47 protein-coding genes, 2 tRNA genes and 1 pseudogene are annotated in these 53,753 nt (G+C 68.3%); 28 read left to right on the top strand and 22 right to left on the bottom strand.

The window, feature by feature from the left end:
* Positions 1–128: 128 nt before the first annotated feature.
* The 6 genes from R2N01_RS03050 to R2N01_RS03025 all read right to left on the bottom strand — a co-directional run bounded on the left by R2N01_RS03050 (position 129) and on the right by R2N01_RS03025 (position 3,881).
* The gene (locus tag R2N01_RS03050; RefSeq protein ID WP_316668333.1) at positions 129–779 is read right to left on the bottom strand and encodes a precorrin-8X methylmutase; all 651 of its coding nucleotides are present in this window, start codon (positions 777–779) and stop codon (positions 129–131) included.
* Positions 780–791: 12 nt separating this feature from the next.
* Positions 792–1,388 carry a precorrin-6Y C5,15-methyltransferase (decarboxylating) subunit CbiT gene (gene cbiT, locus R2N01_RS03045; protein ID WP_316668331.1) on the bottom strand — a complete coding sequence of 199 codons (597 nt, stop codon included), beginning with the start codon at positions 1,386–1,388 and terminating at the stop codon, positions 792–794.
* A gap of 62 nt (positions 1,389–1,450) precedes the next feature.
* The gene (locus R2N01_RS03040) at positions 1,451–2,206 is read right to left on the bottom strand and encodes a cobalt-precorrin-6A reductase (RefSeq protein ID WP_316668329.1); all 756 of its coding nucleotides are present in this window, start codon (positions 2,204–2,206) and stop codon (positions 1,451–1,453) included.
* Positions 2,207–2,439: 233 nt separating this feature from the next.
* Positions 2,440–3,324, bottom strand: a complete 885-nt coding sequence (locus R2N01_RS03035) for an IS3 family transposase (RefSeq protein WP_316668327.1) — start codon at positions 3,322–3,324, stop codon at positions 2,440–2,442.
* On the bottom strand, positions 3,321–3,608 hold the full coding sequence (locus tag R2N01_RS03030) for a transposase (protein WP_316668326.1): 288 nt from the start codon (positions 3,606–3,608) through the stop codon (positions 3,321–3,323). The genes R2N01_RS03035 and R2N01_RS03030 overlap by 4 nt, the downstream gene beginning before the upstream one ends.
* Positions 3,609–3,677: 69 nt before the next feature.
* Complete coding sequence (locus tag R2N01_RS03025; protein WP_316668325.1) at positions 3,678–3,881, bottom strand: hypothetical protein; 204 nt, start codon at positions 3,879–3,881, stop codon at positions 3,678–3,680.
* Between the two features lie 74 nt (positions 3,882–3,955).
* Here R2N01_RS03025 and R2N01_RS03020 point away from each other — a divergent pair, with 74 nt between their 5' ends.
* The 5 genes from R2N01_RS03020 to R2N01_RS03000 all read left to right on the top strand — a co-directional run bounded on the left by R2N01_RS03020 (position 3,956) and on the right by R2N01_RS03000 (position 6,790).
* Positions 3,956–4,273: a transposase gene (locus R2N01_RS03020; RefSeq protein ID WP_316668323.1), complete on the top strand. Its 318-nt coding sequence runs from the start codon at positions 3,956–3,958 to the stop codon at positions 4,271–4,273.
* Between the two features lie 312 nt (positions 4,274–4,585).
* Positions 4,586–5,233, top strand: a complete 648-nt coding sequence (locus tag R2N01_RS03015; protein WP_316668320.1) for a hypothetical protein — start codon at positions 4,586–4,588, stop codon at positions 5,231–5,233.
* Between the two features lie 365 nt (positions 5,234–5,598).
* A complete protein-coding gene (locus R2N01_RS03010) occupies positions 5,599–6,108 on the top strand; it encodes a TetR family transcriptional regulator (RefSeq protein ID WP_316668318.1) in 510 nt (169 codons plus the stop codon).
* Positions 6,105–6,464 (top strand): SMR family transporter, encoded by a 360-nt coding sequence (locus R2N01_RS03005; protein ID WP_316668316.1) that lies wholly within the window; start codon positions 6,105–6,107, stop codon positions 6,462–6,464. Before R2N01_RS03010 ends, R2N01_RS03005 begins: the two co-directional genes overlap by 4 nt.
* Positions 6,461–6,790, top strand: coding sequence for an SMR family transporter (locus R2N01_RS03000; RefSeq protein WP_316668311.1), 330 nt, complete (start codon positions 6,461–6,463; stop codon positions 6,788–6,790). The genes R2N01_RS03005 and R2N01_RS03000 overlap by 4 nt, the downstream gene beginning before the upstream one ends.
* Positions 6,791–7,135: 345 nt before the next feature.
* On the opposite strand, the gene R2N01_RS02995 is transcribed toward R2N01_RS03000, so the two are convergent.
* From R2N01_RS02995 to R2N01_RS02985, 3 genes are read right to left on the bottom strand one after another with little or no spacing between them, the layout of a single operon-like run.
* The gene (locus tag R2N01_RS02995; RefSeq protein WP_316668309.1) at positions 7,136–7,387 is read right to left on the bottom strand and encodes a hypothetical protein; all 252 of its coding nucleotides are present in this window, start codon (positions 7,385–7,387) and stop codon (positions 7,136–7,138) included.
* Positions 7,384–7,686 carry a hypothetical protein gene (locus R2N01_RS02990; RefSeq protein ID WP_316668307.1) on the bottom strand — a complete coding sequence of 101 codons (303 nt, stop codon included), beginning with the start codon at positions 7,684–7,686 and terminating at the stop codon, positions 7,384–7,386. The genes R2N01_RS02995 and R2N01_RS02990 overlap by 4 nt, the downstream gene beginning before the upstream one ends.
* A 54-nt stretch (positions 7,687–7,740) precedes the next feature.
* Positions 7,741–8,070 carry a DUF3800 domain-containing protein gene (locus R2N01_RS02985; RefSeq protein ID WP_316668304.1) on the bottom strand — a complete coding sequence of 110 codons (330 nt, stop codon included), beginning with the start codon at positions 8,068–8,070 and terminating at the stop codon, positions 7,741–7,743.
* A 308-nt stretch (positions 8,071–8,378) separates the two neighbouring features.
* On the opposite strand from R2N01_RS02985, the gene R2N01_RS02980 reads away from it, so the two are divergent.
* The 7 genes from R2N01_RS02980 (at position 8,379) to R2N01_RS02950 (ending at position 28,576) form a co-directional block, all read left to right on the top strand.
* Complete coding sequence (locus R2N01_RS02980) at positions 8,379–11,306, top strand: helicase-related protein (protein ID WP_316668302.1); 2,928 nt, start codon at positions 8,379–8,381, stop codon at positions 11,304–11,306.
* Between the two features lie 3 nt (positions 11,307–11,309).
* The gene (locus tag R2N01_RS02975; RefSeq protein WP_316668299.1) at positions 11,310–15,977 is read left to right on the top strand and encodes an Eco57I restriction-modification methylase domain-containing protein; all 4,668 of its coding nucleotides are present in this window, start codon (positions 11,310–11,312) and stop codon (positions 15,975–15,977) included.
* Positions 15,974–16,834, top strand: coding sequence for a TIGR02391 family protein (locus tag R2N01_RS02970; protein WP_316668296.1), 861 nt, complete (start codon positions 15,974–15,976; stop codon positions 16,832–16,834). The genes R2N01_RS02975 and R2N01_RS02970 overlap by 4 nt, the downstream gene beginning before the upstream one ends.
* 74 nt (positions 16,835–16,908) lie before the next feature.
* Complete coding sequence (locus R2N01_RS02965) at positions 16,909–17,925, top strand: 5'-nucleotidase (RefSeq protein WP_316668294.1); 1,017 nt, start codon at positions 16,909–16,911, stop codon at positions 17,923–17,925.
* A gap of 13 nt (positions 17,926–17,938) precedes the next feature.
* Positions 17,939–20,026 carry a DUF262 domain-containing protein gene (locus tag R2N01_RS02960; protein WP_316668292.1) on the top strand — a complete coding sequence of 696 codons (2,088 nt, stop codon included), beginning with the start codon at positions 17,939–17,941 and terminating at the stop codon, positions 20,024–20,026.
* The gene (locus R2N01_RS02955; RefSeq protein ID WP_316668290.1) at positions 20,023–26,358 is read left to right on the top strand and encodes a DEAD/DEAH box helicase; all 6,336 of its coding nucleotides are present in this window, start codon (positions 20,023–20,025) and stop codon (positions 26,356–26,358) included. Before R2N01_RS02960 ends, R2N01_RS02955 begins: the two co-directional genes overlap by 4 nt.
* Complete coding sequence (locus tag R2N01_RS02950) at positions 26,351–28,576, top strand: 3'-5' exonuclease (RefSeq protein WP_316668288.1); 2,226 nt, start codon at positions 26,351–26,353, stop codon at positions 28,574–28,576. Before R2N01_RS02955 ends, R2N01_RS02950 begins: the two co-directional genes overlap by 8 nt.
* Before the next feature lie 84 nt (positions 28,577–28,660).
* Here R2N01_RS02950 and R2N01_RS02945 read toward each other — a convergent pair whose 3' ends face one another.
* The gene (locus tag R2N01_RS02945; RefSeq protein WP_316668286.1) at positions 28,661–28,990 is read right to left on the bottom strand and encodes a metalloregulator ArsR/SmtB family transcription factor; all 330 of its coding nucleotides are present in this window, start codon (positions 28,988–28,990) and stop codon (positions 28,661–28,663) included.
* A 9-nt stretch (positions 28,991–28,999) separates the two neighbouring features.
* Entirely contained in the window at positions 29,000–30,229 is a 1,230-nt protein-coding gene (locus tag R2N01_RS02940) for an MFS transporter (protein WP_316668284.1), read from the bottom strand.
* Between the two features lie 284 nt (positions 30,230–30,513).
* Here R2N01_RS02940 and R2N01_RS02935 point away from each other — a divergent pair, with 284 nt between their 5' ends.
* The 3 genes from R2N01_RS02935 to R2N01_RS02925 are packed head-to-tail and all read left to right on the top strand — an operon-like array spanning position 30,514 to position 33,730.
* Positions 30,514–31,146: an ECF transporter S component gene (locus tag R2N01_RS02935; RefSeq protein WP_316668281.1), complete on the top strand. Its 633-nt coding sequence runs from the start codon at positions 30,514–30,516 to the stop codon at positions 31,144–31,146.
* On the top strand, positions 31,143–32,912 hold the full coding sequence (locus tag R2N01_RS02930; protein ID WP_316668279.1) for an ABC transporter ATP-binding protein: 1,770 nt from the start codon (positions 31,143–31,145) through the stop codon (positions 32,910–32,912). Before R2N01_RS02935 ends, R2N01_RS02930 begins: the two co-directional genes overlap by 4 nt.
* The gene (locus tag R2N01_RS02925; RefSeq protein WP_316668277.1) at positions 32,909–33,730 is read left to right on the top strand and encodes an energy-coupling factor transporter transmembrane component T; all 822 of its coding nucleotides are present in this window, start codon (positions 32,909–32,911) and stop codon (positions 33,728–33,730) included. The genes R2N01_RS02930 and R2N01_RS02925 overlap by 4 nt, the downstream gene beginning before the upstream one ends.
* A gap of 200 nt (positions 33,731–33,930) precedes the next feature.
* Here R2N01_RS02925 and R2N01_RS02920 read toward each other — a convergent pair.
* Positions 33,931–34,012 (bottom strand) — tRNA-Leu (locus R2N01_RS02920).
* Positions 34,013–34,078: 66 nt separating this feature from the next.
* Here R2N01_RS02920 and R2N01_RS02915 point away from each other — a divergent pair.
* The 4 genes from R2N01_RS02915 (at position 34,079) to R2N01_RS02900 (ending at position 39,810) form a co-directional block, all read left to right on the top strand.
* Complete coding sequence (locus R2N01_RS02915; RefSeq protein WP_316668275.1) at positions 34,079–34,339, top strand: hypothetical protein; 261 nt, start codon at positions 34,079–34,081, stop codon at positions 34,337–34,339.
* Positions 34,340–34,513: 174 nt separating this feature from the next.
* The gene (locus R2N01_RS02910) at positions 34,514–34,780 is read left to right on the top strand and encodes a GlsB/YeaQ/YmgE family stress response membrane protein (RefSeq protein WP_316668273.1); all 267 of its coding nucleotides are present in this window, start codon (positions 34,514–34,516) and stop codon (positions 34,778–34,780) included.
* A 238-nt stretch (positions 34,781–35,018) separates the two neighbouring features.
* Positions 35,019–38,612 carry an SIR2 family protein gene (locus R2N01_RS02905; protein WP_316668271.1) on the top strand — a complete coding sequence of 1,198 codons (3,594 nt, stop codon included), beginning with the start codon at positions 35,019–35,021 and terminating at the stop codon, positions 38,610–38,612.
* A 160-nt stretch (positions 38,613–38,772) separates the two neighbouring features.
* A complete protein-coding gene (locus R2N01_RS02900; RefSeq protein WP_316668269.1) occupies positions 38,773–39,810 on the top strand; it encodes a tetratricopeptide repeat protein in 1,038 nt (345 codons plus the stop codon).
* A gap of 37 nt (positions 39,811–39,847) precedes the next feature.
* Here the strand turns inward: R2N01_RS02900 and bcp are convergent, their stop codons facing one another.
* A complete protein-coding gene (gene bcp, locus R2N01_RS02895; protein WP_316668265.1) occupies positions 39,848–40,327 on the bottom strand; it encodes a thioredoxin-dependent thiol peroxidase in 480 nt (159 codons plus the stop codon).
* A 216-nt stretch (positions 40,328–40,543) separates the two neighbouring features.
* On the opposite strand from bcp, the gene R2N01_RS02890 reads away from it, so the two are divergent.
* From R2N01_RS02890 to R2N01_RS02880, 3 genes are all read left to right on the top strand, one after another.
* Positions 40,544–40,840 (top strand): DUF3618 domain-containing protein, encoded by a 297-nt coding sequence (locus R2N01_RS02890; RefSeq protein WP_316668263.1) that lies wholly within the window; start codon positions 40,544–40,546, stop codon positions 40,838–40,840.
* Between the two features lie 43 nt (positions 40,841–40,883).
* On the top strand, positions 40,884–41,180 hold the full coding sequence (locus R2N01_RS02885) for a co-chaperone GroES (RefSeq protein ID WP_316668339.1): 297 nt from the start codon (positions 40,884–40,886) through the stop codon (positions 41,178–41,180).
* A 59-nt stretch (positions 41,181–41,239) separates the two neighbouring features.
* A tRNA-Lys gene (locus R2N01_RS02880) sits at positions 41,240–41,312 on the top strand.
* Between the two features lie 97 nt (positions 41,313–41,409).
* Here the strand turns inward: R2N01_RS02880 and R2N01_RS02875 are convergent.
* The 6 genes from R2N01_RS02875 to R2N01_RS02850 all read right to left on the bottom strand — a co-directional run bounded on the left by R2N01_RS02875 (position 41,410) and on the right by R2N01_RS02850 (position 46,812).
* The gene (locus tag R2N01_RS02875; RefSeq protein WP_316668262.1) at positions 41,410–41,823 is read right to left on the bottom strand and encodes a metalloregulator ArsR/SmtB family transcription factor; all 414 of its coding nucleotides are present in this window, start codon (positions 41,821–41,823) and stop codon (positions 41,410–41,412) included.
* A 62-nt stretch (positions 41,824–41,885) separates the two neighbouring features.
* Positions 41,886–43,505 carry a cation-translocating P-type ATPase gene (locus R2N01_RS02870; protein ID WP_316668260.1) on the bottom strand — a complete coding sequence of 540 codons (1,620 nt, stop codon included), beginning with the start codon at positions 43,503–43,505 and terminating at the stop codon, positions 41,886–41,888.
* 66 nt (positions 43,506–43,571) lie between these two features.
* A complete protein-coding gene (locus R2N01_RS02865; RefSeq protein ID WP_316668258.1) occupies positions 43,572–44,360 on the bottom strand; it encodes a glutamine amidotransferase in 789 nt (262 codons plus the stop codon).
* Positions 44,354–45,655, bottom strand: coding sequence for a MurT ligase domain-containing protein (locus R2N01_RS02860; protein ID WP_316668256.1), 1,302 nt, complete (start codon positions 45,653–45,655; stop codon positions 44,354–44,356). Before R2N01_RS02860 ends, R2N01_RS02865 begins: the two co-directional genes overlap by 7 nt.
* A 182-nt stretch (positions 45,656–45,837) precedes the next feature.
* On the bottom strand, positions 45,838–46,143 hold the full coding sequence (locus R2N01_RS02855; RefSeq protein WP_316668255.1) for a hypothetical protein: 306 nt from the start codon (positions 46,141–46,143) through the stop codon (positions 45,838–45,840).
* Between the two features lie 96 nt (positions 46,144–46,239).
* Complete coding sequence (locus R2N01_RS02850) at positions 46,240–46,812, bottom strand: GNAT family N-acetyltransferase (RefSeq protein ID WP_316668253.1); 573 nt, start codon at positions 46,810–46,812, stop codon at positions 46,240–46,242.
* Positions 46,813–46,871: 59 nt separating this feature from the next.
* On the opposite strand from R2N01_RS02850, the gene R2N01_RS02845 reads away from it, so the two are divergent.
* Positions 46,872–48,053 carry a low temperature requirement protein A gene (locus R2N01_RS02845; protein WP_316668251.1) on the top strand — a complete coding sequence of 394 codons (1,182 nt, stop codon included), beginning with the start codon at positions 46,872–46,874 and terminating at the stop codon, positions 48,051–48,053.
* A 13-nt stretch (positions 48,054–48,066) separates the two neighbouring features.
* Positions 48,067–48,441 (top strand): HAD-IA family hydrolase, encoded by a 375-nt coding sequence (locus tag R2N01_RS02840; RefSeq protein WP_316668335.1) that lies wholly within the window; start codon positions 48,067–48,069, stop codon positions 48,439–48,441.
* A 45-nt stretch (positions 48,442–48,486) separates the two neighbouring features.
* On the opposite strand, the gene R2N01_RS02835 is transcribed toward R2N01_RS02840, so the two are convergent.
* Complete coding sequence (locus tag R2N01_RS02835; RefSeq protein WP_316668249.1) at positions 48,487–49,740, bottom strand: alpha-amylase family protein; 1,254 nt, start codon at positions 49,738–49,740, stop codon at positions 48,487–48,489.
* A 70-nt stretch (positions 49,741–49,810) separates the two neighbouring features.
* Between R2N01_RS02835 and R2N01_RS02830 the strand changes: the two genes are divergently transcribed.
* A complete protein-coding gene (locus R2N01_RS02830) occupies positions 49,811–50,422 on the top strand; it encodes a TetR/AcrR family transcriptional regulator (RefSeq protein ID WP_316668245.1) in 612 nt (203 codons plus the stop codon).
* A 343-nt stretch (positions 50,423–50,765) separates the two neighbouring features.
* Here R2N01_RS02830 and R2N01_RS02825 read toward each other — a convergent pair whose 3' ends face one another.
* Positions 50,766–50,900: a hypothetical protein gene (locus R2N01_RS02825; RefSeq protein WP_316668243.1), complete on the bottom strand. Its 135-nt coding sequence runs from the start codon at positions 50,898–50,900 to the stop codon at positions 50,766–50,768.
* 36 nt (positions 50,901–50,936) lie between these two features.
* Positions 50,937–51,230 (bottom strand): annotated as a pseudogene (locus R2N01_RS02820) (IS3 family transposase); the annotation flags it as partial.
* An 844-nt stretch (positions 51,231–52,074) separates the two neighbouring features.
* On the opposite strand from R2N01_RS02820, the gene R2N01_RS02815 reads away from it, so the two are divergent.
* From R2N01_RS02815 to R2N01_RS02805, 3 genes are all read left to right on the top strand, one after another.
* Entirely contained in the window at positions 52,075–52,245 is a 171-nt protein-coding gene (locus tag R2N01_RS02815; protein ID WP_316668241.1) for a helix-turn-helix domain-containing protein, read from the top strand.
* An 84-nt stretch (positions 52,246–52,329) separates the two neighbouring features.
* On the top strand, positions 52,330–52,974 hold the full coding sequence (locus R2N01_RS02810) for an N-6 DNA methylase (RefSeq protein WP_316668239.1): 645 nt from the start codon (positions 52,330–52,332) through the stop codon (positions 52,972–52,974).
* Positions 52,971–53,732 carry an Eco57I restriction-modification methylase domain-containing protein gene (locus R2N01_RS02805; RefSeq protein WP_316668236.1) on the top strand — a complete coding sequence of 254 codons (762 nt, stop codon included), beginning with the start codon at positions 52,971–52,973 and terminating at the stop codon, positions 53,730–53,732. The genes R2N01_RS02810 and R2N01_RS02805 overlap by 4 nt, the downstream gene beginning before the upstream one ends.
* Positions 53,733–53,753: the final 21 nt, after the last annotated feature.

Here is a 53,753-nt window from a genome sequence, read left to right as displayed (position 1 = left end):
GGCCAGCTCGTCGCGGCCCTGCGCGGCCAGGGCCGCGTCGTTGCCCGGGCCGGCCGGGGCGTCGTCCGCGGTGACGTCGCGCGGCGGCTCGCCGGGGCCGGTGTGCACGGGCTCAGCGGGGTCCGGCATCAGGCGTGCTCGTTGGTGAGCTCTGCGCGCGAGGCGAGGGCGTTGACCGCGGCCACGGTGATCGCCGATCCGCCCCGGCGGCCCAGCAGGGTGATGTACTCCAGGCCGAGCTCGTCGTCCACCAGGGCCTGCTTGGACTCCGCGGCGCCGACGAAGCCCACCGGGATGCCGACGATGCCGGCCGGCCGGGCGCCGGTGGAGTGGCACAGCTCGAGCACCCGGTACAGGGCGGTGGGGGCGTTGCCGATGGCGACGACGGCGCCGTCCAGCCGGCCCTGCTCGGCCCAGCGGTCGACGGCGGCGTGGGTCTTGGTGACGCCCTTGGCCCTGGCCTCGTCGGCCAGGGCGGGGTCCTTGATGTGGCAGACGACCTCGTTGCCGCGGGGCAGGCGGGAGCGGATGACGCCCGAGGCGGTCATCGACGAGTCGCACAGGACGGGGGCGCCGGCGGCCAACGCGGCCCTGCAGCTGGCGGAGACGCCGGGAGTGAAGGCGATGTCGCCGGCGATGGCCGGGTCGGCGGCCGCGTGGATCATGCGCACGACGACCTGCTCGACGTCGGCGGGGAAGCGATCCAGATCGGACTCGGCCCGGATGATGCGGAAGGACTCGCTGTAGATGTCCGGGCCGTTGTTGAGGTAGTCGCTCATTGGTTCTCCTGCTCAGTCGGGCTGCCGGGTCCAGTTCCAGCAGGTGACGGTGCGGGCGGGCCTCCAGCCGCGCAGGCGGCCGATGCGGTCGGCGGTCTCGATGCCCAGGCGGAACAGCTCGCCGCCGTGGGCCTCGTGCAGGGCGGCGATGGCCACCTCGGCCTCCACCGTCACGGCGTGGACGACGAGCCGCCCGCCGGCGGGCAGCACGTCGATGCACCGCTCGGCGAGCCGGGCGGTGAGGCCGCCGCCGATGAAGACGGCGTCGGGCCGGGGCAGCTCGCCGATGAGTTCGGGGGCCGGGCCCTCGCGGATCTCGAACTGGCCGGGCAGCGTGAGGGCGTCGGCGTTGGCGCGGGCGTTGGCGGCGCGCTCGGCCCTGTGCTCGACGCCGACGGCCCGGCAGCTCGGGTCGGTGCGGCACCAGTCGACGGCGATCGAGCCGGCGCCGGTGCCCAGGTCCCACAGCAGCTCGCCGGGGGCCGGGCGCAGCGCGGCCAGGGCGACGGCGCGCACCGGGTGCTTCGTGATGAGCCCGTCGTGGGCGAAGTGCTCCTCGGGCAGGCCGGGCGTGCGTCCGAGCCTGCTGGCGTCGCGGTCGATGGTCACGCCGTCACATTATCCCGGCGGGTGCGCCCGATCGCGCCCCGCGCGAGCGGTTGCTGCGCCTGTCAGCTGTCAGCGTGCAGACGGGCGAGGGCCCAGTCGAGCGCCTGGGCCGGGGCGCCCACCCGTTCCCCGTAGTCGGGGGCCGGCGGGCGGGCGATCATCACGATGGTTGCGCCGATCTCGGTGGCCACGACGAGTTTGGGGTCGAGGCCGGTGCCGCCGGAGTCCTTCGCGACGAGCGTGGCGATCGTGTGGGCCGGGTCAGCCATGAGCGCGCGCTCGTCGTCGTGGGTGAAGGGGCCGCGCCGGGTCAGCAGGGTCCAACCGGCCGGGAGCGCCTCGTCGGGGGCGTGGATGACGCGGTGGGTGATGTCGCGCTGCCCGAGCGGCAGGTAGTGGGCGGTCTCCTGGCGGCCGATGGTCAGCAGCACCGGGTCGGGCAGGCGGCGGACGGCCCGGGCCGCCTCGTCGTGGCCGCCCACCCAGGTCCAGTCGGCGGAGGTGGGCTGGGCGCGCCAGCTGGGCGCCTCGAGGCGCGCCAGGGCGGTGCCGGTACGCCGGCAGGCGGTGGCCGCGTTGTCGCTCATGCGGGCGGCGAAGGGGTGGACGGCGTTGATGACGCAGCCCGGGCGGTTCCCGGCGAGCCAGTCGGCCATGCCGTCGGGGCCGCCGAAACCGCCGACGCGCACCGCGCCGGGCAGGGCCAGCGGCTCCCTCGTGCGGCCGGCCAGCGAGGTGGTGACGTCGAGACCGCGCTCGACGAGCAGCGATGCGAGCGTGCGGGCCATCGTGGTGCCCCCGAGGATCAGGACGTCCATGGCGGCAAGTCAAGCGCGGGCGGGGGAGCGGGGCAAGCGGTCCTGGAGCGCCCGGGCCGGCGTCAGGATGATCCATGGGACCTGTTTCCGTGGAAGCTGATCGGGAAAGGGCTGACAGAGCCGCCATTCGTCAACTTTCATTGACGAATGGGGGGTTGTTCCGAGCGCGCACGGGCACGGTGTCGATGGAGTGCTATAGGTTTTGTGGATAGCGGGAAAGTTTGGATTATGGTTTAGGCTGCTGTCTTGTTTTGTTTCTGTGTTTGATGGACTTCGTTCGGGGTTCGGTATCCGATCGTGGAATGAAGCCTGGTTTGATTGCAGCAGAGTTCAATCCATGATGTCACGTCTTTGATTGCTTTTCTTCTGGCGGGGTAGATTTTCCGGTTGACGAGTTCTTTCTTGCAGGTGGCGTTGAATGATTCCGCTGCGGCGTTGTCGTAGCAGATACCGGTTCTTCCCGCCGAAGCGGGAACACCATGCTTGTTCATGGTGCTGGCGCAGTCGGCTGAGGTGTACTGCGATCCCCGGTCTGAATGAAAAATTGTCACTCCTTTGATGGGTGAGCAGTTTCTTACTGCCATTTCCAAGGCGTTTCGAATCAGCTCGGTTCGCATGTGTTCCGCCAAAGCATAGCCGACAATTTTCTTTGAGCAGCAGTCCATGATGGTCGCGAGATGCACGAATCCTTCCCACGTGTGAATGCAGGTGATGTCACCCACCCGTTTCCGGGCCGGGGCGTCGGCTGTGAAGTCTCTTCTGATCAGGTCGGGGCGCTCCGCCAGATCCTGGGCCGGCACGGTGGTTCGGACCTTCGGGCGGGGATGACACGCCACCAAGCCCTCCTGTCGCATGAGCCGGCGTACCGTCTCCGGGCTGGTTTCCACACCATTGCGTTCCAAGATTCTATGGACTCGTCGATATCCACAGGTTTGCCTGGACTCATTGAAAAAATGTTTCACCAGAATGGCGAGCTCTTCACGACGTTTCCGGGTTTCTGACATACCCCTGCCCCGCCAGGCATAGCAGCCGGAGCATGACACCTTGGCCCAGCGACACATCAAACGGATCGGGTAGTCGCCTTCCTCGCGATGAATGTACACGTATCGTGCTTTCACCGGGACTCCTGCGCGAAGAAGGCCGCCGCTTTTTTCAAGAATTCGATCTCCATTCGAGCCTCTCGCAGCTCAGCCTTGACTTTCTTGTACTCGGCAAACTGGGTCGGTGTAATTTCCTCACCCCCGACATCGGAATGAGTCCTCCGCCATTTGTTGACCCAGTTCCCCACGGTTTGCGCTACCAGACCATAGGACTTCGCGACCTCGCTGATCGGCCGGGAGTGTTCGACGACCTCCAACACGACCTGTTCTTTGAACTCTTCACCATACTTCGATGCCGACATAATACAGATTTTACCTCACATGTTCGAATAAACCCATCTTTCACCATACTCCGAAAAACGCACAGCACTTCAGTCCTCGAGGGCCTCGGCCAGGCGAGGCGTCCACCGACCGATGGCCCGGGAGATGGAGGACTGGTCCACGTCGAAGGACTCGTCGGGTTCGGCCTGAGCGCGGTTGCGACGGTGATGAATGATCGTGAGCCTGTTTTTTGTTCGGTGATCAGCGCCCGGGACCTGCCCGTTCTCTGCGGGGAACGTGGGTATGGCCGGCATGATATCCCGCGTCATGTTTTTTTGGCAGGCCGGTTGTGAGGGCATGATCGGCGTGTGGTTCCAGGGGGCCGAGATTGGGTAGACCGCCGAAGGTTTCGCCGGAGACCAAGACGCGGATCGTGCTGGCCGTGCTCGCCGGCGAGGTGTCCGTGGCGGAGGCTGCGCGCAAGGAGAAGGTCTCCGAGCAGTCGATCGGCCGGTGGAGAGCCGAGTTCCTCGAGGCCGGCGGATCCGCGATGGCGATCGGCCGTTCGGGGCCCTCGGCGCGGGAGGAACAACTCGAGGCTCAGATCGAGGATCCGACCCAGGCGCTGGGCGAGGCCGCTGTCGAGCTCCGGGTGTGGAAGAAGTCAGCGGAGGGCAGGCTGGGCCCTTCGAGGACCCCGAGGTAATCCGGGTCGAGTCCGGGATGCCGACCGCGAGGTTCCGCCAGATGCTCGACATTCCGGAACGCCCGTGGCGGCGCCGGCAATCGGAAGCACGGGCAGGTCAGCCGGTGAAAGGGCCGTGGCCGGCACCTGCACGAGACGCCCATCGCGACGCGGTGACGGCGATGGCGGCGACGCATCCGGCGCGGGGGCACCGGAAGATCCGGGCCATGGTGCGCCATGACGGGCACAGGGTGTCGCAGTCCCACGGTCCTTCGGATCCTGGACGAGGAGGGCCTGCTACTCAAGGCTGACCACCAGCGAGAACGCCGACAGATGGCCAAGCAACGCAAGGCCGCGTTCGCCGCCGCGCCAGCAGGGCCGAACCAGGTGCGGCAATTCGACTTCTCGGAGTATGAGACCACCGGCGGGGGCGCATGGCGCGTCGCGGGCCTTGTCGACTACTGCTCGAAGTACGAGTTCGGCCGGCACTGGTCACCGACGGCGAACCAGCATGACGCGATCACCGCCGTCGGGCTCGCCCTCGCCGAGGCCGAACGCCTGCCCGGTGGTCCACGGCTGATCGATCACCTTACCGACACGGACACCGGCGAGGTCGTCCCCATTGCGCTCGTCACCGACAACGGCGGCCCGTTCCGGTCTTTCCGGTTCGGTGCCTTCATCACCTCCCGGCCCGAGTCGCGGCACGCGCGCACCCGAGTGAAGACCCCCGGGCAGAACGGCGTCTGCGAGCACGCCTTCCAGGCGCTGAAGTACGAGCGGCTCTACCGCGAGCACATCGACGACGCCCTGGACCTCATCCGTGAATCCGACACCTCCCGCGTCGAGTTCAATACCGTGCAACCGCACGAGCACCAGGCCTGGAACCGACCCGCCGATGTCCACACTGGCCGCGCCGACCCCAGCGCCCCCACCTTTCCCGAGCCCAAAACCCTGCCAACCACTCGACGCGGGACAGCTTAAGGGGAACACGTCACGGGAGAATTAGCGACGGGTCTGGCCGATGATGAACGGATCGTCGTGGCTGGCGGTTCCTACGGGATCGAGGCGGCCGCGCGTAGGAGCGTCCTCGCCGCAGGCGGGTAACACGGTCGCGGTGCACCCCAGCAGGCTGGACCGTCCATATCCCGCTGGTCACAGCGAGCTGCTGGACCGGATCGGCGAAGTCGGTCGCCTGATCGGTGAGCTGCCTCTCGGCTCAGCGCCGATCAAGAGTCGACTCCAAGCCCGTAGCCGTGGCTGCAGTTTGGATTTACTGAAGGTTGGGCGGGTGCCTCTCACGCGGTCAGTGGAACGAAACCTACCATACGTATGGTATGGTTGATTGTATGGCAACCAGCCCCGAGATCCTCGACGCTGCACTCAACGTCCTGCGTCGCGGCGACACGCTCACCATTGATGCAGTCGCGCACGACGCAGGGCTGACAAAGCCTGGAGTCGTCTATCATTTCGCCACGAAGGAGATCCTGACACTCGCGGTCCTTGACCACCTCCTCGACCGCTGGGAGGTACAACTGCGGGAACGAGCCGGAAAGGACGCCGGCCCTGATGACCGGCTCCGTGCTTACGTTGAGCACGCACTCCTCGGCGACATGGACGCTGCGGACCTCGTGTTATTGGCGGACACTAAGTTGCGCGACAAGCTCTCCGCGCGGTGGGCTGAGCGCATGAGTCTCTGGTTCAGTGACTTACGCGACCCACGGCTCGTGACAGCTCGCCTTGTCGCTGACGGGGCCTGGATCGACCGCTGCCTCGGACTGCTCGACCTAGACGAGTCCGAGCGTGCCGCCACGGTGGCCATCGTCGCCTCGCTGATCGGACAGAGGGCGAAATCGTGAAGAAGTGGGCTTTTCTCGCCGCGGCAATTGGCTTAGAGGTAACCGGATCGCTCTCGCTCAAAGCGGCGCTCGATGCCCCTGCCTTCTACCTGCCCGTGGTGGTCGGCTACGTCGCTTCTTTCCTCGCACTGTTCATGGCGCTGCGCGGAGGGATGGGTTTGGGCGTTGGCTACGGCATCTGGGGCGCAAGCGGCGTTGCGCTCACGGCAGTCATGTCGCTCCTCGTCTTCGGCGAGCCCATCACACCGCTCATGGCGCTGGGCATCGTGCTCGTCATGGGCGGCGTGTTGTTGGTCGAGCTCGGCTCGCAGGCCGCACAGAAGAACTCGGACAGGGACAGGAAGGCCGCACGATGACCGCCATTGCCCTTATCGGCCTCATCTCCGCGATCATCGGCGAAGTCACCGCCACCGTCTCTCTCCGCATGGCGAGCACTGGCAAGAAGGCCTGGTGGATCGGTGTCGGCGCTGGATACATCTTCGCCTTCGTCATGTTCTCGGTGGCCCTCGCCCAAGGTCTCCTGCTCGGAGTGGCCTACGGCATCTGGGCGGCGACCGGCGTCATCATTGCGGCGGTGCTCAGCCGAATCTTCTTCAAAGAGCCCCTGACTTGGGTGATGAGTCTCGGCATCGTCCTCATCGTCGGCGGCGTCCTACTGATCGAACTCGGCGCCACGCACTGAGGATGATCGACCGGTGGTCCCTGTTCACGCCGTGGTGTACACGCATGGTGATCACGAAAACTTCGACCGGCAAAGCGCTTGCGTTCCTCTCGCAGGACGCTCGAGGCGAGGCTCTGCCCGTCAAAGAGACAGCTCCCGGTGGGGCCTGCTTCGTATGACTGCGTGACGGTGAACACCGTCCGAGATATAGTGCTCCTTTCACGGGGTTTTTGTGTGAGGCGGTAGGGGAATCTGTTTGAGGTGATGAAGGCTTCGAATGCGGTGCGAGTGTTCTCGAAGGCGGCGCGCTGGTGATCACCGATGGAGTCTTCTGCTTCTTTCCAGACGTGTTCTACCGGGTTCATGTCAGGGCAGTAGGGCGGTAGATTGATCAGGCGGACTCGTCCCAGGTTTTTGGTCACACCCCAGTTCCTGTTTCAGTTCCCTGGACTTGTGCCAGGCGGCGCTGTCCCAGATGACCACGATGTCCTTGCCGGGGTATTTCAAGATCAGATCGATCAGGGCGCCGGAGATGGCACAGGTGTCCCGCCAGTTCAAACCCGTGAGATCGACCGAGCCGTCGTCCTGGTCGGGTGGGGGAAACGCTCCGGAAGTCACGTGCTCGTGAGGGGCCAAGGGTCGAGGCGGTCCTCCATGATTCCGGAAGAGTCGGGATCGGTGTCATCGCGGTCATGACCGGTCAGCACCTGGCACATCTTGGTGGCCCGCCAGCTGGCCGGCCACTCCCGAACGGTCTTCTCGCTGCGCTCAACCATGTCAGCGATGATGCCCGCATTGACGCCGCGCGAGGCGTACAGGATGGCTTCGGCTTTCATCCGCACCAGCACATGGGTGTCGGAACGCTTCTTCCACCTGATCAGGATGACGGTTTCTTCTGGGGTGACCTCGATCTGCATGTCCCAATCATTTCCGAAGCGAGGTTCTGAATCCATCAAAAATATGGTTTTGTTTCATGGCGGCCATGTCTTGCCATCGAGCCTCTTCAGTGTTTTGACAAGGGATTTGAACACGCGTGTTTGCTCAGGGTGACTTTTGATCGATCCGGTTGAGAAGAACTCTGAACCCTTGCGCTCCCACTGGTTGGGGTGACGGCTCTTCTCGATGGAAGTTTTGAACAACTGCGTCTTCGCACGTTTAAAGGAAGCGCCCATTTCACGCGAGTTGGAAGCGGGAATAACGTATCCGGCATAACCGAAGATTGGATGGTGGAAAAATTTTTTGTGCTTAGAGTCAACGTAAGGGCCCACATGCCCGAACTCATCAAGATATGCAACGAGCATGGGATCTCCCTGCTGGACATGACGAGAGCCCACTCATCGCGTGGGCTCCGAAGTGGCGCGTGTCCCGTGTTCCAGAGATCGCTACCGCTTCGAGCATCGCATACGTGCCAGCCGGAGTCAAGTGCTCGCGTCGCTGAGGCTGCCTCATCCGGAAGAGGAGCCCGGGCGCGAGCGGCGTCCGATCGTCTTCAAGGCGGGTCTCTTTCGCCGGCCGGCCGGTCCAGCGCACGGGTCACGATCCCACTAAACTCTGCCCCTAGGGGTTCGCAGTTGAATCTTCTCAAGGGGAGTGAGGGATGTCCGGAACCATGTCTCGGGGGCAGCGGCTCAACGTCGCGCCGGGGTCCACCGTCGTGGTCCGCGACGAGGAATGGCTCGTCACCGCGGTCGAGAAGGTCGGCGACGACCAGCTCCTCACCGTGCAGGGCCTCACGCCCCTGGTGCGCGGCACCACCGCCACCTTCTACGAGTCCCTCGAGCTCGACCCGGCCCGCCCCGCCGGGCCGGGCAACGGCATCCGCTCCCTCGACCCGCGCGACGCGGTGCCCGTCGCCGACGACTCCCCGCACTACCGCCGCTCCCGGCTGTGGCTCGAGGCCACCCTGCGCAAGACGCCCGTCCCCATCGGCGAGCCGGCCCTGGCCGTCTCGCACCGGGCGCTGGCCGACACCCTCGACTACCAGTACCGGGCCGCCGCCAGGGCCCTCGACCCGGCGAACCTGCAACCGCGCATCCTGCTCGCCGACGCCGTCGGCCTGGGCAAGACCATCGAGATCGGCATGATCCTGTCCGAGCTCATCCGCCGCGGCCGCGGCGAACGCATTCTCATCGTCTGCCCCCGCCACGTGCTGGAGCAGACCCAGAACGAGATGTGGTCGCGCTTCGACATCCCCTTCGTCCGGCTCGACTCGGTGGGCGTCCAGCGCGTCAAGCAGAAGCTGCCCGCCAACCGCAACCCGTTCACCTTCTTCAAACGGGTCATCATCTCGATGGACACCCTCAAGCAGGACCACTTCGTCAACGACCTGCGCAAGCACCACTGGAACGCCGTGGTCATCGACGAGTCGCACAACGTCACCAATGCGAGTACCCAGAACAACGCGCTGGCCCGCAACCTGGCCGCCACCACCGACGCGCTCATCCTCGCCTCGGCCACCCCGCACAACGGCAGCCGCGAGTCCTTCGCCGAGCTCGTCCGGCTGCTCGAACCCACCGCCGTCGGCCCCGACGGCGAGATCAACGAGGACGACCTGCGGCGCCTGGTGATCCGCCGCCACCGCAACAGCCCCGAGGTGTCCGGCGTCGTCGGCTCCGACTGGGCCGAGCGGCTGCCGCCGCGCAACGAACTCGTGCCGGCCTCGCCCGCCGAGGACGCCGTCGCCGACGAGCTCGACGACGTCTGGCTGCACCCGGCCGGGGGATCGTCCCCCTACTCGGGCGGCACCCGGCTGTTCCCGTGGACGCTCGCCAAGGCCTTCCTGTCCTCCCCGGCCGCCCTCGACGCCTCCATCACCGAGCGCCGCAGGCGCCTCGACGCCGCCGCCCGGGCCGGCGCGACGGGCACGATGAGCCCGGCCCAGCGCGCCGAGGCCGACGCCCTCGGCCGCCTAGCCCGGCTCAACGAGGCGGCGAAGGGCTCGTCGGCCAAGTACGACCGGCTCGTCGCCTACCTGCGCCACATCGGCGTCGGCCGGCGCAGCGAGGCGCGCGCCGTCGTCTTCGCCGAGCGGGTCGCCACGCTCGCCTGGCTGCAGCGCAAACTGTCGGCCGACTTCGGCTTCAAGCCCGGGCAGGTCGCGCTGCTGCACGGCAGCCTGCCCGACGTCGAGCAGCAGGAGATCGTCGAGAGCTTCAAGCAGACGAACTCGCCGATCCGGGTGCTCGTCACCGGCGACGTCGCCTCCGAGGGCGTCAACCTGCACCGGCAGTGCCACGAGCTCATCCACTTCGACATCCCGTGGTCGCTCATCCGCATCGAGCAGCGCAACGGCCGCATCGACCGCTACGGCCAGCGCGCCCGCCCGCAGATCACCACCCTGCTGCTGACCCCCGGTGCCGAGGGCTTCCGCGGCGACATCACCGTCCTGAGCCGCCTGCTCGAACGCGAGGAGGAGGCCCACCGGGCCCTCGGGGACGTGGCAGGGCTCATGGGCGAGTACAGCGAGTCCAGGGAGGAGGCCGAGCTCACCAGGGTGCTCGCCGGGCAGAGGAGCTTCGACGAGGCCGTCCGCACCGTCGACGAGGTCTCGGCCGGCGACGGCCTGGCCGCCCTCATGGCTGCGATCAGCGGCAACGGCGCCCCGGCCGCCGGGCGGGACGTGCCGGCGGTGGAGCTGGCCGAGGACGACCCCCTGTACGCCGAGCCGGTCACCTTCCTGCGCGAGGCCCTCGAGGAGTACTACAAGACCCCCGCCGCCCCGCCCTCCACGCGGGGCGGCGGAGTGGGCTGGCGCGAGCACTCCGGCGAGGGCGTCGTCGAGTTCGTCCCGCCCGCCGACCTGCGCCAGCGCCTCGAGGTGCTGCCCCAGGGATACCTGGGCGACCGCGGCGTGCTCAGGAGCTTCAAGCTCGCCACCAGCAGGGCCAGGGCCGCCCAGCTGCTGCGCGATGCCCTCACCGACGCCTCCGACAGCTCGTGGCCCGAGGCCCACTACCTGGGCCCGCTCCACCCGGTGCTCGACTGGGCCGCCGACCGCGCCCTGGCCATGCTCGGACGCAACGAGCTGTACGTCGTGCGCGGCCGGGTCGGCGCCCCCACCGTGCTGCTGTGCGGAACCCTCACCGACAAGCGCGGACAGGTCGTCACGGTCAGCTGGGTGGGCGTCGAGTTCCCCGACCCCGCCAACCCGGACATGGGCCTGCCGACCCCCCACGAGTCCTCGTCGCAGATGCTGCGCGCCGCCGGCCTCGACGAGCGGATGAGCAACCCGGGCGGCCTCGTCGGCGCCGACGCGCTCAAGAGCATCATCGCCCCGGCCGTCGAGAAGGCCGAGGCGCAGCTGGCCCTCACGATGGACCGGGCCCGCGAGGCCGTCGCCGAACGCATCGAGCGCTGGAGCGCCCAGACCGTGCACTGGCGGGACGAGGCCGACGCCATGGTCGCCCGCGGCCCCCTGCGCCGGCACCGGGCCGGCGTCGAGGAGCGCCAGCGGCTCGTCGAGCAGATGGCGCCCGACCGCCAGCTGGTGCGCCCGCTGCTGGTCGTCGTGCCCGAGGACTTCGGCAAGGAGGACTGAACCATGGCGACCAGTGACGCCCTCGTCGTCGTCGAGGACTGGATCAGCGAGCACTTCTTCACCAGCGACTCCGCCAAGGGGTCCTTCCACAAGCTGGTGACCGACCGGCACAGGCAGTGGAAGGCCGCCGACGGCCCCACCCCGCTGTCGCGCTTCACCGCCGCCCGCGCCGATCTGCTCAAGGCCATCGCCGGCCTCTACGGCGACGACGGTCCGAGCCGCGTCGGTGCCGAACGCGCCCGCGACGCCTACCGGCTCGTCCTCGGCGTTCTCGGCTACGGCTCCGGCCAGTACCGGGTGCGCGCCGACGGGCCCGTGCGCTGGTTCACCACCGCCGGCGCCGGCGACGAGCAGCTGGCCGTCGTCGAGGCCACACCGGTGGCCGCGCCCGAGGACCTGCTCGACAAGAACGCCAGCACCCTGCTGGAGCCCTGGCGGCCCGGACCCGCAGCCCCCGACTCCGAACTGGTCTGTTCGGCGTCGCGCCTGGTCAGCGCGCTCATGGTGCGCCCCGGCGGCCCGGCCTTCGCCCTCGTGCTGGCCGGACGCTGGCTCCTCGTCGCCGAACGGGCCCGCTGGCCCGAGGGCCGCTACCTGGCCGTCGACGTGCAGACCGTCGCCGACCGCAACGACACCAGGCGCGGCGGCGAGGTGCACACGGCGCTGGTCTGCCTGGCCGCCGAGTCGCTGGCCCCCGACGCCAACGGCGACATCTGGTGGTCCGGCGTGCTGGAGGCCTCCATCCGCCACACCGTCGGCGTCAGCCAGGACCTGCGCGAGGGCGTGCGCGAGTCCATCGAGATCATCGCCAACGAGGTCATCGACCGCCGCCGCGCCGGGGGCCTGGAGGCCCTGCCGGCCGACGAGGCCCAGCCCCTGGCCATGCAGTCGCTGCGCTTCATCTACCGGGTGCTCTTCCTGCTCTACGCCGAGGCCTCGCCCGAACTCGGCGTCCTGCCGGTCGGCGCGCCCGAGTACGAGAACGGCTACTCCCTCGACCGGCTGCGCGACCTGCTGCTGGTCGAACTCACCGGCGCATCCCGCGACGGCACCCACCTGTACGACTCGCTGGCCGTGCTGTTCCGCCTCGTCGACCAAGGCAACCTGGAACCCGGCGTGCCAGAGCAGGAGCAGACCGAGGCCCTGGCCTTCCACGCGCTGCGCGCCGACCTGTTCCGCCCCGGGGCCATCGGCCACATTGACGAGGTCGGCCTCGGCAACGCCGCGATGCAGCAGGTGCTCGGCAAGCTGCTGCTCAGCAAGGAGCGCAGGGGCAAGGACCGCGGCTTCATCAGCTACGCCGAGCTCGGCATCAACCAGCTCGGCGCCGTCTACGAGGGCCTCATGAGCTACACCGGCGTCTTCGCCCCGACCGACATGTTCGAGGTGGCCCACGACGGCGACCCCGCCAAGGGCTCGTGGGTGGTGCCCGTCGACCGGTCGAGTGACCTGGACGACAAGGACTTCGTCATGGTGCACGACCCGGTACGCGGCGACTGCCGCAAGACCTACCGCGCCGGCCAGTTCGTCTTCCGGCTCTCGGACCGCGAGCGCCAGCAGTCCGCCTCGTACTACACCCCCGAGGTGCTCACCCGCTTCACCGTCTCCCAGGGGCTCGCCGAACTCCTCGACCAGGACGGGCGCACCACGCCGGCCGACGAGATCCTCCGCATGAGCATCTGCGAGCCGGCCCTCGGCTCGGGCGCCTTCGCCATCGAGGCCACCCGCCAGCTCGCCGAGCAGTACCTGGCCCGCAAGCAGAAGGAGACCGGCCGGAGCATCGACCCGGAGGACTACCCGGCGCAGTTGCAGCGGACGAAGGCCTTCATCGCCCTGCACAACGTCTACGGCGTCGACCTCAACGCCACGGCCGTCGAGTTCGCCGAGATCACCCTGTGGCTCGACACCATGGTGAGGGGACTCGACGCGCCCTGGTTCGGCCTGCACCTGCGGCGCGGCAACTCGCTCATCGGCGCCCGCCACGGCTTCTACAGCACCGGCCAGGTGGCCGACAGGAGCTGGCGCACGAGCCCGCCCACGGACGTGCCGCTGGAGGCCATGGCCGAGCGGGCCCGCACGGGCGAGTCCGTGGCCTCCGGCGCCGACGGCCGCATCCCGCACTTCCTGCTGCCCGGCGCCGGCTGGGGCGCCACCGCCGACGCCAAGGAGGCCAGGGAACTGGCAGCCGAGCGGGTGGGGCAGGTGAAGACCTGGCGCAGACAGTTCACGAAGGCCCCCACCCTCGCCCAGACCAGGAGGCTCGTCGCCCTCGGCGAGCAGGTCGAACGGTTGTGGACGATGGCGCTGCGCCGCTTGATGGTGGCCGAGCAGCAGACCCGCCGCGCCATCTCCCTGTGGGGCGCAGAACCGGCCGGGGCGCGCGAGCCGGTCGTGACCCGCGAGCAGATCGAGGCCTCGCTGGCCAATCCGGACGGCGCCTACCGGCGGCTGCGCCGGGTCATGGACGCCTGGTGCGCACTGTGGTTCGTGCCGCTCACCGGTGAGCAGGTGAGGCTGCCCGACTGGCAGGAGTGGATCGGTGCCGTCGAGCAGCTCATCGGCGTCCCGGTTCACGTCAGGGCCGACCGGCGCCACCAGCCCGCCGACCAGCAGCTGGCGGCGGACGAGTGGGCGGCGCTGGCCGAGCAGGAGAGCTGGGTGCTGTCCGGCTCCACGGCCACGAGCGTCGAGCGGGCCCTCGCGGACCACCCGTGGCTGCGCGTCTGCGAGCAGGTGGCCGACCGGCAGGGCTTCTTCCACTGGCAGCTCGACTTCGCCACAGTGTTCGCCCGGGGCGGCTTCGACCTGCAGGTGGGGAACCCGCCGTGGGTGCGGCCGCGCAGCGATGTATCGGCGCTGCTGGCCGAGACCGACCCGTGGTGGATGCTCGAGAACAAGCCGTCGGAGGCCGCCAAGAAGCAGCGGCGCGCGGGCACGCTGCTACGGCACGGCGCCACGGAACTTCTCATCGATGGTGTGACCGATATCCAGGCGCTCAGCGCCTACGTCGGCGACGCCACGAACTACCCGGAGCTCGCCGGGCTGCAGCCCGACCTCTACCGCTGCTTCATGGAGCAGACCTGGGCCCATCTGTCCGGTCTCGGCGTGATCGGCCTCGTGCATCCCGAGACGCACTTCACCGACGAGAAGGCCGGGGCCCTGCGCGAGGCGGCCTATCGTCATCTGCGGCGGCACTGGCAGTTCGTCAACGAACTGCAATTGTTTAAAGAAATTGATCACCACAATTCGTACGGCGTGCACGTCTACGGGGCCTCGCGGGAGGTCTCCTTCGATCAGGCCTGCGGACTCTACCACCCCGACACGGTGGAGCGCTCCTATCGGCACGACGGCTCGGGCGAGGAGCCCGGCCTGAAGTTCGGGGGCGCATGGGACCAGCGGCCGCACGCCGGGCGCATCCAGCACGTCGACACCGGCGTGCTGGAGACATGGCGCGACATGCTCGAATCGCCTGAAGCGCCTCCTGCGCAGGCCCGGATGCTCTACACGGTGAACAGTGCGAGCGCCGCCGTGCTCGCCAAACTCGCGAAAAGCCCGCGCATGGGCGAGCTGGAACTGCGGTTCTCGCGAGGTTGGGACGAGTCGATCGACCGCCGGAAGGGCTACTTCGTTCAGCGCTGGGGCAGGCCCGACAGCTGGGATGATGTGATCCTGCAAGGCCCACACATTCATGTGGCGAACCCAGCCTTCAAGCAGCCGAACGCGACGATGAAGCACAATCAGGACTGGTCCGACGTCGATCTGGAGAAGCTGCCCGCCGACTTCATCCCCATCACCGCCTACAAGCCCGCAGGCGACCGTACGAAGTACGACGCCGCTGTGGTGAAAGCATGTGGAGAACCGAGCGAGTACGCAATCGTATGGCGCTCCATGGCGGCGAACACCGGCGAACGGACGTTGATTCCTGCGCTGGTCCCTCCGGGCTTGGCTCATCTGTTCACGCTTCGCTCGGTGCGATGCAGCTCTGAACGTGACTTGGTTGGAAACCAAGCCTTCCTGTCAAGTCTTCTCGCTGACTTTTCAATTCGATCGGTTCCGCGTGCACACATCCTGCTGCCAGATGTTGAACGGCAACCGCGATTCGATGCCGTTCATGTCCTGTCCTCGGCCCTGCTCCTGCGCGCCCTCCGCCTGAACTGCATCACCAATGCTTATGCCGATCTGTGGTCGGTCTGCTGGGACCCGGCCTTCACCTCTGACTCGTGGGTGCTGTCAGCTCACAGCGCGGTGCAGCTCGGTGACGTGGGGCCCGGCTGGCGGCCGAGCATCCTGCTGCGCCGCGACCTCGACCGCCGTCAGGCCCTCGTCGAGATCGACGCCCTCGTGGCCCTCATGCTGGGCGTCACCGCCGACGAGCTGTGCACCATCTACCGCACCCAGTTCGCCGTCCTCTACGGCTACGACCACGGCAAATACCTCTACGACGCCAACGGCCGCCTCGTCCCCGTCGGACTCCAGCGGCTGTGGGCCAAGGAGGGCAACACCCTCAGCGCCGATGAGCTCACCACCGAAAATGTCAATGGCAGCACCTACAGTTACAAACTGCCGTTCACCCGCTACGACCGGGAGGCCGACATGCGCACCGCCTATGCCGAGTTCGAATCGAGGCTGTGCAAGCAAGTACCGGAGGGGAAAGAGAGGATCTCCAAATGACTTATCTTAGTGCTGATTATCTCAACAAACTGGAAGAGGCTGTGGATCGTTTTTCAATTGCCTTTGAAGAATGGATGAAGACGCAGGATGAGGGCGATAGAGGGGCATCGCGTGGCTATTTCCCGACGGTTTGCGTAAAAGAAGGAGTGGATGTTGACGAGGTGCGCAGACTTGAGCTGGATGTTGCCGCTGAGGCCGGGGCTGCTTCGCGAGCTGTGCAGCTTACAGGAGCCTATGTAGGTATTTCTGGAGTGGGGGAGCCTATTGATCCCATAGCAAATTGGTTCACGATGTCTCGCTATAAGCCATTAGTCGATCCGAGAGATGTGCGCATGGTCATTGCGACGGTTAAAGGGCGGTTAAAAGCCTTGGCTCTTGATATTCAGGCGCAGAACAATTCGGAATATCCGGTATTTTCTCCGGCTAATTTCCATAGTGTTATCTGGGCTGAGGCGTCGGAGCGGTGGGTGATCCATGATTATCGCGTCGCCGTCAGAGAGGCTGCCGAGGGGCTCACCAATCATTGGAAAGACAAGTTGGGAAGAAATGATGTTGATGCCACGAGGTTCTGGCAAGAAACCCTTTCTCCGGGCGAGCCAAAGCCTGGCGCTCCGAAACTCGTGTGGCCAGGCGAACCTGCAGACAAGACGGTGAAGAGCATGCGAGGCGGTATCGAGCCCTTGAGTAAAGCGCTGAATGCTCTTGCTGTAGGATTAAACCTGACTGTGCGGAATGTGGCTACGCACACCCGAGATGAATTGTCTGAGCAGGAGGCAATGGAGAGGTTGGCGGCCTACAGCTACTTTGCTCGCCTGCTTGATCAGTGTGAAATAAAAAGGGCAGAGCGTGCTGTATAACCCATGTTTATTTGAAAAGTGTGATATAAAGGGTTAAATCTCTAATTATCAAACTCGTGATGGAAGAGGATTGCATGGGTGAAGACGCGGAGCGTGCGCTGACAATCGGTGTCGCGTCCAGTGCTTTGTTTGACTTGGCTGAATCTGATGAAGTCTTTCGTGAGCAAGGGCAAGAGGCTTATGAAGCCTATCAAGCCGAGCATCTGCATGATCAGTTGAAACCGGGTATCGCCTTTCCATTTGTGAAAAGACTCCTGAGTTTGAATGACTTGACTCCTGGCCTTGTCGAAGTCATCATCATGTCCCGCAACAGTCCCACCTCTGGTTTGCGAGTTATGGAGTCCATAGGCGGGCATAGGTTGGCGATCACTCGTGCCGTTTTTCGTACAGGTCGGTCCTCTACCGAATTCATGGACGTGTTCGGGATGACACTCTTTCTCTCGGCTAATGCTGATGATGTTAAAGAGGCTGTTAGGAATGGGAGTCCTGCGGGGCAAGTTCTTCGTTCCTCGGGGCGGGATGATGACGATGAAGATTCGCTGAGGATTGCTTTCGACTTCGACGGCGTGCTGGCCGATGATTCGTCAGAGAAGTTTTTCAAAAACAACCCTGACGACTATGCTGAATATGAGAGAAAGCACGCGAATGAACCACTATCAAAAGGACCTCTCGAGAATTTTCTTGCCGGAGTAAATAGAATTCAAAAGCTAGAAGATTCCAGGGTAGAGAAAGATATAAATTATGTGCGTCGAGTGCGTGTGAGTCTTGTGACGGCGCGCAATGCGCCTGCTCATGAACGTGCTGTGCGGAGTTTGCAGGAGTGGGGTGTGAAGGTGGATGACGCGTTCTTCCTGGGTGGTTTAGATAAGACAGATGTCCTCAATCAGCTGAGGCCTCACATGTTTTTCGATGACCAACTCAAGAATCTTGAATCAGCTGAATTGACCGCCCCTGCTGTACATATTCCGTTCGGTATTCGAAACAATTGGGAAGAAGAGGAGGGCTATACGAGTGGCAAGGGAACTGTAGCCAGGGGTGGAAGAGTCCTGAACTCGTTGATGGGTCGACTCAGAAAGATTTCTTCAGGGTAGGAGGGGCTGAATCGTGCAAGGATCACTTCAAGCACTCACCGATGTCTTCGAGGGCAAGGACAAGTGCCTCGTCATCCCCGGCTACCAGCGCAACTACGACTGGAAGAAGGGTAATTGTGCTCGTCTCTTCGACGACCTGCTCGACGTCATCGAGAACGATCGCCCGAACCACTTCTTCGGTTCCATCGTCTATAAGGTTGAGGGCGCCATCGGTGAGATGACCATCATCGACGGTCAGCAGCGCCTCACCACGGTGAACCTGCTCTTCCTCGCGCTCCACGATTGCCTGACCGACGGCACCCTTGAACCCGATGACGATCTCGCCGAATGGATCCGTGACGACTTCCTCAACTCCAAGCACGCCGCGAACGGCCGCAAACTCAAGCTTAAACCAGTGAAGGCCGACGCCAGTACCTACGAGAAACTGTTCTTGGCCGGGGCCGACCTTGACGAGTCCTCCAACCTCACGGCGAACTACCGCTACTTCGCCGAACGCCTCGGACGACGCGAGGTCGAACCCCGCCAGCTCTTCGACGCCATCCGCAAGCTTCAGGTGATGCGCCTGCAACTGGAGGAGAGCGACGACGCCCAGCTCATCTTCGAGAGCCTCAACTCCACCGGACTCGACCTCACCCAGGCCGACATGATCCGCAACTTCGTGATCATGGGGCAGAACCAGCAAGATCAGGAGGAACTCTACGAGCAGTACTGGAACCCCATGGAGCAAGACGCCGACTACGACAGCTCCGAGTTCATCCGTCACTGGCTCACCACCCAGCTCGGCCGCACACCCAAGAAGGATCGCCTCTACGAGGAGTTCCGCGCCTACGTTCGTACTGCCGAGCGTCCAGTGCGCGACATCCTCGCGCAGATGCGCGCCCATGCACGGCACTACCGCGACCTGCGGAAGGCGACAGTCGGCGAGCAGCGCGTCGACCACCTGCTGTGCCGGTTCAACCTGGTGGACAGGACGGTCACCATGCCCCTCCTGCTCCCCGTCATGGACGCCTATCGGAAGGGAGACTTCACCGCCGACGAGCTGCTGAAGGTGCTGACCGTGATCGACAGCTACCTCACCCGCAGGTGGGTGTGCGGACTGCCGACCAATGCCCTCAACAAGGTGTTCGCACTGGTCTGGCGCGAGGCGGTCAAGAAACACAAGGAAGGTGACTCGTTGTCGGAGATCATCGTGTTCCTGCTGGCGAGCCGGCAGGGCACGGCGATCTTCCCGGGCGACCAGATGTTCGGGACAGCCCTCGCGGAGAAGGATTTCTACCACATCTCGGCCGCCCAGCGGAACTACTTCTGGGAGTGCTTGGAGAACGGCGCCTCGAAGGACACCCGGGACATCGCGGGAGCGCTGGCAGCCGGTGACATCAGCGTCGAGCACATCATGCCCCAGACCCTGAACAGTGAATGGATGGAGAGCTTCGGGGCCCGGGCCAAGCACGTGCACGACACCTGGCTGCACCGGCTGGGCAATCTCACGGTGACCGGATACAACGCGAACTACTCAAACGTCTCCTTCGCCCAGAAACGCGACTGCGAGCAGGGGTTCAGGAGCTCCCCCTACCGCATCAACAGCATGCTCCGCGACTTGGACGCGTGGGGAGAGGACGAGATGGCCTCACGGGGCGCCGAGCTCTCGGCCATCGCCATGAGGCGCTGGCCCGAGCCGGCCGTAAGCTACAGCCTGCGCCCCGGTGCGCGCGACGTGGAGCCGATGGGCGAGGAGGGCGTCTTCACCGGCCGCACCATTCGCGGCTGGGAGTACGACGGCGTCACATATCCCGTGACCGCATGGCGGCAGATGCTCACCGGGGTCGTCTCCCCGCTCACCCGGCAGGACCCCGCCGCCGTGCGCCGGCATGCTGCCACGACGGCGAAGTTCCGCATCCGCGCACCCCGGAGCGAACCCGACGACGGCTACAGCGAGGTGGCCCCTGGCCTGGACGTGTCCGTGTGGAACAGCACGGAGGAAAAGATGGCGATCCTCCGCGGCCTCTTCCACGCGATGAGCCTGGACGCCGACGATCTGCTCTTCCACCTACGACCCGGCGGTGACAGCGAAGAACCCGGCAGCGACAAGGACGAATCATGACCGAACTCTGCCCGCCGCTGGTCGCAGGCGACCTGCGCCGCTCGCTGACCGACTACCTCGTCACCACCTTCGCGCTGTCCGACGACGACGCCCAGGCCAGCCTGCGCGCCTTCCTCGCCGACCCGTGCGACGGCATCTTCAAGGGACCGTTCCTGCGCACGAGCATGCCCTTCGCGCCCGCGCCCGCGCGCGCCGAGCACGCGCTGGCCTGGATGCCCGCCGGCTTCCAGCCCTACACCCACCAGGCCGCCGCGTTCGAGCGCCTCGACTCGTCGCGGCCCGGCGGCCCGGCGCCCACCCTCGTCGTCACCGGCACCGGCTCGGGCAAGACCGAGGCCTTCCTCATCCCCGTCCTCGACCACGTGATCCGCGCCAACGCGGCCGGCGTCACCGGCACGAAGGCGCTCGTCCTCTACCCGATGAACGCCCTCGCCGACGACCAGGCCGGCCGCCTGGCCCGTCTCATCACCGGCGAACCCGCCCTGCGCCGGATCAGGGCCGGCATCTACACCGGCGACAACATCTCGGGCACCGGCACGCGCACCGTGGTGAGCGAGCGCGGACTCATCACCGACCGGCGGATCATGCGCGCCGACCCGCCCGACATCCTGCTCACCAACTACAAGATGCTCGACCAGCTGCTGCTGCGCGGCGACGACCAGCACATCTGGGCCGCCTCGGCCGACTCCCTGCGCTACCTCGTGCTCGACGAGTTCCACACCTACGACGGCGCCCAGGGCACCGACGTGGCGATGCTGCTGCGCCGCCTCGCCTGGACCCTTGACGCTCAGCGCACCCGGCCCAACGGCGACGGCCCTCACCCGCTGCGCCCCATCGCCCCCGTCGGCACCTCCGCCACCCTCGGCAGCGACGACGACTCCGACCAAGCCATGCGCGAGTTCGCCCGGCAGGTCTTCGGCGAGGACTTCGCCGCCGACTCCGTCGTCCGCGAGCAGCGCCTCGACCAGGACCAGTGGGCCGACGGCGTCGACGCCCAGATCGCCCGCATGAGGCTGCGGGCCATCCTCATCAACTCCGTCACGGCCGCCCGGCTCGCCGACGAGGTGCGCGGCATGGACGTCGCCGACCTGTGCCGGCGGCTTCTGGCGGGCATGTACGAGTACGCCGACCCGAACGTGCAGGACAGGCGCTACCAGTACACCGACGAGCAGCTGCTCCTGCTCGCCAAGGCCCACCCCTTCATCCGCGCCTACCTGGGCGCCACAGTCCGGGCCGCCGCCGTGCGCGACCTCGCCGAGACCCTGCTGCCCGGCAGCCCGGACACCGTCGAGGCCCGCGCCGAGTTCATCCTCGACCTGCACGCCGCCCTCGCCCACCTGCGCACCATGCTCGGCCGCGTCGCCCCCAGCACCGAGACGCACCTGTGGATCCGCGAGCTCACCCGCATCGACCGCGAGGCCACCGCCGTGCCCCAGTTCGCCTGGAGCGACGACGGGGCGCGCGAGCAGGCCGCTTTCCCCGCCGTCTACTGCCGCCGCTGCGGGCGCAGCGGCTGGGGCGTGCTGCTGGCCGCCACCGGAACCAGCCTGGCCGCTCCCGACAAGGACAAGAACATCCGCGGCAACCACGCCCGCCGCGAAGGACGCTTCCGCGCCCTCATCAGCGCGCCCCGCGAGGGCGCACTGGCCGTCACCCGTGGCGAGAAGACCGCCGGCCTGGCCTGGTTCGACCCCGCCAGCCGCGCCTTCACCGGCACCCCCGAGCCCGACGACACCGCCTACCTCGACTCGCGGCTGCTGCCCGTGCTCATGCTCACCGGCACCGACGCCGACCAGCTGTCCGCCAAGGACCAGTGCCCCAGCTGCGGCGCCGACGACGCCATCAGATTCCAGGGCTCGGCCATCGCCACACTGCTGTCGGTGAGCCTGTCCACCCTGTTCGGCGAGCAGCACCTCGACCGGGCCGAGAAGAAGGCGCTCGTGTTCACCGACTCGGTGCAGGACGCCGCCCACCGCGCCGGCTTCGTCACCGCCCGCTCCCGCTCCCTCGCCCTGCGCACCACGCTGCGCTCCGGGCTCGGCCCCCGCCCCTGCACCCTCGACCAGCTCGTCGACACCATCATCGACGCCGCCGGCGACGACCCGGCCGCCCGCCACCGGCTGCTGCCGCCGTCCATGGCCGACAACGACACGTTCAAGCCCTACTGGTCGGCCGGGACCGCGCCCGCCCGGCTCGCCGCCACCGTGCGCTCGCGGCTGCTGCTCGACGCCTCCCTCGAGTTCGGCCTCGTCTCGCGCTACGGGCGCACCCTGGAGCAGACCGGCTCGGCCTGGGCCGAGGTGGACGCCGGCTCCTCGGCCTCGATCGCCGCCCTCGCCCGCCGGGCGCTGGCCGGCTCGGCCCAGCAGCAGCTCGGCGGCGCCCTCGCCGGCCTCGACGCCCCCGCCCGCGTCCGCTGGGTGCGCGGCGTGCTCGAACGCATGCGCATGCAGGGCGCCATCGACCACGAGTGGTTCGGCCGGTTCATGGAACGCGACGGCGCCCCCTACGAGATCTGGGGCGGACGCCACCCCAAGGACGCCATGCCCGCCTTCACCCCGCGGCGCTCCCGGCCCGCCTTCCCGCGCACCGGCCGGCCCGGCCCCAAGAGCCTGCTCGACCCGGTCACCGTCCCCCAGTCCTGGTACGCCCGCTGGACCGCCCGGGTGCTCGGCGTCGACGCCGGCCACGCCGGCACGCTCATGCGGGCCCTGCTCGGCGCCCTCGAGGACGCCGGGATCCTCACCGGCCGCGCCATCGCCGGCGGGGGAGCCTCCGAACGCGTCTTCGCCATCCCCGCCCACCGCATCACGGTGGCCGCCACCGGCGACCGGCAGACCGACCGGGTGATGCTGCGCTGCGACGTCTGCCACACCCGGCACGCGGCGGGCCCCGACAGCGTGCGCGAGCTCGACGGCGGACCCTGCCTGGTCGGCCGCTGCGCCGGACGGCTGTCGGTCGAGGCCATCGACCCGGACAACTTCTACCGGCAGATGTACACCGGCGGCCGGATGGAACGGGTCATCGCCAGGGAGCACACCTCGCTCGTCGAGACCTCCCTGCGCGAACGCTACGAACGCGAGTTCAAGGCCGGCGCCGCCGACCCGGCCGCCCCGAACGTGCTCGTCGCCACACCCACCCTCGAAATGGGCATCGACATCGGCGACCTGTCGGCCGTGTTCCTGTCCTCGCTGCCGCGCCGCGTCGCCAACTACGTGCAGCGCGTCGGCCGCGCGGGCCGCGCCAACGGCAACGCCCTCGACGTGGCGCTGGCCACCGGGCGCGGCGAGCACCTGCCGCGGCTCAACGACCCCGCCTCGCTCATCAACGGCGCCGTGCGCCCGCCGGCCACCTACCTGAGCGCCGTCGAGATCGCGCGCCGCCAGCTCATCGCCTCGATCGCCGACGCCCGCGCCCGCGAGACCGGCAGCAGCCCGGCCACCGCTGGCCAGGTCATGAGACTGGAGCCGGGCAGCCTGCTCGCCGACGTCATCGAGCGCGCCGAGGCCGACCCCGACCGGCTGGTCGACCACTTCGCCGCGGGCTTCGACGGCATCTTCGACGCCCCGTTCGTCCAGGAGCTCCGCGCCTGGGCCCGGCCCGCCGGCGGGCCGGCGACGAGCGGCCTCGCCCGGTACGTCAGGCGGGCCGTCGACCGCTGGGACGCCGAGCTCGACGACCTCGACCAACGGCGCGCCGACATCGAGGAGGCCCTGCCGCACCTGCGCGACCTCGCCGCCGGGGCGAGCGAGGGCGGCGACGAGCGCAACGCCGTCCACGAGGCCGAAGCAGCCCTGGCCTACCTGAAGCGGCGGACCGCCGAACGGGGGAGCGGCCACTGGATCCAGCCGCTGGAGCTGTACGGGCTGCTGCCCAACTACACGCTCATCGACGACCAGGTCGAGCTCGACGTGCAGGTCACCTGGTTCGACGAGGACGCGCACGAGTACAGGAACGAGCCGTACACCTACACCCGCGGCTCGGCCCGCGCCCTGCGCGAGTTCGCGCCCGGCGCCACCTTCTACGTCGGCGGCCGCCGCATCCAGGTGGACAGCGTCGACCTGGGCAACCGGGGCCAGCACCTGCGCACCTGGGCGCTGTGCCCCGAGTGCGGCTACCGCGAGGACGTCACCGGCGGCCGCGCCCAGCCGGCCAGGTGCCCCCGATGCGCCGGCACCGGCATCGCCGACACCGGCCAGCAGTACCAGATGGTGGAGCTGTCCAGGGCCTCCGCGCAGGTGAGCCGCGACGGCTCACGCATCGACGACACCGACGAGGACCGCACCAGGGCGAGCTTCACCATCGTGCCGATGGCCGACATCGACCCCCAGTACGTCACCGAACGCTGGTACGCCCAGGACGCCGGCCTCGGCGTCGTCTACGCCCAGCGGCTCGACCTGGCCTGGTTCAACCTGGGACCGCGCAGGCCCGGCCCCGCGCAGCAGATCGGCGGGCACCGGGTCGAGGCTCCGCTGTTCCGCGTCTGCGAGAGCTGCGGGCACCTCGACCAGGACCCCAACGCGAACTCCGCCAGGGAGCACCAGCCCTGGTGCCGGCACCGCAACGACCCCGGCGAGCACGCCCGCCAGATCATCCTCAGCCGCTCGCTTACCACCCAGGGCCTCCTTCTGACCCTGCCCTGGCAGACCGCCGCGGGCGACCTCTACGCCATCCCCAGCCTGCGCGCCGCCCTGCGGCTCGGCATGCAGAAGGCCTTCGGCGGCTCACCCGACCACCTCGGCGTGGCGAGCGTCAACGCGTCGCCCGGGCCCGGCCAGCCGGTCACCGCCGGCCTGCTCATCCATGACCTCGTGCCCGGCGGCACCGGCTACCTGGCCGACGTGGCCCGCCCAGAGAAGCTCTGGCGCATCCTCTCCCAGGCCCACGCCGCCGTCCGCGACTGCCCCTGCCGGGACGAGGGGCGCCTGGCCTGCCACCGCTGCCTGCTGCCGTTCGCCGACTTCCAGGACCTCGACCTGGTGTCGCGCACCAGCGCCGAGCGCAGCCTGCGCGAACTGCTCGGCGGCGATGTCGGCGGGGCCGAGAGCGGCGGGAACGACTCGCAGCCGCGGTGGCGGATCACCGACGAGGCCCCGCGCACCGATCGGGACGACGAGTCCTTCCTCGAGAAGCGCTTCCGCCGGGCCTTCACCCGGATGGTCCAGGCCGCCGGCGGCGTCTGCCACGAGCAGGTGAGCGGCAGGGGCAACATCATCACCGCCGGTTTCGGCCCGCTGAGCTGGCGGCTCGAACCCCAGGTCAACGTGCTCGACAGCCGCCCCGACTTCGTGCTGCGCGGCGCCGGCATGCCCGAACTCGCGATCTTCACCGACGGCTTCACCTATCACGCCGCCCTGGACACCAATAGGCTCGCCGACGACGCCGCGAAACGGCAGCACCTGCGCGAGGCGGGCATCCCGGTGCTCGCCGTCACCATGGACGACATCAACGCCTTCGAGCAGTCCCTGGACCAGGGGACACCGCCCGCACGGCCCTTCTGGTTCGACGAGCAGGTCATGACGGGCGCCAAGACCATACCCTCCCTCGGCTTCAACCGGAGCGCCCAGCAGGCCGTGCTCGACGGGCCCTTCGGCATCCTGCGCCACTGGATGACCGCGCACGCCGAGGCGCTGGACAACCTCAGGGCCTTCGGCTCTGCCGCGCCCATGTGCCTGTCCCGGATCGGGGCGCCGTGCTCGATCAGCGCGGGGGAGGCCATGGTGCAGGCCGCCCGCGAGCTGCTCGACGGCGGCCGCCCGCAGGGACTGATCCCCAACGCCTGGTGGTGGCACGACGGCCCGCTCGGCGTGCTCGTGCGCGCCGAGGGGGAGCAGCAGGTGCGCATCGACGTCGTCCTCGTCCTCGACGACGACCCGGCCGCCCTCGGACAGCCGGAGTTCAAGGACGCCTGGCAGCGCTGGCTCGGCTTCTCGAACGCCCTGGCGCTGCGCGGAAGCCCGCACCGGACCCGGGTCACCACGACGAGCAGCCTGACGGGGACGGCGGATGGCCGGGAGGCCCTGGCCGAGAGCCCCGCCCGGCTGCCAGACTTGAGCCCGGAATGGCTCGACATCCAGCAGGAGCTGGGCGCCGAGGTCGCGTTCTCGCCGGAGTTCTTCGGCCGGCTCGCCGGCGCCGGCCTGCCCCTGCCCGAGGTGGGCGAGGAGCTCGGCCCGGGCATCCCCGTCGACCTGTCGTGGCCGCAGCAGCGCGTGGCGGTCATGATCGAGCCCGGCGAGCAGGACATCACCGACCTCGCCGCCGAGGGCTGGCGTCTCCTGCCCGCCGACGCCGACACGATCCTGGACGCGATGGAGGCGCACCGTGACTGAGTCGATCGTGGTCATGAGCAAGCAGGCCAACAAGCTCGAGAAGTCGCTGAAGCAGAAGGCCTACACCTTCCTCGAGAAGCTCGGTAAGGACGACTCGATCTCGGGCCTCCACATCGAGAGGATCGAGAGGGCCGTCGACCCGCGCGTGCGTACCGGGCGGGTCGACAGGCAGTACCGCGCCGTACTGTTCCGCCTCGACAGCCGGGGCAGGCGCTACTACGTGCTGCACGGCATCTACAACCACGGCGAGGCGATCGGCATCGCCCTGCGGACGAGGCTGAGCCTCAACCCGGTCAACGGCATGCCCGACTTCGACATGGTCGACCAGCAGGCCCCCGCCCAGCCGGCCCCGGCACAGGCATCCTCGCACGGCCGTGGTGTCACCGCTCGGGCCCCCGTGCCAGCGGCTCCGGCGGCAGAGGCTGAGCGGCCCCCGGCGATCATCGCCACCGTCGACGAGCTCGTGACGGGCCTGGGCTTCAGCCCCGAGCTGGCAGCCCGGGCCGTCGCCCTGCCCGACGAGGACGCCCTGCTGGCCCTGGCCGAGAAGGTCGGGGGCTGGCGGGCCATGGCCCTCATCGACCTGGGTACGGGGCGCTCCATCGAGCAGATCCGCGAGAGCCTCGAGCTCGATGCTCGCGAGGGCGGGGCGGAGGACACCGACGAGGCCATCGTCGACGGCCTGCAGGCCCCGGCCGCGCGGATGGAGTTCGCCGTCATCGAGGGAGCCGGCGCGCTGCGCGCCGTCATCGAGGGCGGCGACTTCGGCGCCTGGCGCGTCTTCCTGCACCCCACCCAGCGCCGCTGGGTCGAGGGCCGGTGGAACGGCCCCGCCCGGCTGACCGGCGGCGCCGGGACGGGCAAGACCGTCGTCGTGCTGCACCGCGCCGACTCGCTGCTGCGGCAGCACCGGAAGACCCGCGTCATCGCCACCACCTTCACCCGCAACCTCGCCGACGAACTCGACCGCGGCCTGCGCCAGCTCAACCCCGAACTGCCCTTCGCCAGGGGGCTCGGCCGGCCCGGCGCCTACGTGTCGGGCATCGACGCGCTCGCCACCGCCGTGCTCAGGAACGCCGGCGACGGCCTGGACGAGGCGACGGCCGCCGTGCTCGGCACGGGACGCTCCGAGCTGTCCCGGCGCACCGGCGAGCAGAGGGCCTGGCGCGACGCGCTGGACGCCGCAGGCGGGGCACTCGCCCCCCGCCTGCGCAACACGGCGTTCCTGAGCAGCGAGTACGAGCAGGTCATCCTACCGAACCTCATCGCCACCGAGGCCGGCTACCTCAGGGCACGACGGGACGGCCGCAGGGTGCGGCTCAACCGCGCGGCCCGCAAGGCCGTCTGGCAGGTCGTGGAGCGCTACCGCGCCGACACCCGCCTGGCCGGGACGATCAGCCACGCCGAGGCGGCGGCCATCGCCGCCGCCCACCTGGAGCAGGCCGGACCGCTCGCCGACCACGTGCTCGTCGACGAGGGCCAGGACCTGTCGGCCTGCCACTGGCGGCTCGTGCGCGCCCTCGTGGCCGACGGGCCCGACGACATCTTCATCGCCGAGGACTCCCACCAGCGCATCTACGGGGCCCGCCTCGTGCTGTCGCGCTACGGCATCAACACCCGCGGCAGGTCGCGCCGCCTCACGCTGAACTACCGCACGACCGCCCAGATCCTCGGCTGGGCCACCGGGGTGCTCGAAGGAGGCGACTACGTCGACCTGGACGAGGACCGGGACAGCATTGAGGGCTACCGCTCGGCCCGCAGCGGCCCCCGCGTGCGGCTCATCAGGGCCGACTCGCTGACCGACGAGCTCGACGAGGCCGCCGGGACCCTGCGCGCCTGGCTGGCCGTCGGCGACACCGCGCCCGAGACCCTCGCCGTGCTCGTCCGCTCCCGCGCCACCCGCGACCTGGTGGTCGCCGGGCTCGCCGAGCGCGGCGTCCCGGTGACGCCGGTCGACCAGGCCAGGGTGCGGCCCGGCCGGCCGGTGGCCATGACGATGCACCGGGCCAAGGGCACCGAGTTCGCCAGGGTGCTGCTCTTCGGCGTCTCGCAGGACTCGATCCCCGCGGCCGTGCGCGTCTACGACTACGACGAGGCCGAGCATGACGACGCCGTGCTGCGCGAGCGCTCCCTGCTCTACGTGGCGGCCTCCCGGGCCCGCGACGAGCTGGCGGTCACCTGGGCCGGCGAGGCGAGCGAGCTCCTGGGGCAGTGGTGAGGCGCGGGACGCCGTGGAAGTTCGCCCACTCGCCAGCCTGCCCGCCCCTCCTGCAGATCGAACGCTGCGGTACTCGCCCGCCCGTCAGCCCCGGTGGTGCGGCGGCTCCGCGTACAGCGCGTGTTCGCTGAGCTGCAGCGCATTGGTCACCAGCGCCGCCACGTGCTCGTCGGGGCTCTGGTAGAAGTTCGTCGTGCCGTCCCTGCGCACCCCGACCAGTCCGGCGGTGCGCAGCTTGGCCAGGTGCTGCGAGACGGCCGGCATCGGCCGGTCGAGCTTCTGCGCGATCTCGGTCACCGACATCTCGTCCTGGCTCAGCATCGCCAGGATCGACAGGCGCGTGCGGTCGGCGAGCAGCTTGAGGACGCCGACCGCGTACGCGACCTCGCCCTCATCGGGGGTCCTGGGGCTCATGACGCCTCCTCACCGCTCCGCCTCGTCGTCCTGACCGCGACTCCACAGTACGCCGGCGGCCACCGCCGCCACCGCGCCGACGGCCGCCATGACGAGCGCAGTCCGGTCCAGCCCCCACGCGGCGAGCGCGCCCGTCAACGGATAGCAGACGAGCCAGCACCCGTGCGACAGCGAGAACTGGCCGGCGAACGCGGCCGACAGCCGCTCCGGGGCGACGGCACGGGGGATCAGGCGCCCGACCGGCATCTCGACGCCCGCCCAGCCGGCGCCGATCAGCAGCCACAGCACGGCGACCGCGCCCGGGGCCCACGAGGCGCGGGCCCAGGCGAGCACCGCACCCACCGCCACCAGCGCCGCGCACAGCAGCGCCGCGCCCGGCAGCATCACCGAGCGCTCGCCCGCCCTGTGGAGGACGCGCGGCAGAGCCAGCGCCGTGGCGATCGAACCGGCGCCGTTCACCGCCAGGAAGAGCGCCACCATCGTCTGCGACATGCCGAAGCCCGAGCGCACCACGACCACCGTCTGCACCAGCACGAACGAGACCACCGCCGCGACCGTCACGTTCAGCGCCACGACGGGGCGCAGCGCCGGGGTGCGGAAGAACAGCTCGACGCCCGCCCTCGCCCGGGTGAAGAAGGGCTCCTCGTCGTCGTCCCGCGCGAGGCCCAGACCGGCCGGGAGCGCGGCCGACAGCACCAGCAGGGCCGAGGCCGCGAAGCCGAGCGCCGTGCCGAAGAACAGCGCGTTGGCGGGCACCGCCAGCAGGAGCACCGCCGCCAGCATCGGCGACAGGATCGTCTCGAGATCGCCCGCCAGGCGGGCCAGCGACAGGGCGTTCGTGTAGTCGTCCTCGTCGGGCAGCACCGCCGGGACGACCGACTGGAAGGTCGGGGTGAACGTCGCCGAGGCCGCCTGCAGGACGAACACCAGCACGAAGATCTGCCAGGTCGCGCCGACGAACGGCAGGAACAGCGCCGCGGCGAGCCGCAGCACGTCCGAACCGATCATCACGGCGCGTCGCGGCAGATGGGCCACGGCCGCATTGGCCAGGGGCGCGACGAAGACGTAGGCGATCATCTTCACCGTGAAGATCGCGCCCAGCACCGCGCTCGCGTCGGCGCCGGCGATGTCGTAGGCCACCAGCCCGAGCGCGACCGTGGCCAGGCCGCTGCCCAGCAACGAGCAGACCAGCGAGCCGAACAGGTGCGAGTACACCCGATGACGAAGGATCCTCAACATGAGATCAATGCTTGCATAGATAAACAATTAATAAAATATCGGGACGGGGCGGACGCGTGCCGGCCCCACCCGCCAGAAGGGGCGTCCGGTGGAGTCCTCCCGGCTCGTCGGCCTGGCCCGTCGCGTCGCCGGCGGAACGGGCCGGCCCCCCAGATGAGAGAGTCATCGATCCGGCCGGGCCGCGCCGAGGTTGACCTTAACAAGAATGACTCTTATCTTAAGGCATCGTTCAGTCCCCTTGATCGGCGCGTCCCAGGGTTCGCACCCCCCGTTAGGAAGAAGCCATGACCACACCCGCGGGTGTCTCCGCCTCCGACAAGAATCCCGACGACTCCTCCGACGAGCCCGTCATCCGCTCCTCGGCCCGCGGCGGCCTGCGCGACTCCGTGCTCGGCACGCGCAACCTCATGACGGTGGCCGCCCTCGGCGTCGTGGGCGCGATCATCGTCGTCCCGCTGACCTACCTGTCCGTCGTCGTGGCGGTCAGCCCGAGGGGCATCCTCGTCATGTGCGCCCTCATGGGCGTCTGGATCATCCCCTACCTGCTGCCCGGCGTCATCGTGAACAAGCCCGGAGCCTTCGTCATCAGCGGGCTCGTCATGGGAGTCGTCTCGGCCTTCCTCACCCCGGAGGGGCCGGCGGCGATCCTCGGCAACCTCATCGGCTCCCTCTACGTGGGTGTGCCGGTGGCGATCTTCCTCTACCGGCGCTGGACCTGGCGGATCTACGCCATCTCCGGCATCGTCTTCGGCGGGTTCAACGCCGCCGTCTACGGCGCCGGATTCCACATCGCCCTGACCGGCGGCCAGGTTGCGCTGGGCGTCGTCCTGTCGATCCTGTCCTGCTGGGCGGGGGCCGGGGTCTGCCTGCTGCTCAAGCGGGCCCTGGCGCGCACCGGCGTCGGCGTCACCCGATGACGGCGGCCGGCGCCGCCGGGGCACGGGACGCCTCCCCGCTGGCCCGCCTGGACCGGGTGAGCGTGCGCTACGCGGGCACCGAGGCCTGGGTGCCCGAGGGCGTGACGCTCGACCTGCCCGCCGGCACCAGCACTCTCCTGCTGGGCCCGTCGGGCTGCGGCAAGTCCACCGTCACGCTCACCCTCAACGGGCTCGTGCCCCACTCGGTGCCCTCCGACTACCGCGGCAGCGTCCTCGTGGCCGGGCAGGAGGTGGCCGAGGCCGACATCTCCCACCTGGCCCGCAATGTCGCCATGGTCATGCAGGACCCCGACTCGCAGGTCGTCACCACGAGGGTCCTCGACGAGGTCTGCTACGCCCTGGAGAACCTGCGGGTGCCGGTCGAGCAGATCGAGCCGCGGGCGATGGGCGCCCTGGATGCGGTCGGCATGGCCCGTTCCGCGCAGGCCAGCCCCTGGGAGCTGAGCGGCGGGCAGCGCCAGCGGGTGGTCCTGGCCGCCGCCCTCGCCGTCGAGCCGGCGCTGCTCGTGCTCGACGAGCCGACCGCCAACCTCGACCCGGCCGGATCGGCCGACTTCTACGCGCTGCTGCCCGGGCTCAAGGAGCGGGGCATGGCGGTTCTGGTCGTCGAGCACGACCTGGACGAGCTCATCGGCGCCATCGACCACGTCATCGCCCTGGACGCCGACGGCGCCACGATCGCGGTCGGTCCGCCGCAGGAGGTCTTCGGCGCCCATGGCGAGGCGCTCGCCGCGGCGGGCATCCGCCTGCCCACCGCCGTGCGCCTGCATCGGCTCCTGGCCTCACGGGGGCTGCTCGGGGCCGCCGCCGCCGCGCCCCCCGTCCCGCTGACGCTCGACGGCGCGGCCCGCGAACTCGCCGGCTCCCGCCTCGAGAGCCCGCCGTCCTGTCCCCGCGCCCCGTCGGGGCGGACCGCCGGCGATCGATCCCGCGTTGATGACGGAGCCGGGCCCGTGCTGGTCGCCCGGGGCCTGCGGGTGCCGCGCGGGCGGGGACGGCGCCGCCACGAGGTGCTCCACGACGTCTCCCTGACTCTGGACCGCGGCGAGGTCCTCGCCGTCGTCGGGGTCAACGGCTCGGGCAAGTCCACGCTCCTGCGGGCGCTCGCCGGACTGGAGCGGTGGACGGCCGGGGAGGTGACCGTCGCCGGCCGCCCCCGTCGGCCCGGCCGGCCCGGGCGCGTGGTCACGCTCGTCATGCAGAACCCGGAGCACCAGTTCCTCGAGCGGACCGTGCACGATGAACTCGCCCACGGCATGCGCCTGGAGGGCGCGGGGGAGGGCCGGGTGGAGCAGGCCGTGGCCGAGATGCTCGCCCGCTTCGACCTGGCCGACCGCGCGGACGCGAACCCCTTCCTGCTCTCGGGCGGCCAGCAGCGGCGCCTGTCCGTGGCGTCGGTGCTCGGCGAGCACCGGGAGGTCGTCTGCCTGGACGAGCCGACCTTCGGCCAGGACCGCCGGGGCGCGGAGGCCCTCATGGCCCGCCTCCACGACGTGGCCGCCCAGGGCGCGGGCCTGATCATCGCCACCCACGACATGGAGCTCGCCGCCGAGCACGCGGACCGCGTGCTCGTGCTGGCCGCGGGCGAGGCGCTGGCAACGGGCCCCGCGGGCGACGTCCTGTCCGACGCCGGACTCCTGGAACGCGCGGGCCTGCGGCCACCGGCCCTGGCAGCGCTGACGCGGACGGCCAGGGGCATGGGGGCGGCGGTCCCCTCCTGCGTGTCCTGGAAGGAACTGATGTGAGCGAAGCAACCACCATCCCGTCCTCCTCCGAGGAACGCGGCCCGGGCCTGGGCCGTCTTCCGGCCTTCGACCCGCTCTCGCCGTTCGCCGCGGTCGTGCCGCTCATCGTCGCCGTCGCGGTCCTGAACACCCCGGTCCCGGCGCTGTGGACGCTCGGGGCCGCCGTCGTGCTCATCGTGCTGACGGACCTGCGTCGCGGCCCGCTCCTGGCCGGCATCGTCCTGACGCTCGCCGTGCTCATCGGCGTGCTCCTGGCCGTCTCCGCCCCCATCGAGCGCGTGGGCTCCTCGCCCGTCGCCGTCGATCTCCTCGGCGTGAGCCTCCAGCGCAACCAGCTGATCGCCGGCGCCCGTCTGGGCGGCAAGGTCGGGGCGGCCCTGTCGCTGTTCCTCCTCACCGGTCTGCTCGCCAGCCCGCAGGAGCTGCTGAAGGCGATGGTGACCCACTTGCACCTGCCCTACCGGATCGCCTACGCGGGCGTGGCCGCCATCGGCTTCCGCGAGCGCTTCACCATCGAGTACCGCGTCATCCGGGAGGCGCACGCCCTGCGCGGCACGCGCGCCCCGTTGCGTGTGCTGCGACCCCTGGTACGCCGCTGGACCGCCGTGCCCGCTCTCATGGCCGGGGCCGTGCGTCACGCCGAGCGGGTGTCCATGTCGATGGACGCCCGCGGCTTCGGCGCCCACCCCACTCGCAGCGAGCGCTCGGTGCCCCGCTGGCGGGTGCGCGACACGGTCCTGGTGCTGGCCTGCTGGGGGCTGGCCGTGTTCGTCATGGTGCACTTCAGCGGCTCGGGCCTGGTGTTCCACGACATCTGAGGAGCCCGGCCCCGGGTTGGCCGTCGTGCCCCCCAGCCACTCGCCTGCCTAATCGTCATGCCGCCGGCTACCCGCTCATCCCGGACGGTCCCGCGCACCGCCGCCCCCGGCGCCGCCTCGCACAAGCCCACCGCCTGACGGCGGAGCCCCTCCTGCCCATGGTCGGATCATCTCGCTCTCCCCGTCCCCACAGGCCGGGGTGCCGGAGAAGGGACTCGAACCCTCACGCTGTCAAGCACAGGAACCTAAATCCTGCGTGTCTACCAGTTCCACCACTCCGGCGGGGCCCGATCAGTCTAACCAGTTCTGTCCCCGGCCGGCGCAAGGCGGCGTTCTCATCGGGCGGACGTGCCCCGCCTCCGGACCGCAGAGGGGGTCAGCGATCGAGGCGTACGGACCAAGAACCTGTTCCGCCTGCTCGGGGACGGGCTCGACGGGTATGCCCGCGACATGCCGGGCCAGATGCGTGCCCTACTCGCTCGGGCCGAGCCGCCCCTCGTCCGGCCGGGTAGGGTGCGGGCATGGCGCATCGGCAGGGCGGGCGACGAGAGCACCGCCGCCACGCGCGGCCATCTGGAGGCGCTGCAACAGGGCTCCGAGGCCCGCTGATGGGCTGAGCACACCCTGGGCGGGCCACGAGCGGGTTGGGCGGCTGCGCGCCTGCCCGGTAGGATTCGATGTTCACCGCGGCGGGTCGCGGAACCGGACCTCCGGGACTGGATCCGGCCGTCGCGGAGGCACCTGCCCGGGCCCGGTGGGGCCGCCGACCGAAAGGACATCACCATGGGACTCCTCAGCTTCCTCCTGCTCGGCCTCGTCGCCGGCGCCATCGCCAAGCGCATCATGGGCACCGACCGCGGCGGCTGCCTGGTCACCATGCTGCTCGGCATCGCGGGCGCCATGGTGGGCGGCTGGCTCGGCATCACCCTCTTCGGCGTCCCGCTGGGCTCCTTCTTCTCGCTGAGGACATGGCTGCTGTCCATCGGCGGCTCGCTGGTCGTCCTGTTCGTCTACGGGCTGATCACCGGCGGGCGCTCCGGGCGCAGGTGAGACCGGGCTACTGACACGATGCGCCCGTTCATCGGAGAGCGGGCCACCGTCAAGTCTGGACGATCCTCGACCAGCCGAGTCGATCACGTGAGGGGAGCGATCAAGTCGTACGGCTGAGTCCCGGAGACATCAGTGTTCGCCACTATCGTGAGTTCTACCGATCCGGATCACGTGGTGGGGAAGCATGACTGGGAAGACGAACGCATCCAGGGGTGAAGAGCGCGCGAATGGCGTGCATGTGACGAACGATGTCATCATTCCGCAGGAACTCATCGACGCACATCATGACGGGAACCTCGTCGTCTTCGTCGGGGCCGGGGCCTCGATAAAGGCGCCGTCATCCCTGCCCTCCTTCAAGAGTCTCACGAAGACACTGGCGGAGATGGCGCGTGTGCCCTTCCTCGTGGAGGACGGCATCGATAAAGATGGCGCAGTGCGGTGGGTGGAACCGCAGGAACTGGATCGCTTCCTCGGGAGGATGCCGAAGGACTTCGCCCTCCATCGTCATGCCATGGAATTGGTTTCGCCAGAAGGATCGTTCCCGAATTCGACTCATGGTGCAGTCATACATTTGGCGGACTCAGGCGGTGGCCTGCGGATCGTAACCACCAACTACGATGATCATTTGGCAGACGCGGCAGGGGAAGCCGGAATCGATATCCGAGGGCGATGGAATGCACCCCTCCTTCCACAAGGCGACGATTTCGAGGGGCTGGTGCACCTGCATGGCTCCATCAAAGGCGACTCACGTGGCGTCGTGCTCACCGACAAGGATTTCGGCGAGGCCTATCTTTCCAACGGCTGGGCAACGCGCTTCCTCGTGCCGATGTTCAGACGATACGTCGTGCTTTTCATCGGCTACAGCTACGGTGACCTCATCATGCGTTATCTGACCCGTGGTCTTTCCTCCGGGGTGCGATGCTATGTCATGATGGACAGTTCGAAGGCTGATGCCGATGACTGGAGGAGCCTCGGTGTGACGCCGATAGGCTACTCGGTGAGTGGGAACGACCACGGGGCTCTTGTCGATGCTCTCCGAGGCTGGGACGAATTGGCCCGGATGCGACACCCTGAGCATCGCGACAGGATGACGAAGATAGTGAAATCGGGGAAGGATGTTCTGGCCGCTGTCGATCGGGATTACCTGCTCGGACAGCTGGCAACAGTTCGAGGGGTCGAGAATTTCGAAGCATCCTGTCGACTGCTCTCCGCTCCAGCTGAGAAGAATTCGTGGTTGCGCTGGATCGAGACCGAGGTTCCAGACTTCTCTAGGGCCTTCAGAGGGGAAACTGTCGGCGAGGCGACGAAAAAGCTCCTCCAGTGGTTCGCAGAGACATTCATCGCCGATCCGAAACTCCACGGCGCCGCCCTTCAGGCGGTTCGGCGACTGGGGCAGCGCTTCAATGATGATCTGTTGAGTTTGGCTCGTTTGGCTGCCGTGGATCTTGGAGTGAAGGATGAGGTCGCCGGGAATCGGTGGAAGATGTTCCTCCTCACCTCCGTGGGACGTCCGGTGATGGCTCCATATCGAGGGCCGCTTCCGCATGAACCTGGCGCTTCTGGGGAACACATGGCAGTCTTGACAGAAGCTCTTCGTCCTCATCTGATCCTATCCTCGCATTCGGACTATTCTGATGAGAACTTGGCATTCCCGCACTGTGAGCCTAAGTGGGAGATCGATGGACCGAGCTTGAGCAGTCACTTGAAGATGGTGGTCGAACAGGCGGAACCGGGAAACTTGGAACTCGGGTTGATGTTGGAGAAGGCGCTGCTCTCGGTTTATCATTTGACGGACGCCTATCATGATAGTAAGGTGTACAGGATGTTCGACGAATTAATTCAGTTTGTCGACATGTCGGATGAACCGTACTGCCATCGAACTCCTGTCAACTCACTCGTTGACGCTCTTCGCGACTACGGAGTCAAAGCAATGACTTCTGGTGAGAATCTCGTGCAGCGGTGGTGGAGTTTCGATTGGCCCCTGTTCCAGCGTCTGGCGGTGCATCTGGTCACTGAATCCGGCATGAACGCTGATGACAAGATCACCTGGGTGCTCGATCACGACGCACTGTACCTATATGTACTCAAACCCGAAGTGCTTCGCCTTCTGATAGACTCTGTCGCTCAAGCAACTTCGCAGGTCAAGGACAAGCTCCTAGCCAGGATCATGAGTGGATCCTATCCACACGGTGAGCAGAACACGGACTATAGCAATGAGCTTGCTGATTATGATCACTACACGATACTGAGCCTATTGCACCGGAAAGATCCTCAGTGGGACGAAGTGGATGAAATCCTCAGATCGTTGGAGCTTCAGTACCCCAAACTCGAACCGCCGGACTATCAGGACCTGGTCCAGCGCGTAAAGGGAGGGGGTGCTGGTGGAAAAGCGCCAATGCCAATGAAGGATTTCCTCCGTCTGCTCCATGAAAACCCCGGCGGGGTGATGAAGGATCTCCTCGGCCGTGAGTACTCACCATGGGGAACCAGTGAAAGTACGTGGTGTGACGCTCGTGCCATGGTGACCCGTGCCTGTGAGGGGCAAGCGGGTGCAGGAAGGCTCATCATCCAGGGAATGGAGGAACAGGCTGAAGGGCATGAGGATCGTGTGAAGGATCTCCGCCGTGCTGTGGTTGAAAGCTGGGGGAAAGCCGATCTGTCGGGTGTTGAAGAACCCGTCATTCGAACTGTGGGCGAACTCGTGGACTCCAGTGACGAATCTGATCTGAATGCGGTCGGAGATTTCTTGGTCGAACAAATTAAAATACAGAAAGACTCGATCGAGTCCTCACTGATCGTGTCGATGAGAGGTTTCGCGAAAGACCTGTGGTCGCGTCATGCCACGAGCTTCAAGCATGAAGAGAACGTCTCCCTTGCTGGTGTGAGCCCGCTGTACTGCTGGCCTGGGAGCGTAGCGCGTTACTGGGTGATGGAGAGCTGCCGACGCAGGCGGGCTCCAAGCGAAAAGCAGTGCCTGAACGAAGAGGAGAAAACTGCCCTTACGGGTCTTCTGCGCGCTCCCGCCCGTGCCCTCGACGCCACCCTGCCGGCACTTGCCAATCACCTTGCCTTTCTGTTCGATGTGGATCCTGGATTTGTACAGGACGAGCTGATTCCATTTTTCGATACTTCCACTCTCGCTTGGAGCGCATATCTTTGCAATCCTTTCTGGACGAGTGGTCTATTAAATTCCGGGCTACTCCAAAGCATGATTAATTTCTGGCCAAGGATAGACGACTTGGAGGGCTCAATCAAGGAGAAATTCATCGCATTGACGCTTGATGCGCTGTCTTCCACTGATACGTGCAGTGATGAACGAGCAGGTCTTCTTGATAGAACCGTGCTCGTGAAAGACGGTGCCTTTGCTGTTCCCTTCGCGAGGAGTGTCATGATATTTCTTGATCTGGACAGGGTGGATGAGACCGAGGTGTGGCGAACCTGGCTGAAGGACCATGTCGCCAGAAGATTGGATGGGTTGCCTCGGGAAGCAAAAAAGGATGAATTGGAATGCTGGGCGGACGTCGTGCCTTTCGTTGGAGACGCCGTGCCTGAGGCTGTCACGATGATGCAGGGACACGAGATTCCACTTAGCGAGCAACAATTCTGGAGGTCGAGCTTTCCGGGGAAGGTCTTTGCGGATTTCAGTGAGTGGCTGGTGGCTTTCTATACGGAACGAGTGTCCGCAACGGTCGTACCTGTACAAGGGGGTTTTCCGATTCGTCCCTTCGGAAAACTTGTAAAATCACTCCGAAAACATCTGGGGGACGAGGGAGTACGCCCGCTCGTCGAGGCCGCTCAGAAAGCTGGCATCTGGTATCCCCAAGATCAATGAACCGCGAACGATGTTCAGCGCGCTGAGTGGTTTGAGTGAGTGCGCCATCGCGTCCCAGGCGCTCGACTCCTGTCCGCCAAGGCCGGACCGGTCCGCGTCGCTTGGCAGATCAGGCCACAATTGACCTATCACAAGCCACGATCAGGAGCAGGTGACGGCAATGGCGACCGAGGGGATCAGTCCGCTGGAGCAGACGATCATCAACCAGACCCGCGAGCTCGGCAAGGACCACCCCACGGTGCTGGCCAGCCGCGCGGACCTCGCGGCGCAGGTGGGCGAGGGCGGCGACCCGGCCCGCGCCGCCCGCCTCTACGAGCAGCTGCTGCCCGATCTGGAGCGCGTCCTGGGCCCCGACAGCGCCGACGTGCTGCTCGGGCGCAGCAACCACGCCCACTGGATCGGCTCCTCCGGTGACCCGGCCAGGGCCGCCGAGCTCGACAGGGAGCTCGCCGCCGACATGGAGCGCCTGCTCGGGCCCAACCACCTCAACACGCTCACCACCCGCGCCAACTACGCCGGCTGGCTCGGCGAGGCCGGCCAGGCCGAGCGGGCCGCCGAGCTGTACGCGGAATTCGTCGCCGACCAGACCGCCGTCCTGGGCCCCGACAGCGCCGACGTGCTCGTCAGCCGCGCCAACTACGCCGACATGCTGCGCCGCGCGGGCCGCAGCGACGAGGCCGTCGCCCAGCTCGAGTCCCTGGCCGCCGACCAGGCCCGGGTGCTCGGCGCCGACCGGCCCGACACCCTGGCCATCCGCGCCGGCCTCGCCGAGTGCCTGCTCGAGTCCGAGCAGCCTGAGCGCGCCGCCGAGGTGTACGAGGGGCTCATCCCCGACGAGACCCGCGTGCTGGGCGCCGAGCACCCCGACGCCCTGGTCAGTCGTGCCAACTACGCCGAACTGCTCGGACGGATCGGCCGCGCCGAGGAGGCCATCGCCGAGTTCGGCAGGATCGCCGAACAGGTCGGACCGTCCATGGGCGAGGCCCACCCGTTCACGCTGGCGGTGCGCGGCAACATGGGCAATCTGCTCGCCCAGCAGGGCAGGATCGCCGAATCCCTGCGGGTCTTCGAGGCGATCCTGGCCGACATCGAACCCGAGTTCGGCACCGACGACCCCAGCACCGTCACCGCCCGCACCTCGGTGGAGTACCTGCGCGAACAGCTGCACCAGCAGGGGCCGACGGCCCGCGACCTCTGATCACCGCGCGGTCATCGCGGGCGCTGCGCGCCGGCGCTCAGCCGATGCCGAGCTCGCGGGCGATCCGTTCGGCGTGCCCGGCGGCGCGCACGTTGTACATCGCCCTGCGGACGGTTCCCGACCCGCCGGCATCCACGTCGATGATGAAGGTCGAACGCACCAGGCCGACGATCTTCTTCCCGTAGATCGTGCGCTCCCCCCACACACCGTAGGCCTCGATCGCCTCGTGCCCGGGATCGGACAGCAGCGTCACCCTGAGGCTCTTCTTCTCACGGAACTCCATGAGCTTGTCCCGGGTGTCCGGGGAGATGCCGACGATGTCGACGCCGGCCTCCGTGAACGCGTCGACGTGCCCTGTGAAGTCGATCGCCTGGGTCGTGCAGCCGGGTGTGAGGGCGGCCGGGTAGAAGTACACGACGACTGTGCGGGAAGAGTGATCCGACAGGCTCACCGTCCTGCCGTCGGCGTCGGGCAGGGCGAACGCGGGGGCCCTGTCGCCATCAGTCAACTGAGTCATGACCCCACCCTATGGGGGGCGGGCGGTGGGACGGGCCCGCACCGCGGACGTGCCGTGGGCAGGCCCGATTCGCCACCCGGGGCCGTGGTGGGAATAGGCTGTGGTGCACCACCACTGGCGGGCCCGTCCGTGCAGGCGCGGACGGCCGCAGTGGCCCGAACCGAGGTCCCCGCACCCCCATGAGCCGGTGCGGCCCGCGAGCAACTGGAGGAAGTCGTGGCCAAGTCCGAGACCAACATCGATCAGATCAGGGCGCGCATCGCCGCCTCGCGCCGCCAGGTCGCCGGCAGCGTGCAGGGTCTGACCGCGACTGTGCACCCCACCGCCGTGAAGAACCAGGCCGTCTACGAGGTCAAGACCTTCGCCAGCGACAGCTACGAGAACGCCAAGAGCGCCTTCGTCGACGAGTCGGGCCCCCGCTGGGACCGCATCGGCACCGTCGCCCTGGCCGTCGTCGGCGTCGCCGTCTTCGGCCTGTCCGTGCGCGGAATAGTGCGGGCCTTCCGTGGCTGACGAGCAGCCGCCGGCCGCCCCCGAGTCGGAGCTGCCCATCCGCATGCTCCACGAGCGCGTTCTCGTGAATGCCGATGAGGACAAGGGCGAGCGCCGCAGCGAGGGCGGGATCCTCATCCCGTCCACGGTGCAGATCGCCCATCGCCTGGCATGGGCGCGCGTCGTCGCCGTCGGGCCCAGCGTCCGGGCCGTCGCCGTGGGCGACAGGGTGCTGTTCGACCCCGAGGACCGCGCCGAGGTCGAGGTGCGCAGCAAGGCCTATGTGCTGCTGCGCGAACGGGATCTGCACGCCGTCGCCGACGAGCATCTCGCCGAGGGGCAGACGGGCCTCTACCTGTGAGCCGAGCCGGACTCTGATTTGTCCGGTGTCGTCGAAGGGTCTATAGTTTTCTGACGCACGCGCTGCTAGCTCAATTGGCAGAGCAACTGACTCTTAATCAGTGGGTTCAGGGTTCGAGTCCCTGGCGGCGCACAGCACGAGGGGTCCCCTCCAGAGGCCTCGGCGGGGGTCTTCTCCGTCTCCGCGCGGGCCGTCCCCGCAGTTGCCGCACTTGTTCTTGGGCCGAGCCTCAGCCGTCGGCGACGGTCTTCGTCAGTTCCCTGTCGGCCTCGTGACGCAGCTTCTCGGGGTCCATCGCCGCGGTGTGGTGCAGCGGACGGTCGCTCAACGCGTGCTCGGCCTGGAAGACCGCCTCGGTGATGAGGCGGCGGGCGTGCTCATCGGTGAGCGAGTAGAACATCTGCGTGCCCTGGCGGCGCGCCTTGACCATGTGGCCCAGGCGCAGCTTGGCCAGGTGCTGCGAGACGGTGGCCGGCGCCTTGCCGACTATCCCGGCCAGGGCGTTCACCGGCAGCTCGTGCTCGCGCAGGGCCAGAATGATCTGGATGCGCGTGGCGTCCGCCATGAGCGCGAACACCTCGACGGCGAGCTCCACGAAGGAGCTGTCGATGCCGAAGGTGCACGACTTCTCATTCTCGTTCATGCGGAGATGATAAGAGCCCGGCCCGCCCTGGCTCTCGGTGCCCCGGCCGGGGTGGCCCCCTCTCAGCCGGCATCCGGCCCGCTGGACGGCCACCGGGCGGTGCGGATCGAGGTGATCAGGTCGTTCAGGTCGGAGCTGATGAGGACGATGTCGGCGCTGGCCCGGGCGACCTCGGTACCACTGCCCATCGCGATTCCCACATCGGCCGCCGACAGGGCGGGGGCGTCGTTGACTCCGTCGCCGACCATCGCCGGACGGCGGCCCTGCATGGCGAGTCCCTCGACGAACTCGCACTTCTCGTGGGGCAGCAGGCCGGCACGGATCTCGTCCACGCCCAGCGGCCCGCAGACGGCCCTGGCGGAGCTCTCCGCGTCGCCGGTGACGACCACGACGCCCAGCCCCATGCCGTGCAGGGCCCGCACGCAGTCGGCGGCCGTGTCGCGCACGGTGTCGGCCAGCAGGATCGAACCGAGGTAGCGGCCGTCCTCGTCCACGTGGACCGCGGTCGCGGCGACCGGCTCGTCGGAGCCGGTCGCGCCGGGGACCAGCGCCCCGTTCCCGACGCGGACGGTGCGTCCGGCCAACCGGGCGGTGAGTCCCCTGCCGGGCTCATAGGAGAAGTCGGCGGGCTCTGCCGGGTGCAGCCCGCGGGCGACCGCCTCGGCGATGATGGCCTCGCCGAGCGGGTGCTCGCTGAACAGCTCCGCGCCGGCGGCCACGGCCAGCAGCTCATCGGGGGCGACACCGTTGGCCGGCTCCAGGGCCGAGACCGCGGGGCGCCCCAGTGTGAGGGTCCCGGTCTTGTCGAAGACGACCGTGTCGACCGCCGACAGGCGTTCCAGGTGCACGCCGCCCTTGGCGAAGGCATCGGTGCGGGCGACACGGGCCATGGCGGCCAGAACGGCCAGGGGCGTGCCGGCCGCTATGCCGCAGGCACCGGCGACGATGATGACCGAGATGGTGGCGCGCAGATCCCGGGTGAGCAGCCAGGTTACCGCGGCGCCGCCGAGGGCGATGCAGACGAGGTAGCCGGCCAGGTGATCGGCCAGGCGCTGCGCCGGGGCGGGGGTGGCCTGGGCCGAACGCACGGCCTCGACGATGCGCCCGTACGAGGAGTCGGCGCCCACGTGCTCGGCCTCGACCTCGAGCACGCCGAACTGGTTGACCGAGCCCGCGTAGACGCGGTCGCCGATCGTGCGCTCGACCGGCAGTGGTTCGCCGGTTATGCGCGACTGATCGACGCTTGAGCGGCCGGCCACGACCAGGCCGTCGACCGGGACGGGGCCGCCGGGGTGCACGACGACGACCTGCCCCTCGCCCACCTCGTCGGGCCCGACGGCGACCAGGTCGTCGGCGACGCGCACCTGCACCTGAGCGGGCAGGAAACCCATGAGATCGGTCAGGGCGTCGCGTCCACGATCCATCGACAGCTCCTCGAGGATCTCGGCCGCCAGGACGAAGACGGTGATGACGAGGGCAGTCGACCATTCGCCGACAGCGGCCGCGGCGATGATCGCGATGATCATCGACAGCTCCATGCTCATGCGGCGGTGGCGGATGTCGCCGGCCGCCTCGACGACGATCGGCCAGCAGCCGGCGACGATGCCGGTCACGGCGACCAGCGGAAGGCGGGCGCCGGGCCAGTCCAGGCCGAACGCCATGACGACCGCGCAGGCCAGCACGAACAGGATGCGTGCGGCGTCGACCCTGTCGATGCGGCGCAGCAGCGGCTCGCCCGGGCTCGCGGGCTATCGAGCGGCTCGCCCGGGCTCGCCGGACCACCGCGTGTCCTCGGCCAGGTTCCTGGAGCGGCGGACCACCTCGATGCGCTGACGGCGCAGCTCGTCGAGCTCGGCATTGACCTGCGCGTTCGGCAGGGGATCGAGCCTCGCGCCGAGAGCCAGCTCGAGCAGATGGTCGGCCAACTCGGGATTGCGCGGCAGATTCGGCCCGTGCGGGTACGAGCCGATGACCCTGCCCTGGACGGCGCCCTCGGTGCCGTCGCCGCAGTTGCCGACGCCCAGCTCGACCTGCGCGAACGGCTCGGCATCCGGACCGAGCCGCGTGTACCCGCCGTGGTTCTCGAAGCCGGTGATGAGGCCCGTGGAGCCGTCCGGCCTCGTCCAGTGGGTGAGGATCTCGCCGACCGCGCGCCGCGGGCCGCGGCGGGTGGTGACGTCGAGCAGCCCCAGCCCCTCCACGACGTCGTCGTGATCGCCGACGGTGAAGCTCCTGCCGCATATCTGGTAGCCGGCGCAGACGGCGAACAGCACGGCGCCCCGATCGAGGGCGCGGAACAGCCCGCCGTCGGCCTTCAGCTCGCGCACCGCCGTGATCTGGGCTAGGTCCTCGCCGCCGCCGAGCAGGTAGACGGCACCGTCGTCCGGCACGGGCCGGCCGGGCTCGACGGTGACGAGCTCTGCGCCGATGCCGCGCCAGACGAGGCGCTTGACGAGCACCGTGCCGTTGCCGTGGTCGCCGTAGATGCCCAGCAGCGACTGGTAGACGACAACGATCTTGATCGGTTCGTTCACCATTCCACGCCGCCCATCTTGCAGAGATTGAGGAAGGCCGTATAGGTGGCCAGGACGTCGACGGTGCCCTCATAGGGCCGGGCCATGGCCTCGCGCACCGAGGCGATGACCTCGTGGTCGACCTCGGCGTAGGACAGGCGCACGGCCAGGTCCTGGGCGCGCGGGCCGGTGCAGATGACGTGCTTGCCGGCGAGCCTCTCGAACTCGACGTCCCACAGCCAGCTGACGTCGGTGCCGTCGGCGATCGCCGAGTCGATGGCCAGGACGACCGGCTCGGAGTCCATGACGAGCAGCGACTCGGCCCAGCCGGCGGGGTTCTTGGCCAGCAGCAGGCGGGCCCGGTTGCCGCCGAAGACCCCGATCGAGAAGCGGCCTGCGGGCGCCCTGACCGCGCCCATCGCCCCGAGCGCGGTCTGCGGTTCGATGCCCATCTCGACGGCGGCGGCCAGCGCGCAGGCGGCGTTGCCGCGGTTGAAGCGCCCGGGCACCTGCAGGTCGAGCCGCCAGCGGACGCCCCCGGGCCCGGTGACCTCGTCGTCGTGGGCGGCGTAGTCGGCCGGCTGCTGGCCTAACTCGCAGCCGGGGCAGTTCCACGAGCCGTCGGCGTCGTACTCGAGAATCGCGCCGCAACTCGGGCACAGGGCCGCGTCGGCCGTCCAGCCGCCGATGCCCATGTCCACCCAGACGACCCTGCGGGCGGCCTGCGCCGACCAGGTGACGAGCGGGTCGTGGATGTTGGCGACGACGGTCGGGGCGTCCTGCCCGGCGGCGGTCAGGGCGGTACGCCACTTCTTGCCGAGCGAGGCTATCTCGTGGTGGCGGTCGAGCTGGTCGCGGCTGAAGTTCAGCATCACCAGCACCTCGGGGCGGCCCTTGGCGATCATGTCCGGGACGATCTGCTCATCCGCCTCGAGGATGGCGACGGGAGCCTTGATGTTCTGCGACAGCGCCGAGGCGATGCCCTCGCGCAGATTCGCCCCGTCCGCGTTCGTGACGACGTCCCGGCTGCCCCAGGCGGCCTCGGCGGCGGCGGCCAGCAGATGCGTGGTGGTCGTCTTGCCGTTCGTGCCCGAGACGGCGGCGATGCGCCGGTCCGCGACGAGCTCGGTGAACATCATCGGATACAGGCGGGTGATGACCTGGCCCCGGATGGAGGCGCCGCTGCCGCGGCCCGCTCTGCGGGAGACCCATGCGGCGAGATTGCCGGCGCCGATCGCCCCGCCGCGCCAGATCCTTCGGGGAAGAGCCGGATCGACCGGGCGCGCGCGCCGGATCCGTGCTGAGGACTGTGAGGCCATGCCCCCATTGTGGCAGGGCCACCACGTCGGTCCGCACCGAGCGTCCAGGAGCGCCGATGGCTTGCCTCCGCCTCGGCCCTGCGGCGGAGTACGGGTTGTGGGCCGGGCCTAGTCGCCGTTCTGCGGCCGGACGCCCCGGTGGGGCTGGTCCGGCTGCGCGGCGGCGTACGGGAGCCGGGCGCCTACAGGTGGTTCTGCGAGGCCTTGGCGGTGCCGTAGACCAGCAGGATGATCCCGGCGAGGAAGAGGAGCCGGGCGAACACGTTGATGATCGCGCTGGCCGTCAGAGTGCCACTGGTCCTGTTCGACACCAGGGTCCCGCCATGGCCGATGATCATCTCGACGATCAGGCAGGAGACGCCGCTCGCCGCGAAGACCTTCACCGCCCCGCTCGCCCTCATCAGGATGAAGACGAGCAGAACGGCCAGGGCCGCAATGGTGATCAGGGACAGGACGATGTTCAACGATTGATATGCAGCCACGGACATGGGATCACTCTAGGATGGGCGGGGCTGCGGGCACGCCGTCCACCAGAACCGGTTCGGCGAATGCCGGATGCGCGGATCGGCCTGGGTGACGGGACGTCATGCACCGGCCCCGGGGCGCTCCACGGCGGACACCGTCATGGCGCGGTGCCCGATCGAGAACCATCGGTAGAGGGACTCCAGCTCCGCCGCCCCCAGCCCGGGATCCTCGGACACGACCGCATAGCGGCCCTGCCCGTCCCGGCACATCAGCGGGGTGGGGCTCAGCCCGTTGCGCTGGTAGAAGGCCAGCCGGCGCACGCGCTGCTCGTAGTTGTCGGCGCCGGGCTCGACCGGTTCGATGTCCAGCACGATGCTCGACTCGGGGGACCGCCGCCTGATCAGGGACAGGATCTGCGAGCCGTAGCCGCGGGAGCGGACCGAATCGTCGACCGCCAGATAGAGCACATAGGCCAGGCGGCCGTGGCTCATCACGTAGCTGAGACCCGCGAAGCCTCCGTCACCGTCGTAGTACGCCTCGAAGCGGCAGCCGGGTCGCAGCGAGTACAGCTGCAGCAGGGCCATCGGCAGGCGCTCCGGGGCGGGGAAGGCCCTCCTGTAGAGGGCCCGGACGTCACGGCCGGCGCGCCCCCATGGGGTCACCGTGCGGGGGATCAGTCGTCGGTCGGACATGGCAGGAGCTTAGCCGCGGTGCGGACCGCGCATTGAGGCGGTGACGTAGGATCAGGGCCGTGCCAGCACAGAACCCCGGCAGCGAGAGTCGCGCCCGGTTCCCGGACGCGATGGCGGCGCCGGGCCACCACCGGGTGGACGAGGTCATGCTCTTCCTCGATCTGGTCTACGTCTTCGCCGTCACCGGTATCAGCGGCGTCCTGCAGGACGGGGGAGCGGTCGCGGTGCAGCGCGGCGTCATCCTGCTCGCAGTCGTCTACTGGCTGTGGTGCATCACGAGCATCCAGGTGAGCATGCGCGACGCATCCACCGACAGGAACCGGCTCGTCGTGATGCTCATCGCCCTCGTCTCACTGGTCATGGCCATCTCCGTACCGCACGCCTTCGGGCGCAGCGCCCTGTCCTTCGCCCTGTCCTGCTGGGCGGCCCGTGCGCTCATCGAGTTCGGCCTGGTGCGCTCCACCTGGCGGGTCTTCCTGCCGGGCCTGGTCGGCGTCGTCCTGACCGGCCCGCTGCTGACGGCCGGGGCCCTGCTCGGAGGGCGACGGCAGCTCCTCGTGTGGTCCATCGCCGCCCTGGTCGAGTTCGCCAGCCCGATGCTGCTGCGCCCCCGGATGCGCGTGGCCCGCTACGACACGGAGAACGTCGTCGAGCGGTTCGGCCTGCTCGTCATCATCGCCCTCGGTGAGACGCTGGTCGGCATCGGCGAGCCCTTCAGCGAGCTCGAGCACGTCAGCTGGCAGGAGTCCGTGGCCCTGGTGGCGGCGTTCGTGCTCGTCGCGGGGCTGTGGTGGTCGTACTTCCACCATTCGTCGGGACTCGTGCTGCGGCGGCTGGAGACCATCGACACGCCCTTCGACGTGGTCCGGGAGCTGCTCGTCTACGGCCACCTGTTCTTCGTCGGCGGCATCATCGCCGTCGCGGCCTCGCTGCACCTCGTGCTCGAAGACGCCGCCGAGCCGGCCGGCTGGTTCGCCGCGTCCCTGCTGTGCATCGGTACGGTCGCCTTCCTCGTGGTGTTCCTGCTCGTGCGGCTGCGCAGTTTCCGGAGGCTGTACCGGTCGCGTCTGGCGGGCACGATCGTCTCTGCCGTGCTCGTGGTCCCGTGCGCGACCCTCCTGCCCGGCTGGGCCGCGCTGTCGGCGGTGGCCCTGGCGGTGCTCGCCGTCGCGATGTGGGAGACGCTCGCCCCGATCCCGGCCGGGGTCCCGCAGGCCGACGAGTTCGTCGCGGACGAGTAAGGCGGCCGGCGAGCTGCTCGGCTCCATCCCGGCCGGTCGGTGGGCGATCTTCACCTCCGGCTCCCAGGAGCTGGCGCGCAAGCGTCTCGCCGCCGCCGGCATTCCCGCCCCCGAGGTACTGATCACCGGCCAGGACGTCGCATGGGGCAAACCGCACCCCGAGGGCTACATCGCCGCCGCGCAGGGGCTGGGCGTCCCGGCGGGCGACTGCGCAGTGGTCGAGGACGCCGCGCCCGGCATTCGGGCCGCCCGGGCGGCCGGGGTGCGCTCCGTCCTGGGCGTCGGGGCCCCCGACGCCCAGGAGATACGGCCGGACGCCGTCGTTCCGGATCTGCGCTCCGTCCGGTGGATCCCGGCCGGCCTCGAAATCCACCGGCAGGACCGGTAGCCGGCCCGTCCTGCCGTATTCCCCTCCCTCTCGCCGGGGCCAGGTTCACCGGGGTGCGTGGTGCTGCGCCCACAGGATGCGCCCGTCCGCGTCCCTGATGGTGACCGAGGGGGCGGCGGTGAGATCGATGTCGACGTCGAGGTGCGCGCTCCGCCCTGCTGCGCTGGTGCGGTAGCTGCAGCGCTTGTTCTCCAGGTGGGACGTTGTGGTGGTCGCAGTGGTGAGCCAGGGATTGCGGCGGCGCAGCCCGATGAGGTCCTGGTGGGCGCGGTGGATGCCGCGGCCCCAATCGGCCAGCTCGGACGGGGCGTCGGGAAAAGCCGGCCGGATGGCGTCGTCGCCGCCGAGACCCTGCTCCTTGACGCCGGTGAAACCCTGCTCGTCGCCGTAGTAGATGGACGGGACGCCCCCCAGGGTGAGCAGGATCGCCGAGGCGGCCACCGCGCCGTCGGCGCCGACAACGCTGGCGAGCCGGGTCACGTCGTGATTGCCGATGAACGTGTTCGGCGTGAAGCTCGCGAGGAAGCCGTTGTGGCGGGTGAGCGCCCAGTTGAGCTCGAAGAGGTTGCGATCGTTGATGGACGACCAGATCGCCTTCCACAACTCGTACTGGGTGACCGAATCGACTCCGGAGGAGGCGACGAACCGCGCGTAGTCGCCGTGGATGACCTCGCCGAGGAACCACGCGTCCGGATAGTGGCCTCGCACGGCCGACAGGACGCGCGCCCAGAAGTCGGTGCTCACCGAGTAGGCGGCGTCGAGCCGCCATCCATCGGCGCCCCGGGCGAGCCAGTGCTCCATGACCCTCGTCGTGTACTGGACGGCCTGGTCGGATGCGTGGTTGAGACGGACGAGCGGGCGATGGCCCTCGAACACCCTGGGAGTGGGACCGCCGGGGGCGTCCCAGTCGATGTCGAACAAGCCCGCCATGGGGCCGCTCGGCCCCTCGGCGAGGGCGCGGACCACGTCCGGGTGCTCTGCCCCGACGTGACTGAACACCCCGTCGAGGAGGAGTCGCAGCCCGCGTTCCTCGCAGGCGGCCACCAGGGCGTCGAATTCCGCGTCACCGCCCAGGCGGGGATCGATGCGGAACTGGTCGAGCGAGTCGTACCCGTGGGACTGGGAGGCGAAGATCGGGCCCAGCAGCAGCCCGGAGACGCCCAGTCGCACGGCATAGTCCAGCCACCCCAGGAGCCTGTTCAGGCGCGGGGCGGGGGCCGCGTCCGCGTCCCGGATCGGTGCCCCGCAGAATCCGAGGGGGTAGACCTGCCACCAGATCGCATGTTCCGCCCAGCCCATGGCGAACCTCCTACTGAATCGAGTTCACTGAGATTAGTGATCATAATTCATCAACGATAGGGTGAGCAACATGGCACGCGTTGATCGCAAACCCCGCCGTAGACTGGACCCCGATTCGCGTCGCGCTGCGATCCTGGACGCGGCAGTGGAGGCCTTCGCCGCTCGCCCCTACGCCGAGGTGACGATCTCCTCGGTCGCCGAGGCCGCGGAGGCCTCGAAGGCCCTGGTCTACCGCTACTTCGAGAACAAGGAGGATCTCTACGCCGAAGTCGTGCGCCTGGCGATCGCCGAGCTGCTCGCCGAGCAGGCGGCCGTTCTGGAAGCGCTTCCCGATGGGGCACCGGCACGCGATCGCATCCGGGCGGCGGCCATCGTCTACCTCGACCACATCGCCGGCCACCCCGATGCCTGGGCGATGCCCATGCGCCGTCCCGGCGGCGAACCGCCTGCTGCCGCTGAGCTGCGCGCCCAGGCGCGCAGCGACTACGTGGAGAATCTCAGGAGTCTGCTCGGATCCAGCGCCCAGACCCGTCGCGAGTACGCGCTGTGGGGCTATTTCGGATTCCTCGAGGCCGCCTGCCTGCGCTGGGTCGAGACGGGTTGCCCCGCCGATGACAAGCGGCCCCTCGTGGACGCCGTCCTCGGTGCGCTCGAAGGGGCCCTCGGCGACTGGGCCGGGTGATACCTGTCGCTGTCGTTGCGGGGGCGATCGGAGCGGGTCGCAGCCGCCTGCCCAGTGGGAACAGTTTTCGGGCAGTGGGAGCGGTTGGGTTGTTGCGGCGGTTCGGCTGAGGAGTCCCGCTTCAGCCTGTCAGCAGGGAGATTCAGTCGTCTTCGTCGGGCGTCTCGCCATGGTCGGGTTGCGCCGGTCGGGCGCATTGGACGCCGACCGGGCCGATGGCCGGCGGGTCTTGCGGGTGCAGGAGGACTCGGGGCGATCCGGTGCCCGGTCTCGGACAGGGGTGCGCAGAGCGGCTCGATCCCGTGCTCGACGCGATGGGCTTCGGTGAACCCATCGGCATCGGCTATCGGCGGTCGAGCTGCGCCCGGGCAAGACAGGCGCCCGTCTGGCGGAGGATCGTGTTCGTGCGGCGCAGCTCGCGGTTCTTCTTCTCCAGCTCGGCGGTCCGTCTCGCGTCCTCGGTGGTGGCCACCACCATCGATGGGGACTGTTGCGCGGGTGTAGTCACGTGTGGTCACGTCGCCGGTGCGGCGGTCGTGTTCGTGATGATCTCGAGCTCGATTGGGGTCGGACGCCCCAGGCGGGCCTGTCGGCGCCGCCGGTGACGGGCCCGCTCGGTCCGGGTGAGGATCGCGATGCGCAACTGTTCGTGGGTGGTCCAGGAGCGGCGGTCGAGGACGTTCTGCAGCAGGGCGGAGAACGACTCCATCGCCGCGTTGTCACCGCTCGCGCCGGCCCCGCCCATGCTCCCGACCACGCGGCGACGGGCCAGAGCGCGCAGGAATTTCCTGCTCCGAAGACGCGATCCGCCACGCGGTCCGATCCGACATGCCCTCGCCCGCGTCGCGGGCCCCGCCGGCACCGAACCGGTGCCCGAACCCGGGACCGGCACGACGGGCGCCGAACAAGACGGCAGCGCCTCGTTCCCCTGCCCAAGCAGCCGGCTCCGCTTCTCCGGCCCCCGGATCTCCGCGGCCCCCGACCCGGTCAGACCGGGCCCGGCGCCCTCGCCCGGCGCCGACGCGGCCGAGCCGCTTCCGCAGCGTCATCGGGCGGACACCGAAGTCTCTCGCGATCCGCCCGATCACCACTCCGGGCCCGCGGCCCCCACGACGCGCACGACGCCCCCGCGGAACCCGGCCGGGCAGGACCCGGACACAACAACACCCTCCCAAGCCACCCACCCCGGCAAGCCAGACCAGCACCCATACAGCAGACCCAGCGTCCCGTGGCTCATCGTCGGCCCGCTCGCTCGCCTCGTCTGCCAACCGAGCAGCGTTTCGCTCCGACCCTTTGATTGGATCGCCAGAGCCGCAGGCCTCACCACGCCCACACTGATCCCGCACGGCGCGCGGGATGACTCCGCGCCGATTCAGCTCTCACAAGCACTTCGAGACGCCCGCCCGGCGCTCGTCGAGTTGACGACCTTCGACGCCGACCACGCGCTCTCGTGGAACACTTACCCTGACCGCTGGCACGCCACCGTCACCTCGTGGCTCCGGGCTCGCATCTCGGGTTGACGGCCCGAGGAGAGGCTCGACTCGGCACCAGCCTCGTCCGGCCACGCCCGGATAAACCAACTCAAGCCGCACCTCCGCCGGTATCATTGGGAGTGTTGGCCTGCTTGGGCCATAAAGCGAGGGAGGATCAACGTGGCTGAGCCGTGGCTGTCCGCAGACGACATCGGCGCCCACCTCGGAGTCACAAAAGACACCGTCTACACCTGGATCGCCGAAAGGGCCATGCCCGCCCACGGGGTAGGGCGTCTCTGGAGGTTCCAAGCCAGCGAGACGAGCTTGGGTCGGGGCAGCTGCGGCAGCTAGTGACGCGGAGCCCTCGATAGCCGCAGCGGTTGTCAGTGGTCAGCCCTACCCTGATGGCGAAGAGGCAGATGAGGAGGGGCGTGGATGACGTTGAGCGAAGCCCAGCGATTGGTGAAGTCCAAGGAGCGTGTCGCCGACCACGGTGAGGTGTTCACTCCTGCGTGGATGGTTGAGGCCATGCTCGACTTGGTGAAGCATGAGTCGGAGCGGATTGTCTCGCGCGTTCTGGAGCCAGCTTGCGGTTCCGGGAACTTCCTCGTCCCCGTGCTGGACCGCAAGCTGGGCACCGTGCAACTCCGCCACGGCAAGAGCGAGTTCGAGAAGCGCCATTATGCCCTGTTCGCACTCATGTGCACGTACGGCATCGAACTCCTCAGCGACAACGCCGAAGAGTGTCGTGACAATCTCGCCGAGGTGTTCAACACGTTCTTGAGTATCGGCAACGATGACCAGTGGGCGCAAGCGGCACGTACGGTCCTAGCCGTGAACATCGTCCAAGGCGATGCCTTGACCATGACCGTTCCCAGCGGCCAACCGATCACCTTTCCTGAGTGGGGCTACCTCGGCAAGGGAAAGTTCCAGAGGCGCGACTTTCGCTACGAGGACCTCACCCAGCGCGCCTCGTACGAGGGAACCCTGTTCGGCGAACTCACCGACGACGACCTATTCGTTCCCGCGCAGACCTATCCGACGATGACCGTCAGCCAGATCGCCGAGGCCGCCGCGTGACTCCTGCACCCTTCACACTCCGAGAGCACAACCCAGATGTCTTGACCTGTATCGCGAACCTGTCGAACGATGAGGTCTTCACTCCGCCAGAGTTCGCAAACCAGATGCTCGACGTGCTGGCTGCTGCGTGGGCAGATGCCAACGACGGTGAGGACATCTGGGCCAACCCCGATGTCACATTCCTCGACCCATTCACCAAATCCGGTGTGTTCCTCCGCGAGATCGTTCGTCGGCTCACCGATGGCCTCATCTTGGCCATCCCAGACTTGACCGAGCGTGTCGATCACATCCTCACTCGCCAAGTGTTCGGCATCGGGATCACTCAGCTCACTGCGTTGCTCGCGCGCCGGAGCGTCTACTGCTCGAAGTTCGCCGACGGCCAGCACTCCATCGCCAAGTCCTTCACGACCGAGGACGGCAACATCTGGTTCGAGCGCACCGAGCACACCTGGGGCGGCGGGAAACGTGAGTTCCGAGCCAACCCGTTGACCAGCGAAGAGATCGCGGTCTACACGAACCGCAAGTGCATCTACTGCGGCGCAGGCGAAGACGACTACGCACGCTGCGACGACCTGGAAACCCACGCCTACGCCTTCATCCACACCGACGACATCAAAGCTCGCATGGCCGAGCTGTTCGGAGACAACATGCAGTTCGACGTCATCATCGGCAACCCGCCGTACCAGCTCAGCGACGGCGGCTACGGCACCTCCGCTGCACCGATCTATGGCCGTCATGAAACAAAACCGTATTCTTGATGGATTTCTGGTCTTGTTCCG

Source organism: uncultured Propionibacterium sp. (assembly GCF_963539965.1).
In the GTDB taxonomy this organism is placed as follows: domain Bacteria; phylum Actinomycetota; class Actinomycetes; order Propionibacteriales; family Propionibacteriaceae; genus Propionibacterium.
The sequence above is the reverse complement of the archived record's forward strand: the minus strand, read 5'-3'. Positions and strand labels throughout refer to the sequence as shown.

Coding starts and splice junctions, on each gene's coding strand:
- R2N01_RS03050 (WP_316668333.1), bottom strand. CDS start 779: ATGAGCGACTACCTCAACAACGGCCCGGACATCTACAGCGAGTCCTTC.
- R2N01_RS02930 (WP_316668279.1), top strand. CDS start 31,143: ATGACGGCGGCCGGCGCCGCCGGGGCACGGGACGCCTCCCCGCTGGCC.
- R2N01_RS02885 (WP_316668339.1), top strand. CDS start 40,884: ATGCTCCACGAGCGCGTTCTCGTGAATGCCGATGAGGACAAGGGCGAG.
- R2N01_RS02860 (WP_316668256.1), bottom strand. CDS start 45,655: ATGGCCTCACAGTCCTCAGCACGGATCCGGCGCGCGCGCCCGGTCGAT.
- R2N01_RS02990 (WP_316668307.1), bottom strand. CDS start 7,686: ATGCAGATCGAGGTCACCCCAGAAGAAACCGTCATCCTGATCAGGTGG.
- R2N01_RS02900 (WP_316668269.1), top strand. CDS start 38,773: ATGGCGACCGAGGGGATCAGTCCGCTGGAGCAGACGATCATCAACCAG.
- R2N01_RS02850 (WP_316668253.1), bottom strand. CDS start 46,812: ATGTCCGACCGACGACTGATCCCCCGCACGGTGACCCCATGGGGGCGC.
- R2N01_RS02865 (WP_316668258.1), bottom strand. CDS start 44,360: ATGGTGAACGAACCGATCAAGATCGTTGTCGTCTACCAGTCGCTGCTG.
- R2N01_RS03015 (WP_316668320.1), top strand. CDS start 4,586: ATGGCCAAGCAACGCAAGGCCGCGTTCGCCGCCGCGCCAGCAGGGCCG.
- R2N01_RS02830 (WP_316668245.1), top strand. CDS start 49,811: ATGGCACGCGTTGATCGCAAACCCCGCCGTAGACTGGACCCCGATTCG.
- R2N01_RS02975 (WP_316668299.1), top strand. CDS start 11,310: ATGGCGACCAGTGACGCCCTCGTCGTCGTCGAGGACTGGATCAGCGAG.
- R2N01_RS02835 (WP_316668249.1), bottom strand. CDS start 49,740: ATGGGCTGGGCGGAACATGCGATCTGGTGGCAGGTCTACCCCCTCGGA.
- R2N01_RS02910 (WP_316668273.1), top strand. CDS start 34,514: ATGGGACTCCTCAGCTTCCTCCTGCTCGGCCTCGTCGCCGGCGCCATC.
- R2N01_RS03010 (WP_316668318.1), top strand. CDS start 5,599: ATGGCAACCAGCCCCGAGATCCTCGACGCTGCACTCAACGTCCTGCGT.
- R2N01_RS02965 (WP_316668294.1), top strand. CDS start 16,909: ATGGGTGAAGACGCGGAGCGTGCGCTGACAATCGGTGTCGCGTCCAGT.
- R2N01_RS02970 (WP_316668296.1), top strand. CDS start 15,974: ATGACTTATCTTAGTGCTGATTATCTCAACAAACTGGAAGAGGCTGTG.
- R2N01_RS03040 (WP_316668329.1), bottom strand. CDS start 2,206: ATGGACGTCCTGATCCTCGGGGGCACCACGATGGCCCGCACGCTCGCA.
- R2N01_RS02875 (WP_316668262.1), bottom strand. CDS start 41,823: ATGAACGAGAATGAGAAGTCGTGCACCTTCGGCATCGACAGCTCCTTC.
- R2N01_RS03000 (WP_316668311.1), top strand. CDS start 6,461: ATGACCGCCATTGCCCTTATCGGCCTCATCTCCGCGATCATCGGCGAA.
- R2N01_RS02980 (WP_316668302.1), top strand. CDS start 8,379: ATGTCTCGGGGGCAGCGGCTCAACGTCGCGCCGGGGTCCACCGTCGTG.
- R2N01_RS02985 (WP_316668304.1), bottom strand. CDS start 8,070: ATGCTCGTTGCATATCTTGATGAGTTCGGGCATGTGGGCCCTTACGTT.
- R2N01_RS02935 (WP_316668281.1), top strand. CDS start 30,514: ATGACCACACCCGCGGGTGTCTCCGCCTCCGACAAGAATCCCGACGAC.
- R2N01_RS03025 (WP_316668325.1), bottom strand. CDS start 3,881: ATGCCGGCCATACCCACGTTCCCCGCAGAGAACGGGCAGGTCCCGGGC.
- R2N01_RS02825 (WP_316668243.1), bottom strand. CDS start 50,900: ATGGTGGTGGCCACCACCGAGGACGCGAGACGGACCGCCGAGCTGGAG.
- R2N01_RS02945 (WP_316668286.1), bottom strand. CDS start 28,990: ATGAGCCCCAGGACCCCCGATGAGGGCGAGGTCGCGTACGCGGTCGGC.
- R2N01_RS02955 (WP_316668290.1), top strand. CDS start 20,023: ATGACCGAACTCTGCCCGCCGCTGGTCGCAGGCGACCTGCGCCGCTCG.
- R2N01_RS03030 (WP_316668326.1), bottom strand. CDS start 3,608: ATGTCGGCATCGAAGTATGGTGAAGAGTTCAAAGAACAGGTCGTGTTG.
- R2N01_RS02810 (WP_316668239.1), top strand. CDS start 52,330: ATGACGTTGAGCGAAGCCCAGCGATTGGTGAAGTCCAAGGAGCGTGTC.
- R2N01_RS02940 (WP_316668284.1), bottom strand. CDS start 30,229: ATGTTGAGGATCCTTCGTCATCGGGTGTACTCGCACCTGTTCGGCTCG.
- bcp (WP_316668265.1), bottom strand. CDS start 40,327: ATGACTCAGTTGACTGATGGCGACAGGGCCCCCGCGTTCGCCCTGCCC.
- R2N01_RS02855 (WP_316668255.1), bottom strand. CDS start 46,143: ATGTCCGTGGCTGCATATCAATCGTTGAACATCGTCCTGTCCCTGATC.